The sequence below is a fragment of the Labedella gwakjiensis genome, from assembly GCF_003014675.1.
In the GTDB taxonomy this organism is placed as follows: domain Bacteria; phylum Actinomycetota; class Actinomycetes; order Actinomycetales; family Microbacteriaceae; genus Labedella; species Labedella gwakjiensis.
The window spans coordinates 1696229-1751992 of the sequence record NZ_PYAU01000001.1 but is presented as its reverse complement, the minus strand read 5'-3'; the positions used below and the strand labels follow the sequence as shown (position 1 = coordinate 1751992).

The 55764-nt window shown below is 69.5% G+C and carries 55 protein-coding genes and 1 tRNA gene (1 of these 56 running past the window's edge); 34 read left to right on the top strand and 22 right to left on the bottom strand.

Annotation, left to right across the window (positions count from 1 at the left end):
• Nucleotides 1-222: 222 nt before the first annotated feature.
• Nucleotides 223-645 (top strand): DUF7882 family protein, encoded by a 423-nt coding sequence (locus tag CLV49_RS08300; RefSeq protein ID WP_127054378.1) that lies wholly within the window; start codon nt 223-225, stop codon nt 643-645.
• A 91-nt stretch (nt 646-736) separates the two neighbouring features.
• Here CLV49_RS08300 and mgrA read toward each other — a convergent pair whose 3' ends face one another.
• Nucleotides 737-1753, bottom strand: a complete 1017-nt coding sequence (gene mgrA / locus CLV49_RS08295; RefSeq protein WP_279432407.1) for an L-glyceraldehyde 3-phosphate reductase — start codon at nt 1751-1753, stop codon at nt 737-739.
• A gap of 151 nt (nt 1754-1904) precedes the next feature.
• Here mgrA and CLV49_RS08290 point away from each other — a divergent pair, with 151 nt between their 5' ends.
• The 5 genes from CLV49_RS08290 (at nt 1905) to CLV49_RS08270 (ending at nt 7284) form a co-directional block, all read left to right on the top strand.
• On the top strand, nt 1905-2411 hold the full coding sequence (locus CLV49_RS08290) for a DUF3515 domain-containing protein (RefSeq protein ID WP_106564970.1): 507 nt from the start codon (nt 1905-1907) through the stop codon (nt 2409-2411).
• A gap of 42 nt (nt 2412-2453) precedes the next feature.
• On the top strand, nt 2454-3338 hold the full coding sequence (locus CLV49_RS08285) for an alanyl-tRNA editing protein (RefSeq protein WP_106563120.1): 885 nt from the start codon (nt 2454-2456) through the stop codon (nt 3336-3338).
• A gap of 147 nt (nt 3339-3485) precedes the next feature.
• Nucleotides 3486-4634, top strand: coding sequence for a hypothetical protein (locus tag CLV49_RS08280; protein WP_127054380.1), 1149 nt, complete (start codon nt 3486-3488; stop codon nt 4632-4634).
• Between the two features lie 83 nt (nt 4635-4717).
• Nucleotides 4718-6592: a hypothetical protein gene (locus CLV49_RS18315; RefSeq protein ID WP_106563118.1), complete on the top strand. Its 1875-nt coding sequence runs from the start codon at nt 4718-4720 to the stop codon at nt 6590-6592.
• Nucleotides 6593-6765: 173 nt separating this feature from the next.
• Nucleotides 6766-7284, top strand: a complete 519-nt coding sequence (locus tag CLV49_RS08270) for an AAA family ATPase (RefSeq protein ID WP_106563117.1) — start codon at nt 6766-6768, stop codon at nt 7282-7284.
• 1 nt (nt 7285) lies between these two features.
• Here CLV49_RS08270 and CLV49_RS08265 read toward each other — a convergent pair whose 3' ends face one another.
• The 3 genes from CLV49_RS08265 to CLV49_RS08255 form a co-directional block, all read right to left on the bottom strand.
• Nucleotides 7286-8215 carry an NAD-dependent epimerase/dehydratase family protein gene (locus tag CLV49_RS08265; RefSeq protein ID WP_106563116.1) on the bottom strand — a complete coding sequence of 310 codons (930 nt, stop codon included), beginning with the start codon at nt 8213-8215 and terminating at the stop codon, nt 7286-7288.
• A gap of 7 nt (nt 8216-8222) precedes the next feature.
• Nucleotides 8223-9098 (bottom strand): serine hydrolase, encoded by an 876-nt coding sequence (locus CLV49_RS08260; protein WP_243696639.1) that lies wholly within the window; start codon nt 9096-9098, stop codon nt 8223-8225.
• A 185-nt stretch (nt 9099-9283) separates the two neighbouring features.
• Entirely contained in the window at nt 9284-11236 is a 1953-nt protein-coding gene (locus CLV49_RS08255; RefSeq protein WP_106563114.1) for a M13 family metallopeptidase, read from the bottom strand.
• Nucleotides 11237-11407: 171 nt separating this feature from the next.
• On the opposite strand from CLV49_RS08255, the gene CLV49_RS08250 reads away from it, so the two are divergent.
• Entirely contained in the window at nt 11408-12757 is a 1350-nt protein-coding gene (locus CLV49_RS08250; protein ID WP_243696640.1) for an MATE family efflux transporter, read from the top strand.
• 125 nt (nt 12758-12882) lie between these two features.
• Nucleotides 12883-13386, top strand: coding sequence for an NUDIX hydrolase (locus CLV49_RS08245; RefSeq protein WP_106563112.1), 504 nt, complete (start codon nt 12883-12885; stop codon nt 13384-13386).
• A gap of 12 nt (nt 13387-13398) precedes the next feature.
• Here the strand turns inward: CLV49_RS08245 and CLV49_RS08240 are convergent, their stop codons facing one another.
• Nucleotides 13399-13986, bottom strand: coding sequence for a TetR/AcrR family transcriptional regulator (locus CLV49_RS08240; protein ID WP_106563111.1), 588 nt, complete (start codon nt 13984-13986; stop codon nt 13399-13401).
• A gap of 52 nt (nt 13987-14038) precedes the next feature.
• Between CLV49_RS08240 and CLV49_RS08235 the strand changes: the two genes are divergently transcribed.
• From CLV49_RS08235 to CLV49_RS08225, 3 genes are read left to right on the top strand one after another with little or no spacing between them, the layout of a single operon-like run.
• Entirely contained in the window at nt 14039-14716 is a 678-nt protein-coding gene (locus tag CLV49_RS08235; RefSeq protein WP_106563110.1) for a CPBP family intramembrane glutamic endopeptidase, read from the top strand.
• 28 nt (nt 14717-14744) lie between these two features.
• Nucleotides 14745-16433, top strand: a complete 1689-nt coding sequence (locus CLV49_RS08230; RefSeq protein WP_106563109.1) for a bifunctional 3'-5' exonuclease/DNA polymerase — start codon at nt 14745-14747, stop codon at nt 16431-16433.
• Between the two features lie 21 nt (nt 16434-16454).
• Nucleotides 16455-17006: an RBBP9/YdeN family alpha/beta hydrolase gene (locus CLV49_RS08225; protein WP_106563108.1), complete on the top strand. Its 552-nt coding sequence runs from the start codon at nt 16455-16457 to the stop codon at nt 17004-17006.
• A gap of 10 nt (nt 17007-17016) precedes the next feature.
• Here the strand turns inward: CLV49_RS08225 and CLV49_RS08220 are convergent, their stop codons facing one another.
• Nucleotides 17017-18096: a LacI family DNA-binding transcriptional regulator gene (locus CLV49_RS08220; protein ID WP_106563107.1), complete on the bottom strand. Its 1080-nt coding sequence runs from the start codon at nt 18094-18096 to the stop codon at nt 17017-17019.
• Nucleotides 18097-18212: 116 nt separating this feature from the next.
• Between CLV49_RS08220 and CLV49_RS08215 the strand changes: the two genes are divergently transcribed.
• The 8 genes from CLV49_RS08215 (at nt 18213) to CLV49_RS08180 (ending at nt 26514) form a co-directional block, all read left to right on the top strand.
• Nucleotides 18213-19451, top strand: coding sequence for an MFS transporter (locus CLV49_RS08215; protein WP_106563106.1), 1239 nt, complete (start codon nt 18213-18215; stop codon nt 19449-19451).
• Nucleotides 19452-19460: 9 nt separating this feature from the next.
• Nucleotides 19461-20156, top strand: coding sequence for an endonuclease NucS (gene nucS / locus CLV49_RS08210; RefSeq protein WP_106563105.1), 696 nt, complete (start codon nt 19461-19463; stop codon nt 20154-20156).
• Between the two features lie 114 nt (nt 20157-20270).
• Nucleotides 20271-20975 carry an HAD hydrolase-like protein gene (locus CLV49_RS08205; protein WP_243696641.1) on the top strand — a complete coding sequence of 235 codons (705 nt, stop codon included), beginning with the start codon at nt 20271-20273 and terminating at the stop codon, nt 20973-20975.
• 109 nt (nt 20976-21084) lie between these two features.
• Nucleotides 21085-22026 carry a DsbA family protein gene (locus CLV49_RS08200; RefSeq protein ID WP_106563103.1) on the top strand — a complete coding sequence of 314 codons (942 nt, stop codon included), beginning with the start codon at nt 21085-21087 and terminating at the stop codon, nt 22024-22026.
• A complete protein-coding gene (locus tag CLV49_RS08195) occupies nt 22023-22772 on the top strand; it encodes a Pr6Pr family membrane protein (protein WP_106563102.1) in 750 nt (249 codons plus the stop codon). The genes CLV49_RS08200 and CLV49_RS08195 overlap by 4 nt, the downstream gene beginning before the upstream one ends.
• Nucleotides 22773-22859: 87 nt before the next feature.
• Entirely contained in the window at nt 22860-23555 is a 696-nt protein-coding gene (locus CLV49_RS08190) for a Pr6Pr family membrane protein (RefSeq protein ID WP_106563101.1), read from the top strand.
• A gap of 60 nt (nt 23556-23615) precedes the next feature.
• Nucleotides 23616-24257 (top strand): GntR family transcriptional regulator, encoded by a 642-nt coding sequence (locus CLV49_RS08185; protein ID WP_106563100.1) that lies wholly within the window; start codon nt 23616-23618, stop codon nt 24255-24257.
• Nucleotides 24258-24501: 244 nt separating this feature from the next.
• Nucleotides 24502-26514: a carboxypeptidase-like regulatory domain-containing protein gene (locus CLV49_RS08180; protein ID WP_106563099.1), complete on the top strand. Its 2013-nt coding sequence runs from the start codon at nt 24502-24504 to the stop codon at nt 26512-26514.
• A gap of 7 nt (nt 26515-26521) precedes the next feature.
• Here the strand turns inward: CLV49_RS08180 and CLV49_RS08175 are convergent, their stop codons facing one another.
• Nucleotides 26522-27085: a helix-turn-helix domain-containing protein gene (locus CLV49_RS08175; protein ID WP_106563098.1), complete on the bottom strand. Its 564-nt coding sequence runs from the start codon at nt 27083-27085 to the stop codon at nt 26522-26524.
• An 85-nt stretch (nt 27086-27170) separates the two neighbouring features.
• On the opposite strand from CLV49_RS08175, the gene CLV49_RS08170 reads away from it, so the two are divergent.
• Both CLV49_RS08170 and CLV49_RS08165 read left to right on the top strand, forming a co-directional pair.
• The gene (locus CLV49_RS08170; protein WP_106563097.1) at nt 27171-27899 is read left to right on the top strand and encodes an AzlC family ABC transporter permease; all 729 of its coding nucleotides are present in this window, start codon (nt 27171-27173) and stop codon (nt 27897-27899) included.
• Nucleotides 27896-28222, top strand: coding sequence for an AzlD domain-containing protein (locus tag CLV49_RS08165; RefSeq protein WP_106563096.1), 327 nt, complete (start codon nt 27896-27898; stop codon nt 28220-28222). Before CLV49_RS08170 ends, CLV49_RS08165 begins: the two co-directional genes overlap by 4 nt.
• 99 nt (nt 28223-28321) lie before the next feature.
• Here the strand turns inward: CLV49_RS08165 and CLV49_RS08160 are convergent, their stop codons facing one another.
• Entirely contained in the window at nt 28322-29332 is a 1011-nt protein-coding gene (locus CLV49_RS08160) for a 1-aminocyclopropane-1-carboxylate deaminase (protein ID WP_106563095.1), read from the bottom strand.
• A gap of 74 nt (nt 29333-29406) precedes the next feature.
• On the opposite strand from CLV49_RS08160, the gene CLV49_RS08155 reads away from it, so the two are divergent.
• Nucleotides 29407-30060, top strand: a complete 654-nt coding sequence (locus CLV49_RS08155; protein ID WP_106563094.1) for a GntR family transcriptional regulator — start codon at nt 29407-29409, stop codon at nt 30058-30060.
• 83 nt (nt 30061-30143) lie between these two features.
• Here the strand turns inward: CLV49_RS08155 and CLV49_RS08150 are convergent.
• Nucleotides 30144-30227 (bottom strand) — tRNA-Leu (locus tag CLV49_RS08150).
• A 255-nt stretch (nt 30228-30482) separates the two neighbouring features.
• Between CLV49_RS08150 and CLV49_RS08145 the strand changes: the two genes are divergently transcribed.
• The 7 genes from CLV49_RS08145 to pknB all read left to right on the top strand — a co-directional run bounded on the left by CLV49_RS08145 (nt 30483) and on the right by pknB (nt 39485).
• Nucleotides 30483-31235, top strand: a complete 753-nt coding sequence (locus tag CLV49_RS08145; RefSeq protein ID WP_106563093.1) for an FHA domain-containing protein — start codon at nt 30483-30485, stop codon at nt 31233-31235.
• Nucleotides 31232-31789: an FHA domain-containing protein FhaB/FipA gene (locus CLV49_RS08140; protein WP_106563092.1), complete on the top strand. Its 558-nt coding sequence runs from the start codon at nt 31232-31234 to the stop codon at nt 31787-31789. Before CLV49_RS08145 ends, CLV49_RS08140 begins: the two co-directional genes overlap by 4 nt.
• A 5-nt stretch (nt 31790-31794) precedes the next feature.
• On the top strand, nt 31795-33045 hold the full coding sequence (locus tag CLV49_RS08135; RefSeq protein WP_106563091.1) for a Stp1/IreP family PP2C-type Ser/Thr phosphatase: 1251 nt from the start codon (nt 31795-31797) through the stop codon (nt 33043-33045).
• A 41-nt stretch (nt 33046-33086) separates the two neighbouring features.
• Complete coding sequence (locus CLV49_RS08130) at nt 33087-34433, top strand: FtsW/RodA/SpoVE family cell cycle protein (protein WP_106564969.1); 1347 nt, start codon at nt 33087-33089, stop codon at nt 34431-34433.
• Complete coding sequence (locus tag CLV49_RS08125) at nt 34430-35887, top strand: peptidoglycan D,D-transpeptidase FtsI family protein (protein WP_106563090.1); 1458 nt, start codon at nt 34430-34432, stop codon at nt 35885-35887. The genes CLV49_RS08130 and CLV49_RS08125 overlap by 4 nt, the downstream gene beginning before the upstream one ends.
• Entirely contained in the window at nt 35884-37668 is a 1785-nt protein-coding gene (locus CLV49_RS08120; RefSeq protein ID WP_106563089.1) for a serine/threonine-protein kinase, read from the top strand. The genes CLV49_RS08125 and CLV49_RS08120 overlap by 4 nt, the downstream gene beginning before the upstream one ends.
• 65 nt (nt 37669-37733) lie before the next feature.
• Entirely contained in the window at nt 37734-39485 is a 1752-nt protein-coding gene (gene pknB, locus CLV49_RS08115) for a Stk1 family PASTA domain-containing Ser/Thr kinase (RefSeq protein WP_106564968.1), read from the top strand.
• 112 nt (nt 39486-39597) lie between these two features.
• On the opposite strand, the gene CLV49_RS08110 is transcribed toward pknB, so the two are convergent.
• Both CLV49_RS08110 and CLV49_RS08105 read right to left on the bottom strand, forming a co-directional pair.
• Nucleotides 39598-40233: an anthranilate synthase component II gene (locus CLV49_RS08110; protein WP_106563088.1), complete on the bottom strand. Its 636-nt coding sequence runs from the start codon at nt 40231-40233 to the stop codon at nt 39598-39600.
• A 195-nt stretch (nt 40234-40428) separates the two neighbouring features.
• Complete coding sequence (locus CLV49_RS08105; protein ID WP_106563087.1) at nt 40429-41205, bottom strand: class E sortase; 777 nt, start codon at nt 41203-41205, stop codon at nt 40429-40431.
• Nucleotides 41206-41284: 79 nt separating this feature from the next.
• On the opposite strand from CLV49_RS08105, the gene CLV49_RS08100 reads away from it, so the two are divergent.
• The 3 genes from CLV49_RS08100 to CLV49_RS08090 all read left to right on the top strand — a co-directional run bounded on the left by CLV49_RS08100 (nt 41285) and on the right by CLV49_RS08090 (nt 43490).
• Entirely contained in the window at nt 41285-41530 is a 246-nt protein-coding gene (locus tag CLV49_RS08100) for a cell division protein CrgA (RefSeq protein ID WP_106563086.1), read from the top strand.
• A 113-nt stretch (nt 41531-41643) separates the two neighbouring features.
• The gene (locus tag CLV49_RS08095; protein WP_106563085.1) at nt 41644-42756 is read left to right on the top strand and encodes a glycosyltransferase; all 1113 of its coding nucleotides are present in this window, start codon (nt 41644-41646) and stop codon (nt 42754-42756) included.
• Nucleotides 42753-43490: a PIG-L family deacetylase gene (locus CLV49_RS08090; protein WP_158261931.1), complete on the top strand. Its 738-nt coding sequence runs from the start codon at nt 42753-42755 to the stop codon at nt 43488-43490. The genes CLV49_RS08095 and CLV49_RS08090 overlap by 4 nt, the downstream gene beginning before the upstream one ends.
• A gap of 21 nt (nt 43491-43511) precedes the next feature.
• Here the strand turns inward: CLV49_RS08090 and CLV49_RS08085 are convergent, their stop codons facing one another.
• The 3 genes from CLV49_RS08085 to CLV49_RS08075 all read right to left on the bottom strand — a co-directional run bounded on the left by CLV49_RS08085 (nt 43512) and on the right by CLV49_RS08075 (nt 45399).
• Nucleotides 43512-43850, bottom strand: coding sequence for a hypothetical protein (locus CLV49_RS08085; protein ID WP_106563083.1), 339 nt, complete (start codon nt 43848-43850; stop codon nt 43512-43514).
• A gap of 145 nt (nt 43851-43995) precedes the next feature.
• Nucleotides 43996-44850: a rhomboid family intramembrane serine protease gene (locus CLV49_RS08080; RefSeq protein ID WP_106563082.1), complete on the bottom strand. Its 855-nt coding sequence runs from the start codon at nt 44848-44850 to the stop codon at nt 43996-43998.
• A 9-nt stretch (nt 44851-44859) separates the two neighbouring features.
• The gene (locus CLV49_RS08075) at nt 44860-45399 is read right to left on the bottom strand and encodes a peptidylprolyl isomerase (protein ID WP_106563081.1); all 540 of its coding nucleotides are present in this window, start codon (nt 45397-45399) and stop codon (nt 44860-44862) included.
• Nucleotides 45400-45504: 105 nt separating this feature from the next.
• Here CLV49_RS08075 and CLV49_RS08070 point away from each other — a divergent pair, with 105 nt between their 5' ends.
• Nucleotides 45505-46032, top strand: coding sequence for a DNA helicase (locus CLV49_RS08070; protein ID WP_106563080.1), 528 nt, complete (start codon nt 45505-45507; stop codon nt 46030-46032).
• Between the two features lie 86 nt (nt 46033-46118).
• Here CLV49_RS08070 and CLV49_RS08065 read toward each other — a convergent pair whose 3' ends face one another.
• A complete protein-coding gene (locus CLV49_RS08065; RefSeq protein WP_106563079.1) occupies nt 46119-46532 on the bottom strand; it encodes an NUDIX hydrolase in 414 nt (137 codons plus the stop codon).
• A gap of 61 nt (nt 46533-46593) precedes the next feature.
• On the opposite strand from CLV49_RS08065, the gene CLV49_RS08060 reads away from it, so the two are divergent.
• A complete protein-coding gene (locus CLV49_RS08060) occupies nt 46594-46890 on the top strand; it encodes a rhodanese-like domain-containing protein (protein ID WP_106563078.1) in 297 nt (98 codons plus the stop codon).
• Nucleotides 46891-47001: 111 nt separating this feature from the next.
• Here the strand turns inward: CLV49_RS08060 and yicI are convergent, their stop codons facing one another.
• From yicI to mmsB, 7 genes are all read right to left on the bottom strand, one after another.
• Nucleotides 47002-49344, bottom strand: coding sequence for an alpha-xylosidase (gene yicI, locus CLV49_RS08055; protein WP_106563077.1), 2343 nt, complete (start codon nt 49342-49344; stop codon nt 47002-47004).
• Between the two features lie 2 nt (nt 49345-49346).
• Nucleotides 49347-50267 (bottom strand): carbohydrate ABC transporter permease, encoded by a 921-nt coding sequence (locus tag CLV49_RS08050; protein WP_106563076.1) that lies wholly within the window; start codon nt 50265-50267, stop codon nt 49347-49349.
• Nucleotides 50264-51220, bottom strand: a complete 957-nt coding sequence (locus CLV49_RS08045) for a carbohydrate ABC transporter permease (protein WP_106563075.1) — start codon at nt 51218-51220, stop codon at nt 50264-50266. The genes CLV49_RS08050 and CLV49_RS08045 overlap by 4 nt, the downstream gene beginning before the upstream one ends.
• 104 nt (nt 51221-51324) lie before the next feature.
• Complete coding sequence (locus CLV49_RS08040; RefSeq protein ID WP_106563074.1) at nt 51325-52620, bottom strand: ABC transporter substrate-binding protein; 1296 nt, start codon at nt 52618-52620, stop codon at nt 51325-51327.
• Nucleotides 52621-52743: 123 nt separating this feature from the next.
• On the bottom strand, nt 52744-53751 hold the full coding sequence (locus CLV49_RS08035; RefSeq protein WP_106563073.1) for a LacI family DNA-binding transcriptional regulator: 1008 nt from the start codon (nt 53749-53751) through the stop codon (nt 52744-52746).
• 702 nt (nt 53752-54453) lie between these two features.
• Nucleotides 54454-55632 carry an ROK family transcriptional regulator gene (locus CLV49_RS08025; RefSeq protein WP_106563071.1) on the bottom strand — a complete coding sequence of 393 codons (1179 nt, stop codon included), beginning with the start codon at nt 55630-55632 and terminating at the stop codon, nt 54454-54456.
• Between the two features lie 45 nt (nt 55633-55677).
• Nucleotides 55678-55764, bottom strand: partial view of a multiple monosaccharide ABC transporter permease gene (mmsB, locus tag CLV49_RS08020; RefSeq protein WP_106563070.1) — the 3' portion only. The gene runs 1119 nt beyond the window's last position; only the last 87 of its 1206 coding nucleotides appear in the window; the start codon falls outside the window, past its right edge; it ends in the stop codon at nt 55678-55680.

Here is a 55764-nt window from a genome sequence, read left to right as displayed (position 1 = left end):
TGGCCTTCCATGTCGTTCCACCTCACCTTTTGCTAGTTGAACTAGCAGCATGCCTAGAACGTCTAGCGATCTTATCGCACACTTCCGCCGAAATTCACCGCTTTTCTTTTTGGGCTTCTTGTGAGTATGGTCGGATAAGTAGCTAGACGAACTACATATTCATCGGGCGAGACTCTCGCTTTCCGAGATGACCGCCCAACCTTTCCGACTATGGAGAACATCATGGCAACGCTGACATACGGCCCCGACGCAACGACCATCACCGTCGACGACCGGGCCCTCGCCCACCTCCAGTACGTGATCTTCCAGCGGTACCGCCGCCACGAGCCGTTCGTCATGACCCTCGTGACGGGCGAGGCGGGCAGCCGTCAGCGGCGCTCGACCTGGATGACCCCCGGCGCCCCCGTGTCGTTCGCCTACGACCGCGAGGACATGCCGCAGCTCGACCGCGTGTGGCTCGAAGAGCTCATGAAGCAGTCGTACAGCGGAACCGGCCTGGTCTATACGGAGCCGCTCGAAGAAGAGACCGTCCTCGACGAGGCCGCAGCCTCCGAGGTCCTCGCCGCTGCCGACGCCATCGTGGGCGCCGCTGCGTCGACGCCCCGCGTCGGCACTCGTCGCACCGCGGAGCGCACCGCCGCCTGAGCGTCGTCGCCCTCTCCAGACCCCCGAAGGGCGTCGCGTTTCCTGAGAACGCGACGCCCTTCGGCATGTCCGGGGGCGAATCGCGAACGGCTCAGCGGGCGGTGCCGTGGATCGCGAACTCGTCGATGCGGCGCAGCTGGTCCTCGGTGAGAGCAGGCGCGTCGAGCGCCGCGACGTTCTGCTCGAGCTGGCCGACGCTCGACGCCCCGATGAGGGCCGACGTCACCGTCTCGTGGCGCAGCACCCAGGCGAGCGCGAGCTGTGCGAGCGACTGGCCCCGCTCCTGCGCGATCGCGTTCAGACCGCGGGCGCGCTCCAGGTACGTCTCCGAGAGGCGTTCCTCGGAGAGGAAGTGGCTCGTGGCCGCGCGGGAATCGCTCGGCACGTTCCCGCCGAGGTACCGGTCCGTCAGGAGTCCCTGGTACAGAGGGGAGAACACGATGCTGCCGATGCCCGTCTCCGCGACGGCGTCGAGGAGACCGTCCTCGATCGTGCGGTTGAACATCGAGTACGAGGGCTGGTGGATGAGGAGAGGGACGCCGAGTCCGTCGAGGACGGCCGCAGCCTGCCGCGTCTGCTCTGGGTCGTAGTTCGAGATGCCCACGTAGAGCGCCTTGCCCTGCTGAACCGCAGTGGCGAGAGCACCCATCGTCTCGTCGAGGGGCGTGGTGGGGTCTGGACGGTGGTGGTAGAAGATGTCGACGTAGTCGAGTCCCATGCGGGTGAGGCTCTGGTCGAGCGACGAGAGCAGGTACTTGCGGGAACCGCCGTTGCCGTACGGCCCTGGCCACATGTCGTAGCCGGCCTTCGTCGAGACGATGATCTCGTCGCGGAACGGGGCGAGATCCGACGACACGAGACGACCGAAGGTCTCCTCGGCCGCTCCGTACGGCGGTCCGTAGTTGTTCGCGAGGTCGAAGTGGGTGATCCCGAGGTCGAACGCCCGCCGCACGATCGCGCGCTGCGAGTCGAGGCTGCGGCTCGATCCGAAGTTGTGCCAGAGACCCAACGACAGCGCGGGGAGGTCGAGCCCCGAGCGACCGGCCCTCCGGTAGCTCATGGTGTCGTAGCGGTGCGGGTCGGGGTGGAACGTCGACGCGATGTCCACGGTTCTCCTGTCTCGTCGGTGAGTACCGACGAGGGGCCGCCGGGATGCCTCCCCCTATCCTGTCGACTCGGCCATGACCGTGCGAGCCCGACGGACCGACGTGGGGACGGCCGGACTCCCAGGCGCGGCGGTTATTCTGAGGGCGATGTCCATGAGCCGCGCCCGAACCGCTTCCCGACTGATCGCCGTGGTCACCCTGGCGGCCGCGTCGGCGTCGCTCCTCAGCGGCTGCTCCACCGCCGTGTCGCTCGAGGCGGCCGACGACGCCAACAGCGCCGACTGCGCGTACGTCACGGTGGCGCTGCCGCAGACGGTCGCCGATCTGCCCAAGCGCGACACCGATGCTCAGGCGACGGGCGCGTGGGGCTCGCCCGCGTCGATCCTCCTTCGGTGCGGCGTGGAGGTCCCCGGCCCGACGACGCTCGAATGCACGAGCGTGAACGGCGTCGACTGGATCATCGACGACTCCGACGCGCCGAACTACCGCTTCACCACCTACGGCCGCGATCCCGCGATCGAGGTGATCGTGGACTCGGACGTCGTGCACGGCTCGACCGCTCTCGTCGACCTCGAGCCGGCGATCTCCAACGTGCCGGAAGACCCCTACACGGCATGCGTCGGCGTGGACGACGTGGAGATCCCCGACTCCACCCCGTGATGCCGGCCGTGCCCGGACCCGGACAGACCGTACGGTGAAGACATGACTCTCCCCACGATCGACACGACCGTCCTGTACCCCGACGGTTCGCTCTCCTCGTCCGGCGTCGTGCTGCACCGCGAGGACCTTCCCGACGGTCGCGCCGCGATCATCCTCGACTCGACGGCCTTCCACCCCGTCGACGCCGCCTGGCCGGATCAGCCGGCGGACCGGGGAACCATGTCGCGCTCGATCGAGCCCTATTCGCGCGTCGAGATCCTCGACGCGATCGTGGCGGCGACGGACGGCGACTCCCTCTTCATCGGTTCCGACGCCCCGGTGAAGAAGGGGACTCCCGAGTGGGCGTTCGTCGTGGCCCACCTCGTCGACGGTGCGGCGCCGTTCGCCGAGGGTGACGCCGTGACGGTGTCGGTCGACGCCGAGTACCGCCGCTCGCTCTCGGCCGGGCACACCGCATGCCACCTCGCATCGCTCGCGCTCAACCAGGCCCTCGCCGGCGCGTGGCGAAAAGATGTCGCGACGGATGCGGCGGGTTCGCCGAACTTCGACGCCCTCGCGATCGACTCCTCGACGATCGTCCCCGACGGCTCGGTCGACGTCTACCGGATCGGGAAGTCGCTCCGGAAGCGCGGGTTCGACCCGGAGTCCCTCGCCGATCCCGGCGCCGTCGCCGAGCGCGCGAACGGCTCGCTCTCGGCGTGGATCGCCACCGGTGCGCACGCGTCCGTCGAGCGTCCGAATTCGCTTCTGACCGGGCGTCGCGAGTGGGTGTGCGATCTTCCCGACGGCCGGATCTCGATCCCCTGCGGAGGCACGCACATCGGCCCCCTCGACGCCTTCGAGGTGGTCTCCGTCGAGCTCGCCGCCGAGCAGATCGACGGGGCGACGATCGTGACGATGCGGACGGAGTCCACTCCGCGACGGTGACCGACGAGGCGGCAGATGTGACTATCACTCATCTCCCGGCTTGTCAACTCGAGGGGGTTGACAAGCTCGTCGGGGCCCACGTAACTTCGCCGTTACGACAGCTCTCGAGGGGAGAGCTGCGAGGGATCGCTCGAGGGGAGCGTGATCGTGGACCGTATTTTCGAGCACGACGCTCACCGTCTGCTGCGCCTCGTCCTCATCGGTATCGCTTCGGCTGCCGGTCTTCTCGTGCTGTCCGCCATCCTCTCGACGACCGCCGCGTCCGCGTCCGGTCCCGAACGGTCCGGCCTGCTCGACGGCGTCGATGACGTGGTCAGCAGTACCGTCGACACCGTCGGATCGACCGTCTCGGGCACGACCGGCGCCACCACGTCCACGGTCGAGAAGGTCGTCGAGAAGACGGTCGACAAGGTCGTGACCCCCACGACGGCATCTGTCACCAAGACTGTCGAGAAGGTCGTCCAGACCGCGAAGCCCGTCGTTCCGAAGCCGGTTCAGCCGGTCGTCGAAGCGGTCTCCCCCGTGGTGTCCGGTGCGACCGAGGTTGTGACGGAGACCGTCGCGGACACGACGACGGGTGCCGTGGAGACGATCGACGACACGGTCGCCGGCGTCGCCGACGCGGCTCCCACGCCCGTCTCCTCGATCGTCGCCCCCGTCACCGAAACAGCCGATGACCTGGTCGGATCCCTCCCCGTCGTGGGCGCGATCACCGGCCCGTCACTCCTCACCGGCGCGACGGACGGCATCACCGGCTCCGTCGACGACCTCGTGGTCGGAGACGTGATCGGCGGTGTCCGCGACGTCGTCGGCACGGTCGGCGTCATCGGCGACGCGGTCGTCGGCGTGGTCGTCGAGACCGTCGAGCCCGTCACGCCTCTCGTGCCCTCCATGCCCGGTCTCCCGTCCATCCCCGGCGGCGTTCTCGGTTCCGCCGGCCCGCTCTCCGTGCTCGCGGCTGCCGCAGTGGGCGGGGGTCTCCTGGCGAGTGGGATCGAGCGTTCCGGCCTGCGCACAGCCGCATCCGGCGGTTCGTCCGCCGCCGGCTCCGCAGGCCAGGGATCGAGCGCCTCGACGACCGTCGTCTCGAACTCGCCGTCCCTGCCTACAGGCTTCCCCGCGTCGTCGCCCGCCGACGGTTCGACCGCAGGAACCGCCTCCGCGGCGGGCGTCGCCGCCGGCGACACCGCGGCGACCGTCTCGGCCCCGGCTGCCGCGACCGGGCACTCCACGCTTCCTTCCGACGAGGTCATCCCCTCGTCGCTCTCCAGCCGCACTCTTCCCTCCCCCGACTGATCGGGTCCGCACCGTCCCTCTCTGGACGGCACGGACCATCGCGCACCCTGCGCACCAACGATCGATCTCTTGGAGAAGGAAAAGTGAACATCACCGTGAAGCGGTGCCTCTACGGGGCACTCATGGCCGGCGGACTCTGGTTCGCCGGAACGACGGCGGCGACAGCCGCCGAGACATCGGGGGACGACGCCGTGGCGTCGGGAACCCAGGCCGTTCTGGGCGTCGAGGTGCCCGTCACGATCGGCGGCAACTCGGTCTCGCTGCTGGGCGACTCCTCGTCCGACAGCGCGTCGACCACCCCGGCGGAATCCGCTCCCGCCCCGGCTCCGGCCCCGGCCACGACGAGCGGCGACGAGGGAATCGGATCGGGCACCCAGGCGCCCGTGACGATCTCCGTCCCCGTGACGATCGGCGGCAACTCCGTCTCGGTCGCGGGCGACTCCTCGTCGAGCGACTCCACCACGGAAGCTCCGGCCCCCGCGGCTCCTGCCGCGGCGGAGGAACCCGCGACGAGCGGTGACGACGGCGTCGCCTCCGGTACCCAGGTGCCGGCGGACGTCTCCGTCCCCGTCACGGTCGGCGGCAACTCGGTCTCCCTCCTGGGCGACTCCTCGGCGAGCGACTCGAGCACCACGACGACCGGCTCCGACGACACCACGTCGACCGACACTGCGACCACCTCGGGTGACGACGGCGTCCTCGGCGGCACCCAGGCGATCCTGGGCGTCGACGTGCCGGTGACGGTCGGCGGCAACGCGGTCTCCGTGCTCGGGGACTCCTCGTCCTCCGACTCGGCGACCACGAGCGGCAGCGGCGCGGCCCCGGCCACGACCGGCGGCGGCTCCACCACTTCGGGAGACGACGGGATCCTCGGCGGAACGCAGATCGCGCCCGACGCGGCCCTCCCCGTGACGGTCGGCGGCAACGCCGTCTCCGTCATCGGAGACTCGGCCACGAGCGACTCCTCGACCACGGGCGGATCCGGCACCACCGGAACCGGTGACGACTCGGGCTCCAGCACCACCGGCGACGACAGCGTCCTCGGCGGCACCCAGGTGGACCTCGGTGCGGGCGTTCCCGTGACGGTCGGCGGCAACGCCGTCTCCGTCGTCGGCGACTCCGCCACGACCGACTCCGACACCACCACCGGAACCGGGACCACCGGAACCGGAACCGGATCCGGCAACGGCTCCACCACCTCCGGCGATGACGGAATCCTCGGCGGAACGCAGATCGCGCCCGATGCGGCCCTCCCCGTGACGGTCGGCGGCAACGCCGTCTCCGTCGTCGGAGACACCGCCACGACCGATTCCGACACCACCACCGGAACCGGAACCGGCAATGGCTCCACCACCTCCGGCGATGACGGAATCCTCGGCGGCACCCAGGTGATCCCGGGCGTCGAACTGCCTGTCACCATCGGCGGCAACGCCGTCTCCGCGGTCGGCGACTCCGAGTCCTCGGGCTCGGACGTGACCGGCGGCACCACGGGCGGCACATCCGGCTCGGACAACACCACCTCGGGTGACGACGGAATCCTCGGCGGCACCCAGATCGTGCCGGACATCGCCCTCCCGATCACGATCGGCGGCAACGCCGTGAGCGTCATCGGGGACTCCGAGACGACCGACCCCACGGTGGTCGTCCCCACGGATCCCACGGACCCGACGGACCCGGTCGACCCCGTGGACCCCACGGACCCGGTCGACCCCACGGACCCGACCGACCCCACGGACCCGACGACTCCGACGACCCCCGGTGACTCCACCGACGGGACCGACGAGACCGTCTCGCTCCTGACCCCGGCCGGGGCCACCCAGACGGCCGGCGCCGACACCGAGGCACTCGCTGTGACCGGACCCTCCGGTCTCGCGATTCTCTTCGGCCTGATGAGCCTCCTGCTCGCCGCCGGCATCGCACTCCTCGCGCGGGGACGTCGTTCGCTCGTCACCGAGTAACGATGTGAGGAATGCCACCCCGGGGTCGGTCGAACCGGCCGGCCCCGGGGTTCCTCCCTACCCGAAAGGGCTACTCCCGATCCACGGCTACAGCTGCACCTGGCGCCCTCGACATCGATGTGGCGCCCTCGCGGAAGGAGGGATGAGTATCGGCCCCGTGGAAGCATGAACACATGCGCACGGAACTCCTCCTCATCGGTGGCGCCTCAGGCGTCGGCAAGACGACCGCGGCGCTCGCGCTGCACGAGCACCTCAAGCGCGAGCACGTCATGCACGCGGTCATCGAGGGCGACTACCTCGATCTCGCCGAACCGGCACCGCACGAACACTTTTCCGCCGCCGGCCTGGCCGAGCGCAACCTCGCCGCCGTCTGGGGCAACTACCGCGAGCTCGGTTACCGACGTCTGGTCCTCACGAACACCGTCTCCGTGCTGTTCGCGGCCGACCTCGCCGCCGCGATGGGCGACGAACCGCGTGTGACGGCGGTGCTCCTCCGCGCCGACGTCTCGGCAGTCGCCGCCCGCTTGGCAGGCCGCCCTGAATCGATCGACGCCGAGGCGGACAGCGAGGCGAGCGCACGATCGGGGTCCCATCTCGATGGCGCGGCCGGCAACGACGTGCACCGTCTCGACACCGACGGCCTCTCGCCCGACCAGGTCGCCGACCGCCTGCGCGCCATCGTCGGCTGGTGACTCAGCGGGCGCGCATCACCCAGCGGACCTCGTCCGCGAGGAGGTCACGAGCGGTCCCCCTCGGGACGTAGCCGGAGGTGGCGGCCTTCGACATGTCCAGCACGATCGGGTTCGCAGCCCGCCACGGATGATGCCCGCGGCCCCCGACCGCATCGTCGACCGGCACGATCTCTCCCGCCCACCCGACGACAGCGGCGATCGCCTCGACGATCTCCAGCGCGGTCAGCGGGTCCGGATCGGCGGCGTTGAACACCCCCGAAAGTCTGCGGTCGCTCACTGTCTGCACGAGCGAAGCGACGTTCGCGGCCGCCGTGAGGTGATCGATCGAGCCGCCGTCCGCGATCTCGATGGCGCCTGCATCCGCGGTCATCTGCTGGGCGATCGTCCTCGTGCGCGCGTTCCGCGCGAACCGCCCATGAACCTTCGACGGGCGGACGACCGCGACGTCGAGGCCGCTCTCGAGTGCCGCGTGCTCGGCCGCGACCTTCCCGGGGGCGTAGCCCTCACGCGTGAACGGGTCGACGTCGTCGGCCGCCGGAGGAACCGTGGCGTTGTCCTCCGAGATCGGGATCGGGAACTCCGGAGCCTCATCACCGTTGATGTGGCGGCCGAGCGGATCGACGTACACGGCGCGACTCGAGACGACCACGGTGCGGCCGACCCCGCGCATCGCGGGAAGCAGGGCGCGCACGTCCGGCCCGGTGAACGCCACGAGGTCGACGAGCAGGTCGGTGTCGTCACCGACGAGCCGACCGATCGCCGCGGAGTCGGACCGCTCGATCCGGTGGAACCGTGCGCCGGCGGCGAGCAGCTCCTCCGGAGCGGCCTGAGGATCACGCCCGGTCAGGTCGACGGTCCACCCGGCGCTCAGCAGGCGGACGGCGGTGGCGGCGCCGATCGCTCCCGTCCCGCCGAGGATGACGACTCTCATCGCGACGTCAGTGGACGTACTCGAGGAGATCTGCGCCGACGGTGCGCATCGCCTCGATGACGGCGAGCCGAGTCTGGAGGTCGGTTTCGAAGTACGAGGCCGCCACCGCGTAGGCGACCCCCGCCCGCGGGCCGCGCAGCACGCCGGCCTCCGCGCGCACACCCGTATCGGAGCCCGTCTTGTTGAAGAGGGTGAGGCCGTGGTCGGCCTCCCGGTGCGCGAGCGGATCGAGACCGAAGGCCGATGCCACGAGCGACAGGTCGGTGTTGAGGCTGAGCCAGCCCACGACGCGACTGCTCGTCTCCGCATCGACCACCTCGCCGCGCGCGAGTTCCGAGAAGAGCCACGTGAGCTCCTTCATGGAGCCGACCGACAGCCCGGGAGCGTCGTCAGGCCCGCGGTGGTCCCGCACGAGGTCGAGCAGACCCAGCCTCGTGAGTCCCAGCTGCTCGGCTCGGGCGTGCACGGCCTCGAGACCGATGGAGCGGAGGAGGACATTCGTCGCGAGGTTGTCGCTCGTCGACCCGATGAGGGCAGCGATGTCCGCGACGGGCAGGGTCGGGACCTGGAGGTGCTGCCACGTGCCGGAGTCTCCGACCGGACCCGTGACCTCGCGTTCGAGCAGAGCGAGCGCCGACATGTCCGGCCCGCGCAAGCGCGCGGCGACCTCGACGAGGAGTAGCACCTTGCCGATCGACGCCGTGGGCATGACCACGTAGTCGTCGACGGAGAAGAGTTCCCTCCCGGTCGCGAGGTCGGCCGCGCGCGCCGACACCTGCACCCCGTTGCGTGCGAGGAATCCGAGAGCCTTGAAACCCCGCGAGAAGGACTCCCCTGCGTCGGCTGCGCGATGACGTGCCCGGCGGCGGGCGCGTTGGCGCAAACCGTCCGGATGCGAAGGCGAAGGGACCACAGGCGTCACTCCAGGTGCGAACGAATCATGTCCACGCGGCGACGACATCGACGGATGGTGGCACACGGGTTCTAGCGCCCGCGCTCCCGTCGCCGCTCGAGAAGAGAGGCTCCAGGCCGATGCGTCGTCGCGTGATGGTGAGGTCGGGCGGCCCGCTACCAGATGGTCACGCGCTCGCTCGGGTCGAGCCAGAGGGCATCCGCCTCGACCACGTCAAAAGTAGCGTAGAAGACGTCGAGGTTCCTGACGATCTGGTTGCAGCGGAACTCGTTCGGCGAGTGCGGATCGATCGACAGGAGGCGGATCACCTCGGCGTCGCGGCCCTTCTGCTGCCAGGCCTGCGCCCAGGAGAGGAAGAAGCGCTCGGCACCCGTGAGACCGTCGACCACGGGCGGCTCCTCGCCGTCGAGCGACAGCAGGTAGGCCTTCCACGCGATCGACAGACCGCCGAGGTCGCCGATGTTCTCGCCGATCGTGAGTGCGCCGTTCACGTGGTGCTCCGGGACCTGCGCGGGGGCGAGGGCGTCGTACTGCGCGATGAGGGCGCCCGTGCGGTCCTGGAACGCCTTCTTGTCGTCGGCCGTCCACCAGTCGAGGAGGCGGCCGTCGCCGTCGAACTGCGAGCCCTGATCGTCGAAGCCGTGTCCGATCTCGTGACCGATGACGGCGCCGATCGCGCCGTAGTTCGCGGCGGCGTCGCGGGTCGGGTCGAAGAACGGGAACTGGAGGATCGCGGCCGGGAACACGATCTCGTTGAAGCCCGGGTTGTAGTAGGCGTTGATGGTCTGCGGCGTCATGAACCACTCGCCGCGGTCGAGGGGCTTGCCGATCTTGCCCAGTTCGCGCTGGAACTCGAACTCGTTCGTGGCGATCACGTTGCCGATGAGGTCGTCGGCCGAGAGCGAGAGGGAGGAGTAGTCGCGCCACGTCTCCGGGTACCCGATCTTCGGCGTGAACTTGTCGAGCTTCTCGAGCGCGCGGACCTTCGTCTCCTCGCCCATCCAGTCGAGGGACTGGATGGAGGCGCGGTACGCCTCCACGAGGTTGGCGACGAGCTCGTCCATCTGCGTCTTCGACTCGGCCGGGAAGTGGCGCTCCACGTACACACGACCGACGGCCTCGCCGAGGGCGCCCTCCACGAAGGAGACGCCGCGCTTCCACCGCTCGCGGATCTCCGGAGTGCCCGTGATGGTGGTGCCGTAGAAGGCGAAGTTCGTGTCGACGACCTCATCGTGCAGGTACGGCGCGAAACTCCGCAGCACCTGGAAGCGCAGCCAGGCGCGCCACGAGTCGAGGTGCTCGGGGGTGAGCAGCGACGCGACGCCCGAGACGAAGCTCGGCTCGCGCACGACGATCTCGGCGAACGCACCCTCGGGGGCGCCGAGAGCCTCGGCCCACCCCGTGAGGTCGGCGCCGCCGGCGAGCTCGACAGCCTCCGCCCATGTCATGGGGTTGTAGGTGGCATTGCTGTCGCGCGTGCGCACGTTGTCCCAGTGCTGCGCGGCGATCGCTGTCTCGAGCTCCACGATGCGGTGAGCACTGTCGGCCGGATCGGTCGCGCCGGCGATCGCCGCCATCTTCTCGACGAACGTCGCGTACGCCTCGCGGATCTCGGCGAACTTCTCCTCGCGGTAGTACGACTCGTCGGGGAGGCCGATGCCGCCCTGCTCCACGAACACGAGGTAGCGCTCGGGGTTGCCCGGGTCGTTGTCGACGAAGAGCTGGAAGAGGCCGCGGACACCGAGGCGCTCGAGGCGGGCGAGGGTGGGGAGCACGTCCTCGATGGAGGAGATCGCGTCCACCTGGGCGAACAGCGGCTGGAGCGGCTCGAGCTTCAGGGCCTCGATCCGGTCGGTGTCCATGAAGCTCGCGAAGACGTCGCCGATCTTGCGGGTCTCGGTGCCCGGCTCGGCGTCCTGCGATTCGATGATGATCTCGCGGACGGCCTTCTCGGCCTCCTCGGCGAGGAGGTGGAAGGACCCCCAGCGCGCCTTGTCTGACGGGATCTCCGTGCGGTCGATCCACTTCCCGTTGACGTGCCGGAAGAGGTCGTCCTGCGGGCGGACGGTGGGGTCGAGTTCGTCGAGGTCGATGCCGGAAGCGCTCATCTTTCAACCCTATTCGCTGCCACCGACAGGGACCCCGCGTGCCGTCTCCCTTTCCCCTCCCTCCCGCGAAGTGCGGACGTCGGTCCGCTCGCGGCACGTTCGGGCGACGAAAGTCCGCGCTTCGCGAGCAGAGGAGGGGAGCGTCGGAGGCGCCCGATAGCGTGGGCGACGATGAGGATGAATGAGAAGGAGCCGACGAGTGGCTCGAAGCGGGGCGTGGATCGGGAGATCATGCGGCTCGCGGTACCGGCCCTTGGAGCACTCGTGGCCGAGCCCCTCTTCCTCCTCACCGACTCCGCGCTCGTCGGCCACCTCGGGCTCGTCCCGCTCGCCGGCCTGGGTATCGCGAGCGTCGTGCTGCAGACGATCATCGGTCTGCTCGTCTTCCTCGCGTACGCAACGACGCCTGCCGTCGCCCGGCGCCTGGGCGCCGGCGACGAACGCGGCGGGGTCTCCGTCGGCATCGACGGAATGTGGCTCGCGCTGGGACTCGGCATCGTGCTCGCCGCGGCGGCTGCCCTGCTCACGCCGGGCCTCGTATCGCTCTTCGGGCCGTCGGTCGCCGTCGCGGAGCAGGCCACGACCTACCTCTCCATCTCCATGATCGGCCTGCCCGCGATGCTCATCGTGTTCGCGGCCACCGGACTGCTCCGTGGGCTGCAGGACACGCGCACGCCGCTCGTCGTCGCGGTCGGCGGCTTCGGTGCGAACGCCGCGCTCAACGCCCTCCTCATCTACGGGGCGGGATGGGGGATCGCCGGGTCGGCGTGGGGCACGGTCATCGCACAGTGGGGCATGGTCGCGGCGTACGTCGTCGTCATCCTGCGGCACGCGCGGCGCACCGGCGCGACCATCCGGCCGCAGCGCGACGGCATCCGGAGTTCGGCACTGTCCGGCGGTTGGCTCCTCGTCCGCACGGCGGCGCTGCGGGCGGCACTGGTCATCGCGACGGTCGTCGCCACGGGGATCGGCACCGCCGAGCTCGCCGGCTTCCACGTGGTGCTCACGGTGTTCTCCACCATGGCATTCGCGCTCGACGCCCTCGCGATCGCGGCCCAGGCCCTCGTGGGGAAGGGGCTCGGAGCGTCGGACGTGGACTTCGTGCGCGCCGTCCTCCGGCGATGCCTCCTGTGGGGTGTCGGCGGCGGCGCGGTGCTCGCCCTCGTGCTGGCGGCGGTAAGCCCCGCCGCCGGTCTCCTCTTCACGGGATCGGCCGAGACGGCGGCCCTCATCGCTCCCAGCCTCGTCGTCCTGGCGGTCGGAACTCCCCTCGCCGGTTACGTCTTTGTGCTCGACGGGGTACTCATCGGCGCCGGTGACGTGCGGTACCTCGCCCTCACGGGAATCGTGAACCTCGCGGTCTTCGTCCCGCTCGCTCTCGCCGCCGCCACCTGGGGAGGCACGGGCGCGGCGGGCCTCGCCTGGCTCACGGCGGCGTTCGCGATCGGCTACATCGCCGCCCGGGCCACGACTCTCGGCCTCCGCGCCCGCGGCGACGCCTGGCAGCGCACCGGCGTCTGACAGGGCTACTCCCGAGCGACGGCGCCACCTACACCTGCAGCCCTCGACGCGGAACTGCCGCCCTCGACTCGCGCGGACGGAATCACCAGAATCGAACGACCAGGTCCAAGCCGTCGGAGAGGCACATGAACGACACACGAACCGTCCATCACAATCCGTGGTTCTCGGTGACCCTTCGAGAAGAGGCCGGCCAGACCTGGTACCGGGTCGATCGGGCCGACAGCGCGATGATCGTGGGGACGACGACCGAGGGGGACCTCCTCCTGATCCGAGGACGACGCGACACCACCGGCGATCACGCGCTGCTCGAGTTCCCATGCGGCGCCATCGAAGCGGGCGAGACACCGGAGGACGCCGCCATCCGCGAGACCCTCGAGGAGACCGGTTACGCGGCCGTCCGTCTCCGGCCGCTCGGGGAAGCCGTCGAGTCCCCGGGCATCGGCGCGGCCACCTGCCATGTCTTCCGGGCCGAGGTCGCGCCGTCCACTGTCGCTGCCTTGGAACCCGGGGAGGAATGGGAGGTCGAGCTCCTCTCCCGAGCGGGACTGGCGGCGGCGATCTCGCGACACAAGATGCGCGACGCCGGTTCACTCGCCGCCGTGGCCTTCCTTCTCACCGGGGACGATTGACCGCAGTGGAGCTCAGGGGCGTGCGGCGCAGAGGGCGGAGACAGCAGACACGAGGCCACCCGGTGCAGTGGTCATTCCTCCGGCTGCGCCCTGTGACGAACCGTCGAGCAGCCATCCCACCCAGGTCGCCAGGGATTCGACCGAGACGTCGGTGCGGATCTCCTTTCGCAGGGCTGCCTCTCCCAGACGGTCGTGGATGAATCGAGACGTCCCCGCCGAATCGGCTCTGACAGCCGTCGCCACTTCTGGAAGGTGCATCGCCCCGACGACGGCGGCGACGAACCCGGCGAAGTGCTCGTCCGCCATCTCCGCCTCGAGCTCGGCCGCGTAGTCGAGCACGGCGGAGAGGCCCTGCTTCGTCGAGGAGATCCGAGCGAGTCGCTCGGATCCGGTCGCCGCGTCAGCCATCAGGATCGCCACGAGGACGTCGATCTTCGTCGGGAAGTAGTGGAAGAAGGTGCCGGACGAGATGCCCGCCGCACGGCAGATCGACGCCGTCGACGTCCGGTCGAAGCCGGCCTGCGCGAAACGCCGGTAGGCAGCCCCGAGGATGATCGATCGGCGTCTCTCGTGATGAGCGGGATTGACGGTCCGTGCCATGAGCTCCTCCTTTTACTAGAGTGTGCACTCTAGATTAGCTACTCTCGTTATCATGACGACCGTAGACCGACGACGGACCGCGGTTCGTCGCACGAGCGTGATCCTCACGGGACTGCTCATCGCGTACATCCCGAGCTGGCTTCCACCCGTCTTTCGGTGGGCACGCATCGACCTGCCGGCGGTCGCCGCCGGACCGGCCGCGTCCATCGTGTGGAACGTCGCCGCCGTGGCCGGTCTCGTCACGTACATCCTGACGGTCGAACGTCGATCCCTCGCATCGATCGGCCTGAGGCGGCCGTCCGGGAAGGACCTCGAATGGGCTCTCATCCTGTTCGGGTGCCACATGGGGTTCACCTGGCTCGCCCGCACCATCTGGCCCCCTGATGTCGACGACGGTTCAGCGCAGATAGCCTCCATGCCGCTCTTCGCGGTGGTCCTGCTCATCCTGTCCGCGGCGGTGTTCGAGGAGATCCTGCATCGCGGGTATCCCCTCGAACGCCTCACAGAACTCACGGGACGACGGTGGCTCGCGGTCGCGCTCACGGCACCGGTGTTCGTCGTCCCGCACCTCGTGTTCTTCGGTCCGTCCTGGCTCCTCTACCAGGGCAGCGGGACGCTCGTCCTCTACGTCCTGTTCCTCTGGCGCCGCAACCTCGTGGCGTGCATGGCCCTGCACCTCTTGATCAACCTCCCGATCCTCTTCGTCGTCGGCGTCGGCGCCGGCAGCTGACGTCGGTCGCAGACGAGAGGATGGGGAGATGCATCTCGTCGCGCAGCGTCTCCCCGATGGACGGGTGTCGGTCGCGCGTATCCACGACGACGGCGGAGCGCAGGCACGCGCGGAGACGCTGAGCCGGGAGGACTGGCCGCTCTTCGTCGCGCGGACAGAGCGGGACGAACCCGGCATCCGCTGGGTGTGGGACGACACCGCCGCCTGGTACCCGCCGCTCCTCGCTGCCGGCGTGCGCGTCGCCCGCTGCGTCGACCTGCGGCTGTGCCACGCGATCCTCCGCTCGTCCACGGACACCTCTGAATCGTCCCTCGCGACCGCCCCCGCAGGGCCGTGGGACGCTCCGATCATCCAGCCACGCGAAGCGGACGCCGGCGCTCTCTTCGACCTCGTCGCCGATGAACCCGCCGGCGGCGAGCGCGACCCTCTCGCCGAGTTCGAGGCGCAACGCGCCGCCGTCGCCTCGGCGACCGCCGACGCCCGCTCCCGGCTCTCGCTCCTCATCGCCGCGGAATCGGCCGGCGCCCTCATCGCCAGCGAGATGACGTTCGCGGGCCTCCCGTGGGACGCCCGTCGACACGACGACCTCCTCGTCGAGATGCTCGGGCCGCGACCCGCCCCCGGCGTGCGCCCACGTGTCCTGCAGGAGGTACTCGACGAGGTCACGGCGGCGCTCGACGTAGGCGCGTTCTCCCCCGAGTCCCCCGGCGAACTCCTCCGCGCGCTGCAGAGCGCCGGGATTCCCGCCACGTCCACCCGCTCGTGGGAGCTGAAGCAGTTCGAGCACCCCGCGATAGCGCCTCTGCTGCGCTACAAGAAGCTCGCACGCCTCCACACCGCGAACGGCTGGAACTGGCTCGATCAGTGGATCCACGACGGACGCTTCCGCCCCACCTACGTGCCCGGCGGGGTCGTCACGGGACGGTGGGCGTCCGACGGAGGCGGCGCTCTCCAACTCCCCCATCAGATCCGCAGCGCCGTGGTCGCCGACCCCGGCTGGCGCTTCGTGGTGGCCGACGCGGCCCAGCTCGAGCCGCGCATCCTCTCCGCGATCTCCGGCGACGCGGCCATGGCGACCGCCGCGCGCGGCGTCGACCTCTACGACGGGATGGTCCGCACCGGAGCCATCGACACGCGAGCCCACGCCAAGGTCGCGATGCTCGGCGCCATGTACGGGGCGACGACCGGCGAGAGCGGGCGGCTCCTGCCCCGCCTCACACGCGCCTACCCTCAGGCCATCGGTTTCGTGGAGGCCGCGGCCCGGGCGGGGGAACGCGGGGAACGCGTCTCCACCCGACTGGGCCGCAGCTCACCCCTCCCCGGCCGGGCGTGGCGCGAGCTGCAGCAGCAGGCGTCCGGAGACGCGTCGAGCGAGGCCATCGGCCGGCGAGCGCGCACGGAGGCCCGCAACTGGGGCCGATTCACGCGGAACTTCGTCGTGCAGGGAACGGCCGCCGAATGGGCGCTCTGCTGGATGGCGTCGCTGCGCACGCGCCTCGCGCATCTGGCGGGCGGCGCCCCGCTCACGCGTTCGGCCCACCTCGTCTTCTTCCTTCACGACGAGATCGTCGTGCACTGCCCGGAGTCCCAGGCCGAGCGGGTCGCCGAGCTCGTCCGCGAGAGCGCCGCGGAGGCCGGGCGCCTCATCTTCGGCCGCGCGCCCGTCGACTTCCCCGTCACGACGGCGGTAGTCGCGAGCTACGACCAGGCGAAGTGATCGACGACCTAGGCTGACGGCATGCGCATCGTCGTGGCTCACGGGTACCGCGCGGACCCCAGCCGGCACTGGTTCCCCTGGCTCGTCGAGCACTACGGCTCCGAGGTCGTGACGGTGGTCGGACTGCCGAATCCGGAGGAGCCGGACCTCGAGACGTGGGTGCACGCGGCGAGCGCCGCCGTCGGCGAAGTGGACGAGGAGACGGTGCTCGTCGGGCATTCCCTCGGCTGCGTCACCCTCCTGCACGTGCTCAACCGCCGGTCGGAGCCGTGGCGCCTCGGCGGGCTCGTCCTCGTGGCCGGGTTCGTCGACCCCCTCCCGAACCTTCCGGCGCTCGACCCGTTCACTGCGGAACCGCTCGACCTGCACCGCATCAGGGGCGACGTCGCCGTGCGGCACGTCCTGCGCTCGGACGACGACGACGTGGTGGCCGCACCCCTCACCGATCGTCTGGCCGGGCTCCTCGACGCGCCCACGACCGTCGTGCCCGGCGCCGGCCACTTCGTCGACCGTCAGGGCGTCCGCGAGCTGCCGGCCCTGCTCCCGATCCTGGACCCGATGCTCGCCGGCTGACCCACGCGACTCAACGGGCGGCGGGAGGACCCGTCGTCTCGCCCGGATGGAACGTGACGGGGAAGCACAGGCTCTCGGGTCGGCCGCCGTCGAGCAGCTCCACCACCGCGCGACCGGCCGCCGCACCTTTGCCCTGAGCGGGCTGCTCCACCGTGGTGAGCGGCATCGGCAGTTCATCGACGCGGATGCCGTCGAAGCCGACGACGCTCACGTCGGCCGGCACGGAGAGTCCGAGGTCCATCGCGGCGAACACGACACCGGCGGCGAGGAGGTCGCTCTGGGCGATGATCGCGGTGGGACGCTCGGCCGGCGGCACGTCGAGCAGCATCCGTCCGGCGTCGCGCCCGTCGGCGATCGTGCTCCCGGCCGCCACGACGCCCGTCGCGTCGGGGAACACGTCGCGCGCACCCTCGACGCGGCGGACGGCCGTGACCGTTGTCGCCGTGGTGAGCGCAGCGTCCGTGAGCACCGTCAGGGTGTCCTCGGTCGACAGCGGCAGCACCACGAGCGCCGCGTCCGTGTGGCCGAGCGAGCGGAGGTGCTCCGCGAGCAGCCGGGTGCCGCTGCGGTTCTCGACGTCGATGTTCGCAGCGCCCGTCTCACCGTCGCCCTCAATCGTGATGACCGGGACGCCGCGCCGACGCAGCACGTCGAGCGTCGGAGCGGACGCCGTACCGCAGCCGAGCAGGACGAGTGCGTCGATGGGGGCGGCATCGAGGGAGAGCCGGTCCGTCTCCTGGGCCCTCTCGGAGAGGAGCAGGAGTCCCGCCCCTCCCACGCTGAGCTCCTCGGCGAGGCCGTCGAGCGTCTGGATCGTGACGGGATCGCGGAACGACGTGCCGATGCGGCGCGGGATGAGAGCTCCCACGATTCCGCTGCGGCCGGTCCGGAGCGAGCGGGCGAGCGGATCCGGTCCCGTGTACCCGAGCTCCTCGGCGGCCGCGAGTACACGCGCCTTGGTCGAGTCGGATACAGGCCCCTGCCCGCTGAACGCGATCGACGCCGTCGAGGGGGACACTCCGGCGCGAGCGGCCACGTCGGAGAGCGTGACGCGCGCCTCGCCCTCGTCGTGCTCCCGATTTCGGCCCATCGTCTCCCTGACGTTCGGGGGTGGCGGGCCGTGTTGACCCGTTCCGTCCGCTCGGGATAGCTTAGGCGGAGTCGCTTATCGAATCGATTCGAGCCGCCCCCGATCCGGAAACGCCCATGACCTCGTCACCCCTGCAGAGCCGCACCCTTTCCCGCCGCGAGATCGTCGCATGGCGGAACGCCGTCTTCGTGATGTTCGCCCTCTCGGGCTTGAGCATCGCCACGTGGGTCGCCCGCCTGCCGGCCATTCGTGACGCCCTCGGGCTCACCACGGGCAACGTCGGCGTGCTCATCTTCGGGATGTCGGCGGGATCGATCATCGGCCTACTGCTGTCGGCCTGGATCCTCGGGCGGATCGGACCGCGCCGCGGCATGGCGGCGTCGATCGTCCTCGTCGCGATCGGTCTCATCGTCGTGGGGCTCGGTGCGGGCGTCTTCGTCTCCGCTCCCGTCGTGTTCGTGGGCCTCGCGATCTTCGGGTACGGCAACGGCAGCGTCGACGTGATGATGAACGTCGAGGGCGCCGCCGTGGAGAAGGAGCTCGGGAAGACCGTCCTCCCCCTCATGCATGCGCTCTTCAGCGCCGGGACGGTCCTCGGCGCCGGCATCGGTGCGGCGGCGTCGGCCCTCAAGATCTCCGTCACGGCTCACGCCGTCGGCATGGCCGTCGTCATCGCCGTGGCGGCGATCATCGCCGTGAGGTTCGTTCCCATCCGCCCGGACCTCCACGCGATCCCCGATGCGGAGCAGCCCCCGCTCCGAGAGCGCCTCCGAGAGAAGGTCGCCGTCTTCGCCGACCCGCGCCTCATCTTCATCGGCCTCATCATGCTGGGCATGGCGTTCGCGGAGGGCAGCGCGAACGACTGGCTGCCGATCGCCGTCGTCGACGGGCACGACCAGAGCAACACCACGGGCGCGATCGTGTTCGGCGTCTTCGTCGGCGCGATGACCGTCGGCCGCGTCGCGGGCGGCCCGCTCATCGACCGCTTCGACCGGGTGTCCGTGCTGCGGATCTCCGCGGCGACGGGCATCGTCGGGCTCGCGCTCTTCATCTTCTCCCCGATCTTCCCGCTCGCGATCGTCGGGGCCGTGCTGTGGGGCCTCGGCTGCTCGCTCGGCTTCCCCGTGGGCATGTCGGCCGCAGCCGACGACCCGCGCCACGCCGCTGCTCGTGTGAGCGCCGTCGCGATGATCGGCTACTGCGCGTTCCTCGTGGGGCCGCCGCTCATCGGCATCGTGGGCGACCACGTGGGAATCCTGAACGCGCTGCTCATCGTCTTCGTGCTCATGATCGTCGCCGGACTCAGTTCGGGTGCGGCCCGCGAGCGGTCCGAGGCTGCGCGCTCGGGCGGCTAAACTCGCTCCGTGCGCCTCGTGATCGCGACCTGCTCGGTCGACTATGCCGGACGACTCACCGCCCATCTGCCTCTCGCCAAGCGACTCCTGGTGGTGAAGGGCGACGGCAGTCTCCTCGTCCACTCCGACGGCGGCAGCTACAAGCCGCTCAACTGGATGAGCCCGCCCTGCACGCTCAGCATCATCGAGCCGGACGAGGACCAGCGCGCCGCCGGTGTCACCGAGGTGTGGAAGGTCACCCACACGAAGACCGCCGACATGCTCATCGTGTCTATCCGTGAGATCGAGCTCGATTCGACGCACGACCTGGGCATCGACCCTGGTCTCCAAAAGGACGGCGTCGAGGCGCACCTGCAGAAGCTGCTCGCCGAGCAGATCCACCTCCTGGGCGACGGTCACACGCTCGTGCGCCGCGAGTACATGACCGCGATCGGACCCGTCGACATCCTCGCGCGCGACGCCGGCGGCGCCTCGGTGGCCGTGGAGCTCAAGCGCCGCGGCGACATCGACGGCGTCGAGCAGCTCACGCGGTACCTCGAGCTCATGAATCGCGACCCGCTGCTCGCCCCCGTCACGGGCGTCTTCGCGGCGCAGGAGATCAAGCCGCAGGCCCGCACGCTGGCCGAGGATCGCGGCATCCGCTGCCTCGTCCTCGACTACGACGAGATGCGCGGCATCGACGACGGCAAGGCCCGCCTCTTCTAAAGGTCCGTCCTGCCCGCCGACCAGGAGGATGGCGCGACACCTCCTTCGGCTACGATGCCGTGCGGGAACGACGACGGCGTCGTTCGATCCTGCACCCACCCGAACGGACATCCTGTGACCTTCTCCGAGACCCTCGACAGCGCCGAACCACGTCAGCCGATCGCACGCACCTGGTCGTGCATCCTCTTCGACCTCGACGGCACCATCACCGACTCGGCCCCGGGAATCATCCACCGCCTCGCCCTGACCCTCGAGGAGATGGGCGCGCCCGTTCCGACGCAGGCTGAGCTCCTGCGCTGGGTCGGCCCGCCCATCCTCGACTCGTTCCGCGACTTCGCGGGCTTCACACCCGAGCAGTCCCTCGCGGCGCTCGACGTCTACCGCCGCCTCGTCGCCGAGGTGGGCCCGTACAACGAGTCCGCCGTCTACCCCGGCATGGCCGGGCTCGTCGAGCGCCTCCACGGGCTCGGCATCCCGCTCGCCGTCTCGAGCAGCAAGCCCGAATCACAGGTCGTGCCGATCCTCGAACACTTCGGGCTCGCCTCGTTCTTCACCGTCATCTGCGGCGCGAGCGACGACGAGACCCGCAGCGCGAAGGCCGACGTGGTCGCCGAGGCGCTGCGCCGCCTCCACGAGCTCGGCGTCGACACGAGCCGCACGGTCCTCGTCGGCGACCGCATCCACGACGTCGAGGGTGCCGCAGCCCACGGGATCCCCGCGATCGTGGTCGAGTGGGGCTACGGCTCCCCGGCGGAGGCCGGCGATGCGATGGCGGTCGTGCACTCCACCGACCAGCTCGCCTCCCTGCTCGTCGGCTAGGCGGGCGGCGGTCCGCTCCACGTTCCCAGCCGGTGGAAAGCTTCCGATCGGTACCCGGCCGATAGACTGCGCGAGGATTTCCGCCTCCTGATCGAAAGCCACGGACCGCATGACGAATCTCAATCACGAACTCGCGTCGATGACGAAGAAGGAACGCAAGGAGTTCCAGCGCGAGATCGCGAGAATCGAGCGCGAGCAGGAACGGAAGCGCCGCAAGCGCCGCAAGATCATCGCGATCGTCATCACGATCGTCTCGGTCCTCGCGGTGCTGGCCCTCGTCGCGTGGGCCATCTTCTCCTCGCTCCAGAACGCGAACCGCGGGCCCGCGAACATGCTCAGCGACGGAATCGTCCTCACGGGCGACGGATCGGCCGTCACGGCCACGCAGACGGAGCCTCTCGAGTGGGGTGCGACACCCGTCGCGACGACGGAGGGCGACGCTGAGAACCAGGTGAGCCTCCGCCTCTACGTGGACTACTCGAACGCGGACGCCGCGGCCTTCTCGACCGCGAACCTCGAGCAGATCCAGCAGTGGCTCACCGCCGGTTACGTCACGCTCGAGGTCCACCCCGTGGCGATCTCCGGCGACGGCTTCGGGCTGCGTGCAGCGAACGCCGCGGCCTGCGTGGCGTCCTACGCCCCCGACAACTTCCTCGCCGCACACACGGCGCTCCTCGCGGAGCAGGCCGACGCGACGGACGGCAGCCCCACGAGCGAAGACCTCGCGACGGTGGTGTCCACTGCGGGCGTCACGGCTGAGGGCGTGTCCGACTGCATCACCGACGGGAAGTACGACGGCTGGGTCACGGGCGCGACGGAACGGGCCACCTCGGAGACGCTGCCCGGGTCGGACACGAAGCTCGAGAGCGGATCCCTCCTGCTCGTGAACGGTCAGGCCTACACGGGTGCGATCGACGACCCCGCCTCGGTCATCGCGTTCATCACGCAGGTGCTCGAGTCGACGACCGACGACGGATCGACCGACGGCGACGGGACGGAGACCCCGGCCCCGACCGACTCGGCGACGCCCACCCCCACTCCGACCCCGTGAGCGCGGATCGCACCGCGCCGGACGAGGTCATCGGGCGGGCCGGTGCCGCACGCGTCGTCTTCGCCTTCGTGCGGATCGGGGTCGCCGTCGCGATCGTCGCGGCCATCGTCGGTCAGCTCTCGAACAGCCTCGCCTACTGGCGGGGCCGAGGAGACACGGACATCCCCGGCGACGTCGTGAACTTCTTCAGCTTCTTCACGATGGAGTCGAACTCGGTCGCGGCGCTGACCCTCGCGATCGGGGCGGTGCTGCTCCTCCGTCGCCGCGGGCCGGACCCGCGCTGGTTCGCCGTCCTCCACCTCCTCGTCGCCACCTACATGGTCACGACGGGCGTCGTGTACAACGCGATCCTCCGGTCGATGCCCCTCGACCCGGGACTCTCGCAGCCGTGGTCGAACGAGATCCTGCACCTGGGTGTTCCGATCTATCTGCTCCTCGACCGCCTCTTCGCTCCGGGGAACCGCCGACTGTCGTTCAAGACGGTCGGAATCGTGATCATCTACCCGATCGTCTGGGCCGCCTACACGCTCATCCGGGCGCCCTTCATCGTGGACCAGTCGACCGACGCCCTCGGCTGGTACCCGTACCCCTTCCTGGATCCGCGGCTCGCCGACACCGGGTACCAGTCGGTCTTCACGTGGGTCGTGGTCCTCCTCAGCCTGATCGCCGTCATCGGTTTCGTCCTCCTCCTCGTGGCCCGCCTCCGTGACCGGACCCGGCGGAGCACGCGCTCAGCCGACCGCTAGCCCCGGGGCGCTACCCCTACAGACACCGGGGTCCGACGCGATAACCTCGCTCCGCGCCCATCCCCCGGACCGCTGAAAGAGGTGACCATGAGAGTCCTGTTCGCCGTGCTCCGCATCGCGATCGCCGTGGCCATCGTCGCGGCCGTCATCGGACAGCTGGCGGTCAGTCTGGCCTTCTGGACGGAGCGGGGAGACGAGAACCTCGCGATCGACGTCGTCAACTTCTTCAGCTTCTTCACCATCCAGTCGAACATCGCGGCAGCGGTCACCCTGGCGATCGGCGCGGTGCTGCTCCTCCGCGGACGCGGTCCCGACCCCCGGTGGTTCGCCGTGCTGCTCGTCTGCGTGGCCACCTACATGATCACGACGGGCATCGTCTACAACCTGCTGCTGCGCGGGATCGAGCTGCCGCAGGGCTCGACGCTCGGCTGGTCCAACGAGGTGCTCCACGCGGTCGCTCCCCTCTATCTCGTGGTCGATCGCCTCTTCGCGCCGGGAAACCGTGCCCTGCCGACGAAGACCATCGGCATCGCGGTGATCTACCCGATCGTCTGGGCCGTCTACACGCTCGTCCGGGCGCCGTTCACGTTCGACTACGGCACGAACACGATGGGCTGGTACCCGTACCCGTTCCTCAACCCTGTGCTGTCGTCGAACGGGTACCTCTCCGTCGCGTTCTACGTCGTCCTCATCGCCGTGGTGATCTCCGCCGTCACGCTCGGGCTGCTCTGGTTGTCGGCCCGGCGGGAGAAGAATGCGGCACGGGCGGCGCCTCTATACTGACTGCGCGATCCGCTCCGGTGGATCGCCCCTCCTCATCCGCTCCCTCCGGACGAAGGCCTCATGCCCATTCCCCGCTCGCCGGAGCCCATCGTGGCCACGGGTCCCCTGAGCGATGAGGTGTACCTCCGCCTCGGAGAGGCCATCAAGACCGAGGTCCTCCGACCGGGTGAACGCATCCGCGACGTGGAGGTTGCCGCATGGCTCGGCGTCTCCCGCACGCCCGTGCGCGAGGCACTCTGGCGACTCGCGCAGATCGGCCTCGTCGAGACGTCGCCGAGCCGTTTCACCCGCGTGACCGAGGTCGACGCGGACACCCAGGAGCAGACCCTCGAGTTCACGGGCTACCAGGCCGGCATCGCGATGCACATGGCGGTCGCCCGGATGACGGACGCCGAACTCGCTCGCGCCGTCGATCTCGTCGACGCGGTGATCGCGGCCTCGGACGCCGATGACGACGAGCGCCTCTACGCCGAATCACGCTCCCTCTACCAGCACGTCTCGGTATGCACGAGGAACAACGTCTTCGGGGTCATGATGCGGGAGGCCGGGCTCGGCGTCGAGCGCAATCTGCGCGGCGCACGGCCGGTGCTCGGCGCGATCCCCGAACGGCGGAAGAACTACGAGGAGCTGAGGGCGGCGCTCGTGGAGCGTGACGCGGATCGCGCGGAACGCGTCGTGCGACGGCAGCACAGACTGGCCTGAGCCCCTGACGGCGATTCTCTCGACGGAGGGCTCGAGCGGCAAGGGGGCTGTGCGCGCCGTCCACCGTCTGGCACACTCGACCTGTATTCCGGAATACATTCCGGAGACGGGGGGTGCAACGTCGCCCGACCACCCCCGGACTGTTCGAGGGGCAGACAGTGAGACGATCGCGCACCGCAGCCGAGCGCCGACCGTCGAGGGCGCGCGCCCTCCGACCCGCCTCCCGCCCGATCGAGACGGCCCCATGACGACAACCAGCCCCTCATCCATCGTCCGGCGTCTGGCGAGCGGAGCCCTCGTGCTCGCCGTCGCGTCGGTCGCGATCCTCACAGCGTCCGCTCCCGCGAACGCCGCGACGACCACCGCGTGGGCACAGTTCGCCCCTCTCACGGGGACCGGCGGCGACTACGAGACGCAGCTCACGTTCGGCACGGCTCCGGGACTCACCGCCGACGTGACCTCCACATCCCGCGCCGGGCAGGTCGGCGTCATCAGCGGCGCCTCGACCTGGCTCGGCGAGGGCACCTCCATCGGCGCGAAGTACGGATCGAGCCGTGACCAGCCGTACCTCAACCTCCGACCCCGAGCGGACTCGGCGACCACACCGTCCGTCACGACGTACACCTTCGCCTCGCCGACACCGAGTTCGGGATGGGCCTTCGCGCTCGGCGACATCGACGCGGACGCCGTGCGGGTCACAGCGGTGACGGCGACGGGTGCTCCGGCGACCGCCGCCCAGCTCGGATACCGCGAGTCCTTCAACTACTGCGCGCCGGGGATCGTGGGGAAGCCCTCGTGCACCGGCGACGCGCTCGACGTGCCCACGTGGGATCCCGCGTCCACCACCCTCACCGGCAACGCGGCCGCGGCCGACACATCGGGTGCCGCCGCCTGGTTCGAGCCGAACACGCCGCTCGCGAGCCTCACCTTCACCTTCGCGCGCCGCGCCGGGTTCCCCGTCTACCAGACCTGGTTCGCATCGCTCGCCCGCGACATCGGCGGCAGCGTTACGGAGCCGGGAGGCGCCCCCGTCGTCGGCGCGTCGCTCGCGCTCATCGACGAGAGCGGCACGACCGTCGGCATCACGACGAGTACCGCAGACGGTTCCTACGCGTTCCCGGGCTTCACCGCAGCGGACGGCTACACGGTGGCCCTGTCCCGACCGGACGGCCGGATCATCGTGGGTCCGTCCAGCCGGACCGCCGACATCGCCGAAGCCGATGCCCTCGACGTGGACTTCGTCGTACGCGACATCGTTCCCGTGCCCGTGAGCGGGTCCGTCCTCGACAGCGACGGCGAGCCCGTCGCGGGCGTCACGGTCACCCTCACCGGAGGGGGCGGGTCCACGGCGACCACCACGACCGATGCGGCCGGCGCCTACCTCTTCGACACCGTGGAGCCGGACGACTACACGGTCACGATCGCGGACGTCCCGGGATACGCGGTCGAGTCGACCCCCGATCCCTTCGCCGTGCCGGAGGACTCCGAGGTCCCCATCACCGACGTGGACTTCGTCCTCGCGCCGCTGCCGTCCCTGAGCGGAACGGTCACGGTGGGAGGCGAACCGGCCGCCGGGGTCTCGATCACCGTCACGGGGCCAGGGGGGACCGTCACGCGCGTCACGGCCGCCGACGGCTCGTACTCCTTCGCCGGCCTCCCCGACGGCGACTACGAGATCACGGCAACGGCGCCCGACGGGACCGTGGTCATCGGTGCGGCGACGCGCACGGAGACCGTTGCCGGGTCCGACATCGGCGCCGTCGACTTCGCCTTCGCGCGCACGGGGACGGTCGCCGGCATCGTCGTCGACACGGACGGCGCTCCCGTCGCCGGCGCGGACATCACGATCACCGGCCCCGGGGACCCCGTCGACCTGACGACGGACGCCGACGGCGCCTACGGCCTCGGTGACCTCGCACCCGCGGACTACGTCATCACCCTCACGCTGCCCGAGGGCTTCGAGGCGGTCTCGGAGCTCAGCCGGGCCGTGACCATCACCCCTCTCGGGGAGAGCCTGGTCGAGGAGGACTTCCTCCTCGAGGCGGCGGCCGTCGACCCCGGCCCGGGCCCGAGCCCGGATCCCGGTGACGGTGACCCCGCACCCGCGCCAGGCCCCGGGCAGGGAACCGATCCCGGCGACGGCCTCGCGGTCACGGGAGCGGAGAACGTCGTGGCGCTTCTCGCCTTCGGCGGCGCGACCGTGCTCCTCGGCGCTCTCGCCGTCGTCATCGCCGCACGGAGACGACGCCAGAGATGACCCGCGGTCAGCTGCGGTGTTCGGAGACGAGCACCGCAGCCGTCCCGGTCTCGAGCGCCTCGAAGACGTGGGCGACGTCGCCCGGGTAGGCGATGTAGTCGCCGGGTGCGACCTCCACGGCCTCGCCGACGGGACCGACGAGCGCGCGGCCCGTGCTCATCACCACGTGCTCCACCGTGCCCGGGAGATGCGGCTCGGAGCGGCGGGGTTCACCGGGCTGGGCGGTGATGAGGTAGATGTCGCGCCGTGTCTTCGCCGGGGATGCGGAGAGCAGGGTCGCGATGTAGTCCGCGCTCTCTGAGGCCAGGGCCGGCCCCTCTCCGGCGCGGATCACGTGCACCACGGGGCGCGGCGGATCGACGAGGAGCGAGAACGGCACGTCGAGTGCTGAGCTGAGCGCCCAGAGCGTCTCGATGCTCGGATTCCCCGTTCCCGCCTCGAGCCCGGAGAGCGTCGACTTCGCGATGCCCGCACGACGGGCGACCTCGGCGAGCGAGAGTCCGATCCGTCGGCGCTCACGCTGCAGGGCCGCGGCGATCGCCTCGAGGGGCGCTCCGGAGGGTTCGCTCATCTCGTCCTCGTCCTCGTCCTTGTGTTCGGTGAAGTGGAATATCGTTCGACTTGACGAACACTCTATCGCGCGGCACGATGAGTTCATGCGTTCGCCTTGGAGAACGATCGACCGTTCTACCGTACGGTCGATCCTCGTCGTCTGCCTCGCCGACGGGCTCGTCGGTCTCGCCTTCGGCGCCATCGCCGTGGGCGCCGACCTGCCCCTCTGGCTCCCCGTCCTCCTCTCGATCGTGGTGTTCGCCGGCGCCTCGCAGTTCCTGCTCGTCGGCGTGATCGCCTCGGGCGGTTCGCTCATCGCCGCCGTCGCCGCCGGACTCCTCGTGAATGCACGGCTCCTCCCCCTCGGTGTGGCCGTCGGCGATGCGGTGGGACGGGGCCGCTGGCGGACCCTGCTCGGCAGTCACCTGCTCACCGACGAGAGCGTCGCCTTCGCACTGATCGAGCCGCGCGGAGATCGACGCCGCGCCGCCTTCTGGTTCTGCGGCGTCGCACTCTTCGTCTGCTGGAACGTCGGGGTGGTGATCGGTGCGCTCGTCGGCACTCTCATCCCGGATACGGAGGCGCTCGGTCTCGACGCCGCCTTCCCGGCCATCCTGCTCGCGCTCGTGCTCCCGAGCCTCCGCTCACAACGCGCGCGGAGGGCCGCCGCCGTGGGTGTCGCGATCGCCCTGGCGACGGCCCCGTTCCTTCCGGCGGGACTCCCCGTGCTCCTCGCGCTCCTCGGCGTCCTCGTCTCCCTCCCCCGACGCCCGGTGACGGCGCCGCCCGTCGACGCCGGCGCAGCTCGGCGGGGGACGGAGGAGCCGTCATGAGCGCAGCGACGCTCGCCCTTCTCGCGGCGGCCGGCATCCTCGCCGTCGGGACCCTCGCCCTACGGCTCGCCGGGGTCGTCCTCAGCGCGAGGATCTCGCCATCGGAACGCGTCCAGGAGGTCCTCGACACCGGCGTGACCGTCCTCTTCTGCGCGCTCATCGCGACGGCGGCCCTCGTGGAGGCTCAGGAGTTCGTCGGCTGGGCGCGCCCGATCGGCGTCGCCGTGGGCGGGGTCCTCGCGTGGCGCCGCGCGCCCTTCGTCGTGGTCGTCGTCGCCGCGGCCGCGACCGCCGCGCTCCTGCGCCTCATCGGCGTTCCCTGAACCTCGTGAGGTCCGTCGGGTACCGCATCACACCACTCGGGACGACCATCCGCACGTCCGCGGAGCGAGGGGCAGGAGAAGGAACGAACGCGCGAGGCCTCAGGAGCGGAAGAGGCCGCTGTACGCGTTGAGAGCGAGCTGACCGCCGAGGTGGGCGTAGAGCACCGTGCTCGTCGCGGGGATGTCGCGCGATTGCACGAGGTCGATGAGCCCGGCGAGCGACTTGCCCTCGTACACCGGGTCCGTGATCATCGCCTCGAGCTCACCGCCGAGACGGATCGCGTCGAGCGTCGACTGCACCGGGATCCCGTAGAGGTCGCCGGCCCAGCCCTCGAGCACGGTGATCTCGTCGTCGCGCAGCTCGCGACCGAGGCCGATGAGTTCCGCCGTGTTGCGGGCGATGCGCTCCACCTGGGCACGGGTCTTCTCGAGCGTCGCGGACGCGTCGATGCCGATCACGCGGCGGGGGCGGTCCTGCCCCGCGAAGCCCGCGATCATGCCCGCGTGCGTCGAACCCGTCACGGTGCAGACCACGATCGTGTCGAAGAAGACACCGAGTTCGCGCTCCTGCTGCTCCACCTCCATCGCCCAGTTGGCGAAGCCGAGTCCGCCGAGGCGGTGATCGGACGCACCGGCGGGGATCGCGTAGGGCTTGCCGCCGTCCGCGATCACCTCGTCGATCGCCTGCTGCCAGCTCGACCGGATGCCGATGTCGAAGCCGGCCGAGTCGAGCGTGACCTTCGCCCCCATGATGCGCGAGAGCTGGATGTTGCCCACGCGGTCCGTGAGCGGGTCGGGCCACTCCACCCAGTTCTCCTGCACCAGTCGCGCCTTGAGGCCGAGCTTCGCCGCGACGGCCGCGACCTGGCGCGTGTGGTTCGACTGATAGCCGCCGATCGAGACGAGCGTGTCGGCCCCCTCGGCGAGCGCCTCCGGCACGAGGTACTCGAGCTTGCGGGTCTTGTTGCCGCCGAAGGCGAGGCCGGAGTTCACGTCCTCGCGCTTCGCCCACACCTGTGCGCCGCCGAGGTGCTGGCTGAGCCGCGGGAGGTGGTGCACGGGGCTCGGTCCGAAGGTGAGCGGGTACCGGGGGAAGTCGGAGAGCGGCATGGGGTCCTTCACGTCGAGAGGAGGGCGAGTTTTCAGTATGCAATATATTGCACATCCGGCGCTAGAGTCGGTGCATGCCGATCCCCTCCGCCAGCGGTGTCCATTCCCGTTCGCTCCTGCGCGACGACGTGTACCTCTCGATCCGCGAGGCGATCGTCGACGGCACCCTCGCCCCCGGTGAGCGCCTGCGCGATGGCGAGTTGGAGTCGTGGCTGGGGGTCAGCCGCACGCCCATCCGCGAGGCGCTCCTGCGGCTGGCGCGTGCGGGTCTCGTGATCGCGCAGCCCGGCCGCGCCACCACCGTCGCGCCCCTCGACGCCCCCGCGACGTTGCACGCCCAGCAGGTCGCCGCGGCCATGCACGAGCTCGCGGCGCGGCTCGCGGTCCCTCTCGTGTCGGACACCGAGATCGACGCGATGGAGGAGGCGAACGACCGCTTCGCCGCCGCCCTCGACGCGGACGACGCCGACGCAGCCCTCGCCGCAGACGACGCGTTCCACGCCGTCTTCGTCGCACGCAGCGGCAACACGATGCTCGCCGAGGTCCTCGAACAGACCACGCCCCTCATCCGCCGGGTCGAGCGCGTGCGCTTCGCGTCCCTCGCCGCCCGCGAGTCCGTGCACCAGCACCGCGCGATCATCGAGCGCACCCGCGCGGCCGACGCCGACGGCGCCGCGGCCCTCGCCCGCGAGAACTGGCTCACCCTCAGCCGCACCCTCGCGGACTGAAACGACGAAGGCACCGATCGATACGATCGGTGCCTTGTTCGTATCTCCGTATTCAGATGAACTCTGTGTTCGTCCTACTCGTGTGCGCGAGGGGGGACTTGAACCCCCACGCCCTTGCGGGCACTGGCACCTGAAGCCAGCGCGTCTGCCAATTCCGCCACTCGCGCGAGTACGTGACGCGCGAGGCGCATCACCGCAGTGAGATTAGCACGGGGCGGGGAGCCGGGGCCATTCGAGCGCCTCTCGTCCCCTCCGTGGAGCGTTTGCGCCGATACGCGGCGCCCGACCGCCGCGTATCGGCGCAAACGCTAGACAGAGGGATGCGGTGGGCAGCCCCTGTCCGCAACCGGGGGGACCTTCACGGGGGTTTCCAGGCCCTCCCACTAACATGTGGGTAGCCACCACACCACTTCGGGAGCATCGTGGGCATTCTGGACAACTTCGAGAAGGGCTTGGACCGCGCCGTCAACGGCGCGTTCGCCAAGGCCTTCCGTTCGGGGCTGCAACCGGTGGAGATCACGAGCGCTCTGAAGCGCGAGATCGACACGAAGGCGGCCGTCGTGAGCCGCGAGCGCATCCTCGCTCCCAACTCGTTCCGCGTCGTCATGTCGGTCACGGACCACCGTCGGATGACCGCCATCGGTCCGGCGCTCATCGACGAACTCACCGCGTTGGTGCAGAAGCACGCGTCATCACAGGGCTATCAGTTCGCCGGCGGCATCAGCATCCTGCTCGAAGCGGAGCCCTCCATGAGCGACGGCATGCTGCGCGTGGATTCCCAGAACACGAAGAGCCGGGTAGCGTGGACGCCCGTGCTCGACGTCGGCGGTAAGAGGTATCCCATCACGCAGGCCCGCACCGTGATCGGACGCGGCCGCGACGCCGACATCACGGTGGAGGACACCGGCACGAGCCGTCGTCATGTGGAGATCCTGTGGGACGGACAGCGCGCCCAGGCACGCGACCTCGGCTCGACCAACGGCTCGACGATGGGCGGCGAGCGCTTCACGCAGGTGGCCCTTCCGCCGGACTCGGCGATCCAGATCGGCCGCACTCCCATCATCTTCCGCGTGCTCGCCCAAGCCGAGCCGACGGCCCCGCAGCGACGCATGGACGACGTGACCTCCCGCCACGACCCCTCACGGTCCGACGGTTTCTGGGGGCCCAACGCGTGAGTGAACTCACCCTCCTCGTCCTCCGGTTCGGTTTCCTCATCCTCCTGTGGCTGTTCGTCCTCGGTGTCGTGTACGCGCTCCGCGCCGACCTCTTCGGCCGCGGCAACCGGAAACCCGCGGCGGCGAACGGCGCGGCGAGCGCCCCGGCGCCGGCGCCTGCACCCGCTCGGCCGGCGACGGCACGACCGGCTCAGGCCCCCTCCTCCCCCACGGCGCCGACTGCAGCGGTGAACCGTTCCCGCACAGGGTTCGCCACCGCGGCCAACGCCCGCAGACTCGTCATCGTCCAGGGTCCGCGTGAGGGCCAGGAGATCCCCCTCGGCACCGGGCCGCTCACGATCGGCCGCTCGGCCGACTCGAGCCTCGTGTTCCGCGACGACTACACGTCCACCCATCACGCTCGCCTCCTGCAGTGGAACGAGGAGTGGATGATCCAGGATCTCGGCTCCACGAACGGCACGTTCCTCGACGGCAAGCGCATCGGCTCCCCCACCCAGGTCCCCCTGAACACCCCGATCAAGGTCGGCCAGACGGTCTTCGAGCTGCGAGGCTGATCCCCATGGAGTACACGGCCGACAGTGCCGCGGTGTCCCATGTGGGGAAGGTCCGCTCGAACAATCAGGATTCCGGCTACATCGGGAACCGGCTCTTCGTCGTGGCGGACGGAATGGGCGGGCACGCGGGCGGCGACGTCGCGAGCGCCATCGCCCTGCAGCGCATCCTGAAGGCCGACACCGAGTACACGACGATCGAGGACGCGCAGGAGGCCCTGCGCAGCGCGATCGCCGCGGCGAACGGCGAACTGGCCGAGACGGTGTTCGAGCACCCGGAGCTCACGGGCATGGGCACAACGGTCGACGCGATCTCCCTCGTGGGCGACCAGGTCGTCATCGCGCACATCGGCGACTCCCGCATCTACCTCTACCGCGACGGCGAGCTCAGCCAGATCACGACGGACCACACGTTCGTGCAGCGCCTCGTCGACTCCGGACGCATCACCCCGGACGAGGCCAGGGTGCACCCTCGGCGCTCCGTCCTCATGCGCGTGCTCGGCGACGTCGACTCGGCCCCGGAGGTCGACACCTTCGCGATGACGACGAAGCCCGGAGACCGCTGGCTCCTCTGCTCCGACGGCCTCTCCGACTTCGTCGACGACGAGGACATCGAGAAGATCCTCGCCGAGCGCGCGTCGGCGAAGGCCACGGGCGACAGGCTCGTCAAGATCACGCTCGACCACGGCGCCCCCGACAACGTCACCGCCGTGATCCTCGACATCGGCGAGACGCTCCCGGAGCGCAAGCCCGTCATCGTCGGCTCCGCGTCGAAGCCGCTCTCGTTCAGCGAGGTCGCACCCAAGCAGCGCACCGGCCTCATCCCGGCGATGCTGCACTCGGTCCGGCCGTCGCCGGCCAACCCGTCCCACTTCGAGTCGGACGCCGAGGACTACTTCGAGGAGCTCATCGAGGAGGACGCGCGTCGCGCCCGCCGACGGCGCCTGAGCTGGGCGGCCGGCATCGTGCTCCTCGCCCTCGCCCTGGCCCTCTCGCTCGCGGGCGCCTACGCCTGGACGCAGACGCGCTACTACCTCGGATCCGACGAGGACACCGTCGTCATCTTCCAGGGCATCCAGCAGAACGTCGGACCGATCTCGCTCTCCACCGAGTACCAGGACACGGGCATCCCCCTCTCCCTCCTCAACGTCTACGACCGGCAGCGCATCGAGCAGACCGTCGGGCCGGAGAGCCTCGAAGAGATCCAGGAGACCGTCGAGCGCATCAAGGCGCGCTCCGGGCTGGAGGGCACACCGTGAGCGCGCCGTCGATCGTCGCCGACACGAGCGTCATCAAGACGATGCGCAAGCTGCGGATCCCGCAGACCGAGCGCAACCGCGAGCTCGCGCTGCTGTTCGTCGCGTTCGCGGTGAACGTCACGATGGTGCTCCTCGTGCAGCTCGGAGCCACCGGCGCGATCGAGACCACGCTCATCTCGCTCACGGCCACGCTCGGCGCCCTCGTGTTCGGCCTCCACATCTGCCTGCGCTACGTGGCGCCGAAGGCCGATCCGCTCCTCCTGCCGATCGTCACCGTCCTCAACGGCATCGGCGTCGCGATGATCTACCGCCTCGACATCGCCGAGGGCCTCACGGGATGGGGGGCGTTCTCCACTCGACAGATCGTGTGGAGCGCGATCGCGATCATCGCGGCGATCACCGTCATCCTCGTCCTGCGCAATCACCGCGTCCTCTTCCGGTACACCTACATCTTCGGGCTCGCAGCGTTCGTCCTCCTGCTCCTCCCCCTCGTCCCCGGCCTCGGTAAGCGCGTGAACGGCGCCCAGGTGTGGATCGGCGTCGGCGACCTGCTCTCCTTCCAGCCGGGCGAGGTGGCGAAGATCGCGCTCGCGATCTTCTTCGCCGGCTACCTCGTGCGCACGCGCGACAGCCTCTCCCTCGTGGGGCGCCGTTTCCTCGGGGTCCAGCTCCCGCGCCTTCGCGACCTGGGGCCGATCGTCGTGGTCTGGGTGCTGTCGATGGGCGTGATCGTCTTCCAGCGCGACCTCGGCACCGCCCTCCTCTACTTCGGCATGTTCACGGTGATGATCTACGTCGCGACGGGGCGGCTCAGCTGGGTGCTCATCGGCCTCGGTCTCTTCGGGGGCGGCGCGGCCATCGCGAGCCAGTCGCTCACCTACGTCAACGGACGATTCCACAACTGGCTCGACGCCTTCAGCCAGCAGGTCTACGACGCCGATGGCGGCAGCTTCCAGCTCCTGCAGGGCATCTTCGGTCTCGCGCACGGCGGTCTCGTGGGAACGGGGCTCGGTCAGGGCCGGCCGTCCATCACCCCGCTCGCGGAGAGCGACTACATCATCGCGAGCCTCGGCGAGGAGCTCGGCCTCGCCGGCATCTTCGCGATCCTCTGCCTGTACCTCGTGTTCGTGGGCCGCGGCATCCGCATCGGGTTCCTTGACGGCGACGACTTCGGCAAGCTCCTCGCCCTCGGGCTGGCCTTCACCGTCGCCCTCCAGGTCTTCATCATGGTCGGAGGGGTCACCCGTGTGATCCCCCTCACCGGTCTGACGACCCCCTTCCTCGCAGCGGGAGGTTCCTCGCTCGTGGCCAACTGGATCATCGTGGCGCTCCTGCTCCGAGTGAGCGACAGCGCGAAGCCCGCGCGGATCGGGGAGGCCTCCGCATGAAGAAGGAGATGAAGAGAGTCAGTGTGGTGGTGCTCGCGATGTTCGTCGCGCTGTTCATCTCCACGAGCGTCATCCAGGTGTTCCAGGCCGACTCCCTCGCCGCCGATCCCCGCAACTCGCGCACGCTCTACGACAGCTACCGCACGGAGCGCGGCCCCATCCTGGCCGGCGACACGGTGATCGCTCAATCCGTCGCCACGGGCGACCGCTACGCGTTCGAGCGGCAGTACCCCGAGGGCGAGCTGTACTCGGCCGTGACCGGCTACTTCAACCCCACGCAGGGGTCGTCCGGCGTGGAGCGCTCCATGAACGACCTCCTCAGCGGAACGAGCAACCTGCAGTTCCTCGACGAGATCAACCGCATCATCTCCGGCCAGCCGCCGAAGGGCGCGGCCGTGCAGGTCACGATCGACCCGGCGGTCCAGCAGGCGGCGTACGACGCACTCGGCGACCTCCAGGGCTCCGTCGTCGCGATCGAGCCGTCGACGGGGCGCATCCTCGCGATGGTCTCGAAGCCGACCTACAACCCGAACGCACTGTCGGGCAACGACTCGACCGAGGTCATCTCGAACTACAACACCCTCCTCGAGGCCGACGGCGACCCTCTCATCAACCGGACGATCTCCGGCGACCTCAACCCGCCGGGGTCGACGTTCAAGCTCGTCGTCGCGACGGCCGCGTTCGAGACGGGCGACTACGCGCCGGAGACCCAGCTGCCGAACCCGTCGTCGTACACGCTGCCCGGCACGAACACCACGGTGTACAACTCCGGTCGCGGTCAGTGCGGCGGCGGGGGCGACACGGTCTCCATCTCCGACGCCATCCGGTACAGCTGCAACATCCCGATGGCGGAACTCGGCATCAAGCTCGGTGACGACCTGATCCGCGAGGCGGCCGAACGCTACGGCTTCAACGAGGACCTCTCGATTCCGATGGCGGTAGAGAAGAGCGTCTACCCGCAGGTCCTCGACACCCCGCAGACCGGACTGAGCGCGTTCGGACAGTCGGACGTGCGCGCCACGCCCCTCGAGATGGCCATGGTGTCGGCGGGCATCGCCAATGACGGCGAGCTGATGAAGCCCGGTCTCATCGACGAGGTGACGGGACGCAACCTAGAGGTCCTCCAGAGCTTCGAGCCGAGCGTCCTCGAGACCACGTCGTCGGCCGACACGGCCGACGCGGTCACCCAGGCGATGGTCGCGAGCGTCTCGAGCGGCGCGGCGACCAATGCGACAATAGACGGGGTCAGCGTCGCGGGGAAGACGGGCACGGCGGAGAACGGTACGGGAGACCCGTACACGCTCTGGTTCACAGGTTTCGCGCCGGCAGACGATCCACAGGTCGCCGTCGCGGTGGTCATCGAAGACGGTGGCGGGCGAGGTCAGGACGGAAGCGGAAACGCATTGGCGGCTCCGGTCGCGAAGAAGGTACTAGAGGCGGTGCTTAACGGATGAGACCCATGTCAGGGGTGACCTTCGGGGGTCGGTACGAGCTCGAATCTCGTATCGCCATCGGCGGGATGGGAGAGGTCTGGAAGGCGACGGACCAGGTCATCGGCCGAACCGTCGCGATCAAGATCCTCAAGGACGAGTACATGGGGGATCCCGGGTTCCTCGAGCGTTTCCGCGCGGAGGCGCGTCACGCCGCACTCGTCAACCACGAGGGCATCGCGAACGTGTACGACTACGGCGAGGAGAACGGCTCCGCCTACCTCGTGATGGAGCTCGTGCCCGGAGAGGCGCTCTCGACCATCATCGAGCGCGAGCAGGTGCTCTCCACCGACCGCGTCCTCGACATCACCGCGCAGACGGCGCTCGCGCTGCAGGCCGCTCACGCCGCGGGGCTCGTGCACCGCGACATCAAGCCAGGCAACCTCCTGATCACGCCGGATGGCCGTGTGAAGATCACCGACTTCGGCATCGCGCGCATCGCCGACCAGGTGCCGCTCACCGCGACGGGCCAGGTGATGGGCACCGTCCAGTACCTGTCGCCCGAGCAGGCGTCGGGTCACCCGGCCTCGCCGACCACGGACATCTACTCGCTCGGCATCGTCGCGTACGAGAGCCTCGCGGGCAAGCGCCCCTTCACGGGCGAGTCGCAGGTCGCCATCGCGATGGCGCAGATCAACGAGGCACCGCCCGAGCTGCCGGTCACCGTGCCCGAGCCCGTTCGGAACCTCGTGTTCAGCATGATCGCGAAGAGCCCGGCCGAGCGCCCGTCGACCGCTGCTCACGTCGCTCGCGCGGCGCAGGCCCTCCGGCGCGGAGACATCGCGACGGCCACCGTCGCGGTCCCGGCGATCGCCGAGGGTGTCGACATCAACGCGTCGACCCGTCTCATGGGGGCCACAGCGGCCCAGGACGACGCCACGATGCTGCTCGCGGCCGGCGGCGGGATCTCGAACACCGCCCCGGTTCCTCTCGGCGATGGTGAGGACGGCGACCCCGAGAAGAAGAAGCGGTCGCCGTGGACGTGGCCGCTCGTGGGTCTCGTCGTCATCCTCGTCGTGGTCCTCATCGCGGCGCTCTGGCCCCTCCTCACACCGTCGGCAGCGCCGACGAGTGCTCCGCCCACCACCGCGTCGAACACCCCGACTCCAAGCCAGACATCGGAGGAGCCGTCCGAAACGCCCACAACGGAGACGGTCACCGTCAACGAGGGGGACTTCATCGGGCTCGCCTACGAAGATGCCGCCGTGGAGCTCGCGCGCCTCGGACTCAATCCCGTGAAGAAGGTGGGCGCGGCCGCCGCGACCGCCGATCAGGTCGACACGGTCTCGGCCGTCGCGCCGCGCGGCAACGTCGATGTCGGCACGACGATCGAGCTGACCGTGTACGGCCCGCTCCCCACCGTCGAGGCGCCGAGCGAATCGGCCACCTTCCAGGGCGCGTGCGGCGCCGGCGGCTGCCAGGTGACGGCGGGCGAGCAGTACACGGTCTCCTGGCCGGCCTACTCGCAGTGCCCGTCAGGCACGTCGGTGACCGGCTACACCGTGTCCATCCAGGATGGGACCGTCACGACGCCGGCCGGCACCAATGCTCAGGCCGTCGTCACGATCGATGACGACGCGACGAACGTCGTCCTCAGCTACACCGTGACCTGCGGAAGCTCCACGTCACCGTCCTCGCCGTCGACGTCGGCCACGGTGATCCCCGTGGACACCGGGAATGGCAACGAGGGCGAAGGTGGCGACAACGGCAACGGCAACGGTAACGGCGGCAACGGCAACGGCTAGCGCCGAACCCGCTCGGTTAGGATGGACCGGGTGCCGGGGGTGCCGCGCGGAGACGGAGAACAGTGGTGACTGACGAACGACGCCTGCTTGCCGGGCGCTACCTCGTCGGCGACGTCATCGGACGCGGCGGCATGGCCGACGTCCACCGGGGAGAGGACACCAAACTCGGTCGGACCGTCGCGATCAAGATCCTCAAGGCCCAGCTCGCGCTCGACCCGGCATTCCGCACCCGCTTCCGCCAGGAGGCCCAGGCGGCCTCCCGCATGGCCCACCCCACGATCGTGCGGGTCTTCGACGCCGGCGAGGAGACCGTCACGAAGGCGGACGGCGACGTCGTGCGCGAGCCCTTCATCGTCATGGAGTACGTCGAGGGACGCCTCCTGAAGGACATGATCTCCGAGGGGCCGCTCGGTGCGAAGGTCTCGACCGACATCGCGGTCGGAATCCTCACAGCCCTCGAGTACTCGCACCGCGCGGGTGTCGTCCACCGCGACATCAAGCCGGGCAACGTCATGATCACGCCGGACGACAAGGTCAAGGTCATGGACTTCGGCATCGCCCGAGCCGTGAGCGACTCGTCCTCCACCGTCGCCCAGACCACCGCGATCCTCGGCACCGCCTCCTACTTCTCGCCGGAGCAGGCGAAGGGCGAGACCGTGGACGCCCGCACCGACCTCTACTCGACGGGTGTCGTGCTCTTCGAGATGCTCACCGGGCGCACGCCCTTCCGCGGCGAGACGGCCGTCTCCGTGGCGTACCAGCACGTCAGCGAGACGCCCGTCCGCCCCTCATCGGTCAACCCCGACGTGTCGCCAGCGCTCGACGAGGTCGTCCTGCGCGCCCTCGGCAAGGGGCGCTTCGACCGGTACCAGACCGCACCGGAGTTCATGGAAGAGCTCGAGCTCGCCGCGGCCGGTCATCTCCCGAAGCGTCGAGTCGTCGACGACTCGGCCACAGCGATCTTCGGCACGGCCCCCACCGCGGGCGAGCAGACCGCCCACGCCCTGCGCCAGCTCACGAGCGACGACACCGTCACGCGCACGCAGCGTCGCCCCCCGGTCGTCTGGATCTGGTCCGGCGTCCTCGTCATCGCCGTCGTCATGGTCGCGGTCCTGATCTGGGTGTGGAACCTCGCGCCCACCGACGACATCCCGACGTCGACGTCCCGTGAGGTCCCCGATCTCTCCGACACCACGTGGGAGGACGCGCAATCCACGCTCACGGGACTCGACCTCGTGCCCACACGGCTCGACGAAGCATCGAGCGACGTCGACGAAGGCGACGTGATCCGCACGGACCCGCCGGCCGGGGCCACCGTCGATCCACAGGTCACCATCCGCGTGTACGTCTCCACGGGGGCCGAGCAGGTCACGGTTCCCGACCTCAGCAATCTCGACCAGGCGGCCGCGACGGCGGCGCTCGAGGAGGCCGGGCTGAAGCTCGGGTCGATCACCGACGAGAACTCCCCCACGATCGCTGCGGGCGTCGTCATGGGTGCGACCCCCGCGTCCGGCACCGACACGGATGCCGGTTCCTCCGTGGACCTCGTGCTCTCGAACGGCAAGGTCACGATCACCGATGTCACGGGTCAGACGATGAGCATCGCCCGGCAACTACTCGAGGATCCCGACATCGGGCTCACCGTCAATCCCGTCGCCGACTCCACGTGCGCGGCCGAGACCGGCGAGATCGTGACGGCGCAGTCGCTCGCCCCCGGTGAGGTCGACCAGAAGTCGACGATCGACCTCACCTACTGCACGGGACCGCCCGCCGGCGATCCGGGCGACGGCGAGACGACTCCGCCCGGCGAGGACTGATCCTCGGGGTCGACGGCTCGTCCTGCACCGTCCCGCTTCGTCGAATCCGTCGAAGGGCGCCGGCACGGACGCCCGCGACTCGCCTCGCGAACGGGACGCGCCGCAGCTGTGGTCAGGAACGCAGCAGAGGACTGAGCGTCTTCGCCGCGTCCTTCGCCGCGGGAAGACCGGCGGATGCGAGCCAGTTGCCGATCATGAGGTAGCCGCCCTCGGTGAGGACGCTCTCGGGGTGGAACTGCACGCCGACGATCGGTGACTCGGCGTGCCGGAGCCCCATGATGACGCCGCCCGTCGTGCGGCTCGTGACGACGAGGTCGTCGGGGACCGTCGCATCCACGACGGCGAGAGAGTGGTACCGCGTGGCCGTGAAGGGCTGGGGCACACCGTCGTAGAACGCGTCGTCGTCGTGCGTGACCTGCGACGTCTTGCCGTGCATCAGCTCTTCCGCGTTGGTCACCGTGGCGCCGAAGGCCTCAGCGATGGCCTGATGTCCGAGGCACACCCCGAGCAGAGGGGTTCCGGACGAGAAGGCCGCGTTGACGACCGGGATGGAGACACCGGCATCCGAGGGCTTGCCCGGGCCGGGCGACACGAGGACCGCGTCGTACTCGGCGATCCGCTCGGCGGCCTCCTCCACGGCGAACGCGTCGTTGCGGACCACGTCGGTGTCAGCGCCCAGCTGCCGCAGGTAGCCGTTCAGCGTGTAGACGAAGCTGTCGTAGTTGTCGACGACGAGGACTCGCGTCATGTCGGTGCTCCTTGTCGTCGGGTGCTCGATCGGGCGGTCATTCCTCCACGGTCACGTCCGGTACCGGGATGAGTTCCTGCACCAGGGGGAAGACCCAGGTGAAGAGGGCGTACACCGCGGCCGCCACGAGGACGAGCACGATGAGAAGTCGAACCCACACAGGGCCGGGCAGAACCCGCCAGAGTGCTCCATACATTATCCGTCACCCTCCGGGAGTTCGAGCGACGCCGGCGCCGGGTCGGTGATGGGAGTGAACGACTCGAACACCCCGTAGGCGATGATGCGTTCGGCCGCCGAGTACATGGGGCTGCAGCTCGTGAGCGTGATGAGCCGGTCCGTCGCCTCGACCTCGTCGGCCTGAGGAACGGGGTTGAGCACGTCGGACGCCGTGGGGGTGACGTACTCGAGCGTGCGGAAGCGGTAGGTGTACCACCCCTCGGCCGTCTGCACCACGATCGCGTCGCCCACCCGCAGGTTCGCGATCTCGTTGAGAGGCTTCCCATAGGTGGTCCGGTGCCCGGCCACCGCGAAGTTCCCCACCTCGCCGGGCGCCTGCGTGGTCATGTAGTGCCCGATGCCGATGGGGTTCAGCGTCCGAGTACGGGTGATGCCACCGGCGATCTTCGCGTTGTAGTCGTCGCCGAAACGGGGGATCGTGAGAACGCCGAACTCCTGGGCGTCACCCGCCGTCGTCCCGATCGGGGGCGCGGTCGGATCCACGGGGTCGTCGCTCGGCGCAGCGGTCGGGTCCTGCTGCGCCGCGTCGATGAAGCTCTGCGAGAGCTCTTCCGCCGCGGTGTTCTGCTCGGCGCGGACCACGAGGTCGTTGAACCACAGCTGCCAGAAGAGGAAGAGGAAGATGAGGACACCGGCCGTGATCGACAGCTCCCCGACCACGCCGAGGAAGGTGATGCGGTGTCTCTTCCTGGTGCGATCGCGACGCGCCGATCGCCGCTCCCCCATGGTGGCCATGCCCGAAGTCTATCCACGTCCTCCCCCCTCTCGGCTGGGAGAAACGGCGGGAGGTGGAGTGCCCCGCTAGAATGTCGGCATGGCACGCGTGAACAAGACCCCGACGTCCGCGGACCGCGAGGCACAGCGTACCTCCGGTGACGCACCCAACCCCGTATGGTTCAAGCCGATCATGTTCGGCTTCATGCTCCTCGGGCTGCTCTGGATCATCGTCTTCTACGTCTCCAACGGCGTCCTTCCCATCCCGTCGGTCGGGTCGTGGAACATCCTCATCGGCTTCGGGATCGCCTTCATCGGCTTCCTCATGACCACCCGCTGGCGCTGACGCTCCTCTCGGCGGACGGCGCGGACGACGTCCTCGCGGATCCGCTTCGCATCGCACTCGTCTGCCTCCACACCTCCCCGGCCGACGACCCGGGAACGGGTGACGCGGGGGGAATGAACGTCGTCGTGCTGCATCAGGCCCGCGCGCTCGCTCGTCTCGGTCACTCCGTCGAGATCCTCACGCGACGCTCCTCGGCGGATGCTCCCGCCGTCGTCGATCTGGCCGAGCGACTCGTGCTGCGCTTCCTCGACGCCGGGCCGGCGCAGCCCCTCGCCAAGGGTGGGCACGAACTCGTCATCGACGAGTTCTCGGCGCGACTCGACGAGATCGATCCGGTCGACGTCTTCCACTCGCATCACTGGTTCTCCGGCATGGCCGCCCTTCCGGTCGCCCGCCGTCGAGGCGTCCCCCACCTGCAGAGCTTCCACAGCATCGCCGCCGACCCCTCGACACCTCTCTCGGAGGGGGAACGACCGGAATCCCCCGGGCGCCTCGCGGGCGAGGCCTTCCTCGCCCGTGAGTCCGACGCGGTCGTCGCCATCAGCGCGGCGGAGGCGCACACGGTCGAGGAACGACTCGGTGGCGACCCCTCGCTCACCACGATCGTCCCGCCCGGCGTCGACGGATCTCTCTTCCACCCGTGGACGGGTGGCCGGCGCGGCACGGGCTATGTCGTCGCGGCAGCCAGGCTCCAGCCGTTGAAGGGGCTCGACCTCGCGATCGAAGCCGTCGCCGGTGTGCCGGAGGACATCCGTCCGGAACTCATCGTCGCTGGCGAGGCCTCGGCCGACTTCGACGGCTACGTCGACGAGCTGCAAGCCCTCGCGGCCGACCGCGGGATCGCGGCGGGCGTCCACTTCATCGGACCGCAGACGCGTGACGATCTCGCCGCGCTGCTTCGGGAGTCGAGGCTCGTGCTCGTGCCGTCGCACTCGGAGACCTACGGTCTGGTCGCCCTCGAAGCCTCGGCAAGCGGCGTCCCGGTCGTCGCATCGGCGTCCGGCGGGCTCACGGAGGCCGTGATCGACGGACTCACGGGCGTCGTCCTCCGATCGCGACGTCCGCAGGACTGGTCCGACGCGATCGCCGAGCTCATGAGGGACGAGACGCGCACGGCCGAACTGGGCCGGGCCGGACGGGCACACGCGGAGGAGCTCTCATGGGAGCACTCCGCCGTCGCTCTAGCGGACTGCTACCGGCGCGCGGTCGCCTCCGGCACGCGATGAGCGTGCTCGACGGGGTACGGACCGCGATCGTGGTGCACGCTCACCCCGACGACGAGACGATCGCGTCTGGCGGCCTCCTCGTGGACCTCGTGGATCGGGGCGTTCGCGTCGTCCTCGTCACCGCCACACGGGGTGAGCGCGGAGAGATCGTCCCGGGCACCCTCGACCCGCGGCTCGACGAGCACGGCCTCGCCGCGGCGCGGGAGGCGGAGCTGCGCGGGGCGCTCGACGCGCTGGGGGTCGCGGAGCACGTATGGCTCGGCTCCGCACCCGCTCGTGCGGCCGGACGTCCCGAGCGCGTCTACCGCGATTCAGGCATGGAGTGGGTGCGACCGGGGCTCGCCGGGCCCTCCGCCGACGCCGGCCCTGACGCGTTCGCCGACGGCGTGCTCGACGAGGAGATCGCAGACCTCGACGCCCTCGTCGATACCGTCCAGCCCGACGTGCTCATCGGCTACGGCCCCGACGGCGGGTACGGACACCCCGATCACGTCCGCGCACACGCCATCGCAGCGGCGGCGGCTCGCGGCGCCGACGTGCCGTTCCTCGAGCTCGCCCTTGAACGCGGCCCGGATGTGGAGTGGTTCGACCTCGAGCGTCACCGCGACGCGGTCGAGCACGCCCTCCGACACCACAGGAGCCAGCTGACCGTGGACGGGCGCGACCTCGTGCACTCCGGCGGCCAGCGCCAGGCCGTCGAACCCAGCGTCGGACTGCGGCTCTCGCCGCGCTGAGCGGTCGCCCCCGCCGCGGCATCAGGCGTCAGTGCCGTCGCCGTCGCCGACCTCCGCGTACCAGTCCGCGTACCGTGTGTTCCTCGCCATCCGCCGCGTCTCGTCGGGTGCATCGTCGTCCCACCACACCGGCCCCCGCTCTCCGAGCGCCGTCTTCGCGGCATCGACACGCTTCCGCGCCTCCTCGACGGCCGCGGTGTCGCCGGCGGCACGTGCGTCCTTCTTGGCCCGTCTGGCCGACATGAGCTCGTGGACGAGGCCGGCGCGGCGCTCGTCCGGAAGAGACGGGTCCGCCCGTCGCCAGAGGCGGCCGCGCACCACGATGTAGCGCCCGTCCGGTGTCTCGAGCGGCCCGGTCATCGACCGGATCCGGGGAGAGTTACACCGGTGTAATTATCCCCACTGTGCACAACCATGTGGATAACTATGCCCTCCTCGAGGGCGGTAGAAACACGTCGAGGGCGCCACATGTAGGTGGCGCCCTCGATCGGGTATAACTCTCTCGTCAGCGGATGAAGGCGACGACCGCGGTGAGCGCGAGCAGCGCCGCGCTCAGTCCGGCGAGCAGGCCGACCTGAAGCCCCTTCCGGCGGATCTGCCGCGTGGACACGAAGATCAGTCCGGCGATGCCGCCGACGACGAGTCCGCCGAGATGCGCCTGCCAGGCCACGTTGATACCGGGGATGAATCCGATCACGAGGTTGATCCCGACGAGCACGAGGAGCCCGGTCATGTTGCCGCCGAGGCGGCGCTGGATCACGATGAACGCACCCATGAGGCCGAAGATCGCGCCAGAGGCGCCGACGACGGGGGACAGAGGATCGGACAGCGCGAGCACGCCGAGCGAGCCGCCGAAACCGGCGATCAGGTAGAGCGCGAGGAATCGGCCGCGACCGAGTAAGGACTCGAGCGCCTGGCCGAAGATCCACAGCGTGTACATGTTGAGCGCCACATGGAAGATGAATCCCGTGGAGTGCACGAACATCGTCGTGAGCATGCGCCACGGCTGGAACCCGTTGACGATCGCATACTCGGGGATGACGTACGCACCGGCGAACCACAGCTGCTGCGTGACCCAGCCGCCCGTGACGAGCTGGAGGACGAAGACGAGCGCCGTCACCGCGATGATCGACAGCGTGACGACCGGCCGATCACTCGATCGCGACAGGATGCGCGGGCGAGTGCGTGGTGCACTCGCCCGCTGCTCCTTCATGCATTCGGGGCAGACGACACCGACGGCGGCCGGCGTCTGGCACTCCCCGCAGATGGTGCGTCCGCACCGTTGGCAGAGCACGAAGCTCTGCCGGTCGGGGTGTCGGTAGCAGACGTTGCTCGAGAACCCCGGCGGGACGCTACTCATGGAGGGGGGTCAGACCTGTTCGACGGTGATGCTCTCGATGACGACCTCGTCGAGAGGCCGGTCGCGAGCGTCGGTGGGAACGGCGGCCAGCTTGTCGACGAGCTTCTTGCCCTCGTCGTCGATGACGGCACCGAAGATGGTGTGCTTGCCCTGCAGCCACGTGGTGGGCGCGACCGTGATGAAGAACTGCGAGCCGTTCGTGCCGCGACCTGCGACCTTGCCGGCGTTCGCCATGGCGAGGATGTAGGGCTCCGTGAAGGTGAGCTCGGGGTGGATCTCGTCGTCGAACTGGTAGCCGGGGCCGCCGATGCCCTGACCGAGCGGGTCACCGCCCTGGATCATGAAGCCCGGGATGATGCGGTGGAAGGGGACGCCGTTGTAGAGAGGGTCGGTCGACGTGACGCCGGTCTGGGGGTGCTTCCATTCCTTCGTGCCGGTGGCGAGCCCGACGAAGTTGGCGACGGTCTGGGGTGCGTGGTCGCCGTAGAGGGCGACGGCGATGTCGCCGTAGTTGGTGTGGATGGTGGCGACGGCAGTGTGCAGTGACATGCCCTTATTGTTCCATAGCACGCTGGGGCAACCCTTAGTGCGCACGCCGTCAGAGGTGGCAAGATGGGGGGACCGTGTTCAACGAGAACCTCTAGGAGGTCGGCCGTGGGTCTGTCACGTAAGCGCAAGAAGGAACTGAAGAAGCTGAAGCGCGAGGCGAACAAGTTGTGGGACGCCCAGCAGGAGCTGCTGAATCACGCGAACGTCGTCGCGAGGGACGCGAGCCGTCAGATCGGGAACTTCGGTCGTGAGACGGTCGTCCCGGCGGCTCGGGGTGCCTACTCCGACACTCTCGCTCCGGTCGTCGACCGCGGCGTGTCCGTCGGTCGCGGTGCCGCCAGCGCCGTGAAGAAGGGCGTCGACAGCAAGGTCGTGCCCGCCCTCGGGGGTGTCGTGGGCTCCGTGCTCTCCATCGGAGACGTCGCGAAGGACAAGCGCGTCCAGGCAGCCGTCAAGCGACTGCACCTCGAGAAGTACGCACCGAAGAAGTCCGGCCCGGGTGCCGGCACGGTCATCGCGATCGGCCTCGGCGTTCTCGCCGCAGCCGGTGTCGCGTACGCCGCATGGCAGACGTTCCGCGCAGACGACGAGCTCTGGGTCGCGGACGACGAGCCCATCCTCCCCAACGCGTAACAGGATCGCCGACTCCTGACGACGGGCTCGGGCACCCTCGGGTGACCGAGCCCGTCGGCGTGTGCGCCCTCGGGGCGGGACCTGGGCTAGAGGTAGCCGAGGCCGACGTCGACGAGGGAGACCCGATCGAGCGACGGAACCTGCTCGAGGGGGATCCACTCGGCGTAGTCGGTGGAACCGTTCTGCTCGTACGTGAGCGTCCCGCCGGTGACGTGCGCTCGGTACACGATGCGGATGGCGTGCAGCGGACCGCTGGCATCGTCGCTGAGTCGACGGTCGGCGGGGATCACGAAGCTGTCCACCCCGAGGATTCCGTCGATCTCGGCCTCGAAGCCGGTCTCCTCGCGGATCTCGCGGATGGCCGCTGCCGCAGGGTCCTCCCCCGGGTCGATACCGCCGCCCGGCAGCGTCCACCCGCTCCGGCCGTGCTCGTTCCAGTGGGCCAGGAGGATCTGCGCACCCTCGATGATCACGCCGTACGCGGCGACACGAATGTCCATTCCGTCACGATACTTCGCCTAGCCTGGAGCCACATCCGCCGGGCGAACGAAAGGCACCCTCATGGACGAGATCAGCGTCTCCGAACTGCACGACCTCGACGGCGTGACCGTCATCGACGTGCGCGAACCGGACGAGTTCGCCGGCGGACATGTGCCCGGCGCCGTCAACGTCCCCCTGCAGACCGTGCCCGACAGCCTCGACCGGTTCGATCCGGAGAAGCCCGTCTACCTGATCTGCCAGGCCGGTATGCGATCTGAGCGCGCGGCGACGTTCCTCGACGCGCGCGGCTTCGACACCGTCAATGTCACGGGCGGCACGTCAGCCTGGGCGTCGGCGGGCCTCCCCCTCGAGCACTGACCCGCGCTACCCCCCGCACTACCTCCTCACATGCAGCTTTTGAGCGCGATCGCACCGATATAGCGGTGTAATCACGCTCAAAAGCTGCATATGGGGATGGGGCGGGTCGCGTCAGGCGTGGGTGGGGAGGGTGAGCGAGGCGGTGGCGTCGGTGATGTCGCCCGCGAGACCGAGGCGGGCGCGGAACGGGCGGTCCGAGGTGCTCGAGACCGTCACCGCGTCGTCCGAACGCGAGACCGTGAACGTCGCGGTCGAGCCGTCGGGTGACGTGATCGTGGCCTCGGTCACGCGGTCGCCGGGGAAGACCGTGACGAGCGGGGACTCGAGCACGTCGTAGTCCGGACGGTCGTCGACCGAGCCCGTCACGAGGACGCTGCCCTCACGGACCCACAGGGGCACGCTGTCGAACGCGTGGGTCTCGGTGCGCCAGGTGCCACCGGCGGCGACCTCACCCGTGAGGTAGTTCGTCCACGAGCCGGCCGGCAGGTAGTACGTGACCTCGCCGCTCGCCGAGAAGACGGGCGCGACGAGCAGGCTGTCGCCGATCATGTACTGGCGGTCGAGGTGGTCGACCGCTGGGTCGCCGGGGAACGCGAGCTGCATGGGCCGCATGAACGGGATTCCCCGCTCGTGCGCCTCGAGGCCCGTCGCCGTGAGGTACGGGATGAGCGAGAGCTTGAGCTTCACGAACTTCCGCGTCACGTCGACGGCGCTCTGACCGTCGGCCTCGGCACCGTCCTCGTCGAACGCCCACGGCACCCGGTAGCTCGTGGAACCGTGCAGGCGCGTGTGGCTCGACAGGAGTCCGAAGACGACCCAGCGCTTGAAGACGGCCGGGTCGGGCTTGCCCTCGAAGCCGCCGATGTCGTGACTCCAGTAGCCGAAGCCGCTCATCGCGAGCGAGAGGCCTCCGCGGAGCGTCTCCGCCATCGACTCGAAGGAGGACGAGTTGTCGCCGCCCCAGTGCACCGGCATCTGCTGGCCACCGGCGGTCGCGGACCGAGCGAACAGCACGGCCTCGCCCTCGCCGAGCGTGTCCTCGAGCGCGTCGAAGACGGCGCGGTTGTAGAGCTGCGTGTACCAGTTGTGCATGCCCTCGCCGGCCGAGCCGTCGAACCACACGACGTCGGTGGGGATCCGCTCGCCGAAGTCCGTCTTGATCGCGTCGACGCCCTGGCCGACGAGCGTGCGGATCTTGCCCTGGAACCAGGCGGTGGCGTCGGGGTTCGTGAAGTCCACGAGCCCCATGCCGCCCTGCCACATGTCCCACTGCCACACCGAGCCGTCGGCGCGGTGGACCAGGTAGCCGGCCTCCGCCGCCTCGGCGAACAGGGAGGACCGCTGCGCGATGTACGGGTTGATCCACGCGCTGATGTGGAGCTTCTTGTCGTGCAGGCGCGACAGCATGCCCTCGGGGTCCGGGAACGTGCGGGAGTCCCACTCGAAGTCGGTCCAGTTGAACTCGCGCATCCAGAAGCAGTCGAAGTGGAAGACGCTCAGCGGGATGTCGCGCTCGGCCATGCCGTCGACGAACCGGTTGACCGTCTCCTCGTCGTAGTCGGTCGTGAAGCTCGTGGAGAGCCACAGCCCGTAGGACCACGCCGGCACCTTCGCGGGCCGACCCGTGAGCGCGGTGTAGCGCTCGAGTACGCGCTCGGGCGTCGGTCCGTCGAAGACGAGGAACTCGAGTGCCTCTCCGGCCGCCGAGAACTGCACCCGCTCGACCGACTCGGTACCCACCTCGAAGGAGACGTGGCCGCGGTGGTTCACGAGCACGCCGTAGCCGCGGTTCGTGAGGTAGAACGGCACGTTCTTGTACGACTGCTCGCTCGAGGTGCCGCCGTCGGCGTTCCAGATGTCGACCGTCTGGCCGTTCTTGATGAACGGGCCGAAGCGCTCGCCGAGACCGTAGACAAGCTCGCCGACGCCGAGGGACAGCTGCGCGTGGATGTAGCGCTCCGCCTCCGCGAGCCCCGACGTGGTGACGCCCGCGATGCCGGCGGGCTCGGCCGTGACGGGTGCCTCGGCGCCGAGAGTCATGAGACCGAGCGACTTGTGTCCGCTCGTCGTGAGCACGCGGTCTCCCGAGGAGAAGCTCAGCGACCACGGCGCTCCGGGGGCCACCCGCGCCGTGAGTCCGCCCGTCGTGAGCACGCCGTGCCCGTCGTCGAGCGAGGCCGCGCCGGCCCCGTCGGTCGCACCCACGAGCTCGAAGCCCGGGTCGGCCTCCGTGCCGGTGTGGTGCTCGACCCGCACGCGGACGACTCCCTCGAGGGGGCTCGACAGCGTGACCGTGAGGAGCGATCGGTTGAGCGTGTCGCCGCGGCGCTCGATGACCTTCGTCGGCGCCGTGACCACGAGGTGGTCCCCGCGCGCCTCGACGTCGTAGGCCTCCTGGGCGTAGAGGGCGTCGACGCCGGGTCGTGCGTGCCAGAATCCGTCGGTGAATTTCATCGTTACTTGACTGCTCCTGCGGTGATGCCCCGAGTGAGGGTGCGTTGGAAGATGAGGAAGAACACGAGTGTGGGGATGAGCCCCAGGAGGGCCGAGGCGCTCGTCGTGGTCACGTCCATGAGCCGGTCGCCCTGGAGCGACGCGATCGCGACGGGGACCGTCTGGTTGGCGTTCGAGACGAGGAACGTGAGCGGGATGAGGAACTCGTTCCAGGTCCAGATGAAGAAGAAGATGAGCAGCACGCTGAGTGTGGGGCGCGAGATGGGGAACACCACGCTCGTGAGGATGCGCCACTTGCCCGCGCCGTCGAGAGCCGCGGCCTCGAGCACCTCCTTCGGGAAGGTGCCGTAGACCGACGCGAGCAGGTACGTGCCGAACGCGCTCTGGATCACGATGAAGATGATGATGACGCTCCACGTGTTGTCGTAGAGGCCGATCTCCTTGAACAGGAAGTAGAGCGGGTAGAGCAGCACCTCCTGCGGCAGCATGTTCGCGAGCAGGATGAGCACGACGATCCACGTGCGTCCCTTGACCCGACCGATGCCGAGCGCGAAGGCGTTGAGCACCGAGATCGCCACGGCGCCGACGGCCACGACCCCGCTGATGAAGATGCTGTTCCAGAGCTTCTGGGGGAAGTCGACGCGCTCCCAGAACGCGACGATCCCGTCCGTGTAGAGGCTCTGCGGGATCGAGAGCGGCCCGTTCGACGCGTAGTCGGAGGGCGACTTGAAGGAGTTGATGAGGATGAGGAGAATCGGGGCCGCGATGAGCAGCCCGACGACGATCGCGAAGGCCAGGGCGACCCAGTCGGCCGCCTTCTTCTTCGCTCCGGGGCGGCGGTTGCGCACGGGGCGACGGGCGGCCCGCCCGCCGGGCTCTGCGCCCGTGACGACGGCCGTGGTGTCGAGGGTCGGCGCGCTCATCGCTCCTCCTCCTGCTTCTCGAGGCGACGCTGCACGGCGATGAAGACCACCGAGACGATCGCGATGACGATGGTGAGGGCCGTGGCGATGGTGGCGCCGTAGCCCACCTGCTGCGACTGGAAGAACTCGCTGTACGCGTAGTACGCGGGCACGATCGTGGAGTCGCCGGGCCCGCCGCGCGTCAGCGTGTAGACGGGACCGAAGACCTTGAGGGCTGCGATCGTCCCGGTGAGCACGACCACGAAGATCTCGGGGCGGATGATCGAGACGGTGATCGCCTGGAACCGCTGGAACCAGTTGGCGCCGTCGAGCTCCGCGGCCTCGTAGAGCTCGGGGTCGACGCGCTGGAGAGCCGCCATGAAGATGACGACCGGGTAGCCGATCTGCACCCACACGAGGATGACCATGAGGCTGATGAGCGCCGTGTCGGGGCTGCCGAGCCAGTTGTGGGCGAGGTCTCCGAGGCCGATCGACTCGAGGATCGTGTTGAGGGCGCCGTCCTGCGGGCGCAGGATCCAGCCGATGACGATCGCCGCGATGACGGCCGGCAGGATCTGCGGCAGGTAGTAGGTGGCGCGGAAGAAGCTCGCGAGCTTGCCGCCGAACTTCCGGCCGACGAGGTCGAAGAGGAGCGCCGCGAGGAGCAGTCCGAGGAGCGTCGGCACGACGACCATCGCGAGGATCATCGCGATCGAGTTGCCGAACGACGTCCAGAACGTGGAGTCGCCCGCGAGCTTCTCCCAGTTCTCGAGGCCGATCCACTCCGGCGGACGGATGCCGCGATAGGAGGTGAACGTGAGGTACACGTTCCACACGAGCGGAACGATGATCACGAGGGTCAGGAGGGCCAGCCCCGGGATGAGGTAGACCCAGAACGTGCGGCTGCGCGTTCCCGGGATCAGGCTCTCGGAGCCGGGTCGGCGCACCGGTGGCGCCGTGGTCTGGGTGGTCATTGCGTGTCCTTCGTCTTCTCCTGGCGCGGCGTGGCCGGGAAAGTCGTCTCCTGGTGCGGTGGGCCGTGGAACGCGTCCACGGCCCACCGATTCGGGCAGAGGGGTCAGCCGACGATGTCGTCGACGCCGCTCTGGTACTTCTCACCGAGCTGCTGCTGCACCTCGGCAGGGCTCAGGGTGCCGTTGAGCAGCTCCTGCAGTCCGGCGTTCAGGTCGTCGTAGAACGTCGCCGTGGGCCAGTCCGGGTAGAACGCGAGGCCGTCGCGCTCCGTGAGGGTGTTGAAGTTCGCGATGAGTTCCGCGCTCTTCTCGTCCGTGATGTCGGCCGGATCGGCGGCGACGGGCACGCCGCCGTTGTTGCCGATGAGGGCCTGGATCTCCGGGCGCATCGTGATGTCGATGAACTCCGCGGCGAGGTCCTTGTTCTGGGCACGCTCCGGGATGACCCACATGTTGCCGGCAGAACCCGGCGCCATCTCCGACTCGGGGAAGAGGAACGTCCCGAAGTCGAAGTCGCTGATTTCCGTGGTGAAGCGGTTGTGCCACCAGCTGCCCGAGAAGAAGATCGGGTAGGTGCCGTTGATGAACGACGTTCCGGCGTCCTCGGCCTTGAGGCCGGTCGCGTCGGCGCTGATGTAGCCCTTGTCGGTCCAGTCCTTCACGGTCTCCGTGGCGTAGCTGATCTGCTCGTCCTCGAAGTCGACGTCGTCGGTGTAGAGCTGGTACGCGTCGACCCAGTCGCGGTCGGCCTTCGAGAGGGCGAGCTGGTACCAGAGCTGACCGAGCGGGTACTCCGCGGCCGACTCGGCGAGGGGAGTGACGCCCTCGTCGACGAACGCCTGCATGACGTCCTCGAACTCGTCGATGGTGGTCGGGATCTCGAGCCCGGCCTCCTCGAACATGTCGACGTTGTAGTACACCTCGACGAACTCACCGTAGTTCGGGACGCCGTAGTAGCTGCCCGAGCCCATGATGCCGCTCTCGTCGTAGCGCGCGGTGGTCTGGAGCGACGGAGCGAGCTTGTCGGCCCAGCCGTACTCCTCGTACGCGTCGTCCATCGAGGAGAGCAGACCCTGGCTGGCGAGGAGGCCGGCCGTCGCGTTGCCCTTGTTGTACTCGAGGATGTCGGGGGCCTCGTCGGAGTTCAGGACCTGGCTCGCGGTGGAGCGGATCTGCTCGAAGGCCTTGGCTTCGAACTCGACCGTCGCGCCCGTCTCCTCCTCGAACGTCTTGATGGCCTCGTCCCAGGCGATTCCCATCGCGCTGGTCTCGCTCTCGAAGTGCCAGAGGGTGAGGACGTTGTCGTCCTCGCCTCCGCTGGAGCTGCCGGAGCAGCCGGACAGGACGAGGGCGCTGGCTGCGAGCAGCGCGGCCCCCGTGATCTTCTTGCTGTGCTTCATTTTCCTACCTCTCTGGAGAAAATGCGGTGGAACGGAAGGCGCACCGCGCGCCTGGGGTGAGTCGAAGCGTTTCGACAGTTTCGAAAGACTGTCGAAGCCGTTTCCGGTCTCTGGTCGGGTCGGTCAGGGGGGCGGAGCGATCGAGTCGAACGATCGATACTCCGGCGCGACGTACTGCACGCGGGGGGACGGGGGGAACGGAAGGGAGTCGATGAGGAGGTCGACGGCGACGTCGCATGTGGCCGTCGCGATCAGGGGGATCACGTCGATCGCCGGCTCGAAGCGGCTCGTGTCGAACGTGGAGCCGAGGGAGATCACGGAGAGATCCGCCGGAACGCTGATGCCGCGCTCGGCGAGATAACCGAGGACCGCCGCCTGGACCGACTCCTGCGCGTGCAGGATGAGCGCCGACGGCGGCTCGTCCGCCTCGAGCAGCGCCTGCACGGTGGCGCGCACCGACGCGCCGTCCGTCTCCGTGGTGACGAACTCCCCGTGGAGGCCCATCGCCTCGGTGTACGCACCGAACTCGGCACGGACGCGGAGGGGGAAGTTCGAGCCGCGCTCGTAGATCTCCTCGGGGTGACCGATGTGGGCGATGCGACGGTGGCCGAGTGCCGTCAGCCGGTCGACGGCCAGCCGGGTGGCGGCCTCGAAATCGAGGTCGACGCACGCGAGGTCCGTCGTGTCGTCGGGGATGCCCACGAGGACCGTCGGCAGACCCAGGGAACGGACGAGGTCGACGCGCTCGTCTCGGGCGGACACGTCGAGCACGATGATGCCGTCGACGAGCCGACTGGAGGCCACGCGGGCGAGGCCCTTGGTGGCCTCGTCCTCGGTGAGGAGCAGGATGTCGTAGTCGTGTCGACGAGCGGCCGTGGCCACGGCGAGCACGAACGCCATGTGTGCCGGCGCGTACGTGTCGTGTCGCAGCGGGGCGGTGACGGCGAAGATCTGGGTGCGCGTCCCCGCCATCATGCGGGCGCCGGCGTGGGGCTGGTAGCCGAGCTTGCTCGCCGCGTCGGTGACGCGTCGGCGCGTCGTCTCGGCGATGGACCGCTTGCCGCTGAGGGCGTAGGAGACCGTGCTGATGGACACACCGGCGGCACGAGCGACGTCGTGGATGGTGGTCATGGCGACTCCGTTGTCTGGCACCGTGAGGGTTCGGGGAGGCGATCGTTGAAACGCTTCGACGATCGATGACTGCCACGTTACGTCACACATCCGCCGAGCGCAACACATATGTGGCCCACGGCAACATAAACGTTATGAACGGAGGTCCGCGATGCCCACACCCCACCGTCTCCGCGCGATCACGGTGATCGTCGTCGCCGCCGCGAGTCTCCTCACGGCGTGCTCGACACCCGCAGCCGACCCCACTCCGGGCGCATCGGCCACCCGTGCCGGAACCGGGGAGATGAGGCACGACCTCGAGCCGCTCACCGACCGGTTCCCACGCCTGACGGCGGCGACGGACGCGACATGGATGTCGGGCACCCCTCGGCGACGACCGCGTCCCGGGTCCGAGCACGTACTGGATCGACGCCGTCGTCACGCTCGACGACTCCGACTACGCGGCCCTCCTCACGGAGACCGATGCGCAGCCGACGACCGAGACTCCCGTCCTCGACCCCGGCCTCGAGGACGAGCTGCCCGACGGACCCTTCCTGCGGTCCGACGCCCTCGACGCGCTCTTCTCCCCGGACGAGTACCGGAGCGTGGTGTTCCTCGACGACGACACCCGGACCGTCGTCCTCAGCAGCCGCTTCGAATAGTTCGCCGACGACCCCGAGCCCGTCGACGGGTGGTGACCACCCCGACAACGGTGGCCGATCGTCAGAGGTCGGCGCGGGCGACGACGCCGTCGAAGACGAGCTCCGCCGCTCCGACGAGGAGCAGGTCGCTGCCGAGTTCCGCGCGCACCACGGTGACGCTCTCCCACGGAGGCTGCAGCGTGTGGGAGGCGAGGAGGTCGAGGAAGTAGTCGGACTCGAGGTCGAAGAGGGCTCCGAGGAACCCTCCGAGGACGACCTTCTCCGGGTTCAGGATGTTGATCATGTTGCGCACGCCCACGCTCAGGATCCCGAGCTGACGATGCACCTCCGCGCGGACCTCGGCGCGCTCGTCGGCGACGAGAGCCGCCTCGAGCTCGTCGAGGCTCGCGCTGCGCAGCCCGAGCACGCTCAGGAGGCGCTGCTGACTCACGCTCTGCTCGAGCTCACCCTCCGTCGCGTCCGAGTCCGGCGGAGCCGCCACGCGGTTGTGACCGAACTCCCCGGCGTACCCCTCCGCCCCGTTCACGAGCTCGCCGTTCACGATGATGCCGCCGCCGATGCCGCTCGGCCCGCCGTTCATGTAGAGCATGTGGGTCGCGTCGATCGCCGCGCCGAAGAGGTTCTCGGCGCGCGCGCCGAGGTTCGCGTCGTTCGCCGCGAGCACGGGGAAGCCCGTGGCCTCCTCGAGGAGTCCGCCGAGCGGCTCGTCGCGCCATCCGAGGTGCGGCGCCCATCGCACGCAGCCGTCGGCGGCGCGCACGAGACCGGGAACGGCCACCCCGATACCCGCGATGCGGTGCTCCGGGGTGAGGTCCTCCCGGAGCTCGCCGAGCAGACGGCTGGCGATCTCCACTGCTTCGACGACCGTCGGGATGGTCTCGGTCTCGAAGCGCACGCGCCGCAGGACCTGACGGTCGAACGTGACGAGCGCCATCGTGACGGCGTCGATCTCCGGCACGATCGCGATCGCGACGACGGTCGACGAGGCCTGCACGACGGGGCTCGGACGCCCCACCTGCTTGGTCGACCTCGGCTCCACCTCGAGGACGAGGCCCCGCTCCACGAGCTCCGACACGAGGCCGGAGATCGTGGAGCGGTTGAGCCCCGTCTCGCGCGTCAACTCGGCCCGCGACGCGGGACCCGCCCGGTGCACGCGGCGGAGGATCGTCGAGAGGTTCGCCGACGCTGCCCGCTCCGGCCCCCCGGGCCTGTGGGTCTCGTCTCGTGAGGGTGTGGACATCGACGGGTTCTCCTTGCGCGTACGGGACGGCTCGGGGCGAACCCCTTACATCCGTGGTCCTCTCCGCTTGCTCACCACATCGAGCGCGACGGCCAGGAGGAGCACGAAGCCCTTGATGACCTGCTGCCACGC

Bases quoted from the DNA above. Each gene is read 5' to 3' on its own strand.
- CLV49_RS08300 (WP_127054378.1), top strand. From the start codon at position 223: ATGGCAACGCTGACATACGGCCCCGACGCAACGACCATCACCGTCGAC.
- CLV49_RS08290 (WP_106564970.1), top strand. From the start codon at position 1,905: ATGAGCCGCGCCCGAACCGCTTCCCGACTGATCGCCGTGGTCACCCTG.
- CLV49_RS08285 (WP_106563120.1), top strand. From the start codon at position 2,454: ATGACTCTCCCCACGATCGACACGACCGTCCTGTACCCCGACGGTTCG.
- CLV49_RS08270 (WP_106563117.1), top strand. From the start codon at position 6,766: ATGCGCACGGAACTCCTCCTCATCGGTGGCGCCTCAGGCGTCGGCAAG.
- CLV49_RS08265 (WP_106563116.1), bottom strand. From the start codon at position 8,215: ATGAGAGTCGTCATCCTCGGCGGGACGGGAGCGATCGGCGCCGCCACC.
- CLV49_RS08255 (WP_106563114.1), bottom strand. From the start codon at position 11,236: ATGAGCGCTTCCGGCATCGACCTCGACGAACTCGACCCCACCGTCCGC.
- CLV49_RS08250 (WP_243696640.1), top strand. From the start codon at position 11,408: ATGAGGATGAATGAGAAGGAGCCGACGAGTGGCTCGAAGCGGGGCGTG.
- CLV49_RS08245 (WP_106563112.1), top strand. From the start codon at position 12,883: ATGAACGACACACGAACCGTCCATCACAATCCGTGGTTCTCGGTGACC.
- CLV49_RS08240 (WP_106563111.1), bottom strand. From the start codon at position 13,986: ATGGCACGGACCGTCAATCCCGCTCATCACGAGAGACGCCGATCGATC.
- CLV49_RS08235 (WP_106563110.1), top strand. From the start codon at position 14,039: ATGACGACCGTAGACCGACGACGGACCGCGGTTCGTCGCACGAGCGTG.
- CLV49_RS08230 (WP_106563109.1), top strand. From the start codon at position 14,745: ATGCATCTCGTCGCGCAGCGTCTCCCCGATGGACGGGTGTCGGTCGCG.
- CLV49_RS08225 (WP_106563108.1), top strand. From the start codon at position 16,455: ATGCGCATCGTCGTGGCTCACGGGTACCGCGCGGACCCCAGCCGGCAC.
- CLV49_RS08220 (WP_106563107.1), bottom strand. From the start codon at position 18,096: ATGGGCCGAAATCGGGAGCACGACGAGGGCGAGGCGCGCGTCACGCTC.
- CLV49_RS08215 (WP_106563106.1), top strand. From the start codon at position 18,213: ATGACCTCGTCACCCCTGCAGAGCCGCACCCTTTCCCGCCGCGAGATC.
- CLV49_RS08200 (WP_106563103.1), top strand. From the start codon at position 21,085: ATGACGAATCTCAATCACGAACTCGCGTCGATGACGAAGAAGGAACGC.
- CLV49_RS08190 (WP_106563101.1), top strand. From the start codon at position 22,860: ATGAGAGTCCTGTTCGCCGTGCTCCGCATCGCGATCGCCGTGGCCATC.
- CLV49_RS08185 (WP_106563100.1), top strand. From the start codon at position 23,616: ATGCCCATTCCCCGCTCGCCGGAGCCCATCGTGGCCACGGGTCCCCTG.
- CLV49_RS08180 (WP_106563099.1), top strand. From the start codon at position 24,502: ATGACGACAACCAGCCCCTCATCCATCGTCCGGCGTCTGGCGAGCGGA.
- CLV49_RS08175 (WP_106563098.1), bottom strand. From the start codon at position 27,085: ATGAGCGAACCCTCCGGAGCGCCCCTCGAGGCGATCGCCGCGGCCCTG.
- CLV49_RS08170 (WP_106563097.1), top strand. From the start codon at position 27,171: ATGCGTTCGCCTTGGAGAACGATCGACCGTTCTACCGTACGGTCGATC.
- CLV49_RS08165 (WP_106563096.1), top strand. From the start codon at position 27,896: ATGAGCGCAGCGACGCTCGCCCTTCTCGCGGCGGCCGGCATCCTCGCC.
- CLV49_RS08160 (WP_106563095.1), bottom strand. From the start codon at position 29,332: ATGCCGCTCTCCGACTTCCCCCGGTACCCGCTCACCTTCGGACCGAGC.
- CLV49_RS08155 (WP_106563094.1), top strand. From the start codon at position 29,407: ATGCCGATCCCCTCCGCCAGCGGTGTCCATTCCCGTTCGCTCCTGCGC.
- CLV49_RS08135 (WP_106563091.1), top strand. From the start codon at position 31,795: ATGGAGTACACGGCCGACAGTGCCGCGGTGTCCCATGTGGGGAAGGTC.
- CLV49_RS08130 (WP_106564969.1), top strand. From the start codon at position 33,087: ATGCGCAAGCTGCGGATCCCGCAGACCGAGCGCAACCGCGAGCTCGCG.
- CLV49_RS08125 (WP_106563090.1), top strand. From the start codon at position 34,430: ATGAAGAAGGAGATGAAGAGAGTCAGTGTGGTGGTGCTCGCGATGTTC.
- CLV49_RS08120 (WP_106563089.1), top strand. From the start codon at position 35,884: ATGAGACCCATGTCAGGGGTGACCTTCGGGGGTCGGTACGAGCTCGAA.
- CLV49_RS08110 (WP_106563088.1), bottom strand. From the start codon at position 40,233: ATGACGCGAGTCCTCGTCGTCGACAACTACGACAGCTTCGTCTACACG.
- CLV49_RS08105 (WP_106563087.1), bottom strand. From the start codon at position 41,205: ATGGCCACCATGGGGGAGCGGCGATCGGCGCGTCGCGATCGCACCAGG.
- CLV49_RS08100 (WP_106563086.1), top strand. From the start codon at position 41,285: ATGGCACGCGTGAACAAGACCCCGACGTCCGCGGACCGCGAGGCACAG.
- CLV49_RS08095 (WP_106563085.1), top strand. From the start codon at position 41,644: ATGAACGTCGTCGTGCTGCATCAGGCCCGCGCGCTCGCTCGTCTCGGT.
- CLV49_RS08090 (WP_158261931.1), top strand. From the start codon at position 42,753: ATGAGCGTGCTCGACGGGGTACGGACCGCGATCGTGGTGCACGCTCAC.
- CLV49_RS08085 (WP_106563083.1), bottom strand. From the start codon at position 43,850: ATGACCGGGCCGCTCGAGACACCGGACGGGCGCTACATCGTGGTGCGC.
- CLV49_RS08080 (WP_106563082.1), bottom strand. From the start codon at position 44,850: ATGAGTAGCGTCCCGCCGGGGTTCTCGAGCAACGTCTGCTACCGACAC.
- CLV49_RS08075 (WP_106563081.1), bottom strand. From the start codon at position 45,399: ATGTCACTGCACACTGCCGTCGCCACCATCCACACCAACTACGGCGAC.
- CLV49_RS08065 (WP_106563079.1), bottom strand. From the start codon at position 46,532: ATGGACATTCGTGTCGCCGCGTACGGCGTGATCATCGAGGGTGCGCAG.
- CLV49_RS08060 (WP_106563078.1), top strand. From the start codon at position 46,594: ATGGACGAGATCAGCGTCTCCGAACTGCACGACCTCGACGGCGTGACC.
- yicI (WP_106563077.1), bottom strand. From the start codon at position 49,344: ATGAAATTCACCGACGGATTCTGGCACGCACGACCCGGCGTCGACGCC.
- CLV49_RS08050 (WP_106563076.1), bottom strand. From the start codon at position 50,267: ATGAGCGCGCCGACCCTCGACACCACGGCCGTCGTCACGGGCGCAGAG.
- CLV49_RS08045 (WP_106563075.1), bottom strand. From the start codon at position 51,220: ATGACCACCCAGACCACGGCGCCACCGGTGCGCCGACCCGGCTCCGAG.
- CLV49_RS08040 (WP_106563074.1), bottom strand. From the start codon at position 52,620: ATGAAGCACAGCAAGAAGATCACGGGGGCCGCGCTGCTCGCAGCCAGC.
- CLV49_RS08035 (WP_106563073.1), bottom strand. From the start codon at position 53,751: ATGACCACCATCCACGACGTCGCTCGTGCCGCCGGTGTGTCCATCAGC.
- CLV49_RS08025 (WP_106563071.1), bottom strand. From the start codon at position 55,632: ATGTCCACACCCTCACGAGACGAGACCCACAGGCCCGGGGGGCCGGAG.